34 protein-coding genes (1 of these 34 running past the window's edge) are annotated in these 45,395 nt (G+C 61.0%); 14 read left to right on the top strand and 20 right to left on the bottom strand.

What is annotated here, in order from left to right; genetic code table 11:
• Positions 1 to 55: 55 nt before the first annotated feature.
• Entirely contained in the window at positions 56 to 700 is a 645-nt protein-coding gene (locus tag ANI01nite_RS02760) for an IclR family transcriptional regulator (RefSeq protein WP_038991328.1), read from the bottom strand.
• 201 nt (positions 701 to 901) lie between these two features.
• On the opposite strand from ANI01nite_RS02760, the gene ANI01nite_RS02755 reads away from it, so the two are divergent.
• Together ANI01nite_RS02755 and ANI01nite_RS02750 are read left to right on the top strand one after the other, a co-directional pair.
• Positions 902 to 1,996: an isocitrate/isopropylmalate dehydrogenase family protein gene (locus ANI01nite_RS02755; RefSeq protein WP_141355799.1), complete on the top strand. Its 1,095-nt coding sequence runs from the start codon at positions 902 to 904 to the stop codon at positions 1,994 to 1,996.
• 11 nt (positions 1,997 to 2,007) lie between these two features.
• Positions 2,008 to 3,000, top strand: coding sequence for an NAD(P)-dependent oxidoreductase (locus tag ANI01nite_RS02750; RefSeq protein ID WP_141355797.1), 993 nt, complete (start codon positions 2,008 to 2,010; stop codon positions 2,998 to 3,000).
• 97 nt (positions 3,001 to 3,097) lie between these two features.
• Here ANI01nite_RS02750 and ANI01nite_RS02745 read toward each other — a convergent pair whose 3' ends face one another.
• The 5 genes from ANI01nite_RS02745 to ANI01nite_RS02725 all read right to left on the bottom strand — a co-directional run bounded on the left by ANI01nite_RS02745 (position 3,098) and on the right by ANI01nite_RS02725 (position 8,729).
• Positions 3,098 to 3,760, bottom strand: a complete 663-nt coding sequence (locus ANI01nite_RS02745; protein WP_141355795.1) for a phosphoribosyltransferase — start codon at positions 3,758 to 3,760, stop codon at positions 3,098 to 3,100.
• Between the two features lie 169 nt (positions 3,761 to 3,929).
• The gene (locus tag ANI01nite_RS02740; RefSeq protein ID WP_255314360.1) at positions 3,930 to 4,406 is read right to left on the bottom strand and encodes a phosphohydrolase; all 477 of its coding nucleotides are present in this window, start codon (positions 4,404 to 4,406) and stop codon (positions 3,930 to 3,932) included.
• 180 nt (positions 4,407 to 4,586) lie between these two features.
• A complete protein-coding gene (locus ANI01nite_RS02735; RefSeq protein WP_141355793.1) occupies positions 4,587 to 6,095 on the bottom strand; it encodes a carboxyl transferase domain-containing protein in 1,509 nt (502 codons plus the stop codon).
• On the bottom strand, positions 6,092 to 7,321 hold the full coding sequence (locus tag ANI01nite_RS02730; protein ID WP_170214523.1) for a CaiB/BaiF CoA transferase family protein: 1,230 nt from the start codon (positions 7,319 to 7,321) through the stop codon (positions 6,092 to 6,094). Before ANI01nite_RS02730 ends, ANI01nite_RS02735 begins: the two co-directional genes overlap by 4 nt.
• A 46-nt stretch (positions 7,322 to 7,367) precedes the next feature.
• Positions 7,368 to 8,729 (bottom strand): SLC13 family permease, encoded by a 1,362-nt coding sequence (locus ANI01nite_RS02725; protein ID WP_141355789.1) that lies wholly within the window; start codon positions 8,727 to 8,729, stop codon positions 7,368 to 7,370.
• A 152-nt stretch (positions 8,730 to 8,881) separates the two neighbouring features.
• Here ANI01nite_RS02725 and ANI01nite_RS02720 point away from each other — a divergent pair, with 152 nt between their 5' ends.
• The 3 genes from ANI01nite_RS02720 (at position 8,882) to ANI01nite_RS02710 (ending at position 11,655) form a co-directional block, all read left to right on the top strand.
• Positions 8,882 to 9,592: a FadR/GntR family transcriptional regulator gene (locus ANI01nite_RS02720; RefSeq protein WP_255314359.1), complete on the top strand. Its 711-nt coding sequence runs from the start codon at positions 8,882 to 8,884 to the stop codon at positions 9,590 to 9,592.
• Between the two features lie 736 nt (positions 9,593 to 10,328).
• On the top strand, positions 10,329 to 10,658 hold the full coding sequence (locus tag ANI01nite_RS02715; protein ID WP_073707605.1) for a PadR family transcriptional regulator: 330 nt from the start codon (positions 10,329 to 10,331) through the stop codon (positions 10,656 to 10,658).
• A 1-nt stretch (position 10,659) separates the two neighbouring features.
• The gene (locus tag ANI01nite_RS02710) at positions 10,660 to 11,655 is read left to right on the top strand and encodes a permease prefix domain 1-containing protein (RefSeq protein WP_141355787.1); all 996 of its coding nucleotides are present in this window, start codon (positions 10,660 to 10,662) and stop codon (positions 11,653 to 11,655) included.
• Between the two features lie 133 nt (positions 11,656 to 11,788).
• Here the strand turns inward: ANI01nite_RS02710 and hpaD are convergent, their stop codons facing one another.
• The 8 genes from hpaD to ANI01nite_RS02670 all read right to left on the bottom strand — a co-directional run bounded on the left by hpaD (position 11,789) and on the right by ANI01nite_RS02670 (position 21,315).
• The gene (gene hpaD, locus ANI01nite_RS02705; RefSeq protein ID WP_038991538.1) at positions 11,789 to 12,886 is read right to left on the bottom strand and encodes a 3,4-dihydroxyphenylacetate 2,3-dioxygenase; all 1,098 of its coding nucleotides are present in this window, start codon (positions 12,884 to 12,886) and stop codon (positions 11,789 to 11,791) included.
• A gap of 62 nt (positions 12,887 to 12,948) precedes the next feature.
• A complete protein-coding gene (gene hpaE / locus ANI01nite_RS02700; protein WP_038991335.1) occupies positions 12,949 to 14,445 on the bottom strand; it encodes a 5-carboxymethyl-2-hydroxymuconate semialdehyde dehydrogenase in 1,497 nt (498 codons plus the stop codon).
• 80 nt (positions 14,446 to 14,525) lie between these two features.
• The gene (locus tag ANI01nite_RS02695; protein WP_141355785.1) at positions 14,526 to 15,185 is read right to left on the bottom strand and encodes a GntR family transcriptional regulator; all 660 of its coding nucleotides are present in this window, start codon (positions 15,183 to 15,185) and stop codon (positions 14,526 to 14,528) included.
• Complete coding sequence (locus tag ANI01nite_RS02690) at positions 15,185 to 16,687, bottom strand: fumarylacetoacetate hydrolase family protein (protein ID WP_141355783.1); 1,503 nt, start codon at positions 16,685 to 16,687, stop codon at positions 15,185 to 15,187. The genes ANI01nite_RS02695 and ANI01nite_RS02690 overlap by 1 nt, the downstream gene beginning before the upstream one ends.
• Before the next feature lie 387 nt (positions 16,688 to 17,074).
• Entirely contained in the window at positions 17,075 to 18,310 is a 1,236-nt protein-coding gene (locus tag ANI01nite_RS02685) for an ABC transporter permease (RefSeq protein WP_141355781.1), read from the bottom strand.
• Positions 18,307 to 19,014 (bottom strand): ABC transporter ATP-binding protein, encoded by a 708-nt coding sequence (locus ANI01nite_RS02680; RefSeq protein WP_141355779.1) that lies wholly within the window; start codon positions 19,012 to 19,014, stop codon positions 18,307 to 18,309. Before ANI01nite_RS02680 ends, ANI01nite_RS02685 begins: the two co-directional genes overlap by 4 nt.
• Positions 19,004 to 20,083: an efflux RND transporter periplasmic adaptor subunit gene (locus tag ANI01nite_RS02675; protein ID WP_141355777.1), complete on the bottom strand. Its 1,080-nt coding sequence runs from the start codon at positions 20,081 to 20,083 to the stop codon at positions 19,004 to 19,006. Before ANI01nite_RS02675 ends, ANI01nite_RS02680 begins: the two co-directional genes overlap by 11 nt.
• 776 nt (positions 20,084 to 20,859) lie before the next feature.
• Complete coding sequence (locus tag ANI01nite_RS02670) at positions 20,860 to 21,315, bottom strand: hypothetical protein (protein WP_141355775.1); 456 nt, start codon at positions 21,313 to 21,315, stop codon at positions 20,860 to 20,862.
• Here ANI01nite_RS02670 and ANI01nite_RS02665 point away from each other — a divergent pair.
• Entirely contained in the window at positions 21,305 to 28,825 is a 7,521-nt protein-coding gene (locus ANI01nite_RS02665; protein ID WP_141355773.1) for a prealbumin-like fold domain-containing protein, read from the top strand. The two genes, ANI01nite_RS02670 and ANI01nite_RS02665, sit on opposite strands and share 11 nt — an antisense overlap.
• Before the next feature lie 257 nt (positions 28,826 to 29,082).
• Here the strand turns inward: ANI01nite_RS02665 and ANI01nite_RS02660 are convergent, their stop codons facing one another.
• Positions 29,083 to 30,753, bottom strand: coding sequence for a hypothetical protein (locus ANI01nite_RS02660; RefSeq protein WP_141355771.1), 1,671 nt, complete (start codon positions 30,751 to 30,753; stop codon positions 29,083 to 29,085).
• A gap of 333 nt (positions 30,754 to 31,086) precedes the next feature.
• Positions 31,087 to 33,006 (bottom strand): dihydroxy-acid dehydratase, encoded by a 1,920-nt coding sequence (gene ilvD / locus ANI01nite_RS02655; RefSeq protein WP_141355769.1) that lies wholly within the window; start codon positions 33,004 to 33,006, stop codon positions 31,087 to 31,089.
• An 85-nt stretch (positions 33,007 to 33,091) separates the two neighbouring features.
• Between ilvD and ANI01nite_RS02650 the strand changes: the two genes are divergently transcribed.
• A complete protein-coding gene (locus tag ANI01nite_RS02650; RefSeq protein ID WP_083586929.1) occupies positions 33,092 to 33,871 on the top strand; it encodes a helix-turn-helix transcriptional regulator in 780 nt (259 codons plus the stop codon).
• A 101-nt stretch (positions 33,872 to 33,972) separates the two neighbouring features.
• On the opposite strand, the gene ANI01nite_RS02645 is transcribed toward ANI01nite_RS02650, so the two are convergent.
• Positions 33,973 to 34,722: an alpha/beta fold hydrolase gene (locus ANI01nite_RS02645; RefSeq protein ID WP_121867789.1), complete on the bottom strand. Its 750-nt coding sequence runs from the start codon at positions 34,720 to 34,722 to the stop codon at positions 33,973 to 33,975.
• 115 nt (positions 34,723 to 34,837) lie between these two features.
• On the opposite strand from ANI01nite_RS02645, the gene ANI01nite_RS02640 reads away from it, so the two are divergent.
• Genes ANI01nite_RS02640 through ANI01nite_RS02620 form a run of 5 tightly spaced genes read left to right on the top strand, consistent with a single transcriptional unit; the run spans position 34,838 to position 40,541 of the window.
• A complete protein-coding gene (locus ANI01nite_RS02640) occupies positions 34,838 to 35,563 on the top strand; it encodes an NUDIX hydrolase (protein ID WP_141355767.1) in 726 nt (241 codons plus the stop codon).
• Positions 35,564 to 35,615: 52 nt separating this feature from the next.
• Positions 35,616 to 36,899, top strand: a complete 1,284-nt coding sequence (nadA, locus tag ANI01nite_RS02635) for a quinolinate synthase NadA (protein ID WP_141355765.1) — start codon at positions 35,616 to 35,618, stop codon at positions 36,897 to 36,899.
• Positions 36,896 to 38,539, top strand: coding sequence for an L-aspartate oxidase (locus ANI01nite_RS02630; RefSeq protein WP_141355763.1), 1,644 nt, complete (start codon positions 36,896 to 36,898; stop codon positions 38,537 to 38,539). Before nadA ends, ANI01nite_RS02630 begins: the two co-directional genes overlap by 4 nt.
• A complete protein-coding gene (gene nadC / locus ANI01nite_RS02625) occupies positions 38,536 to 39,402 on the top strand; it encodes a carboxylating nicotinate-nucleotide diphosphorylase (protein WP_174787662.1) in 867 nt (288 codons plus the stop codon). The genes ANI01nite_RS02630 and nadC overlap by 4 nt, the downstream gene beginning before the upstream one ends.
• Positions 39,399 to 40,541, top strand: a complete 1,143-nt coding sequence (locus tag ANI01nite_RS02620) for a cysteine desulfurase family protein (protein ID WP_141355760.1) — start codon at positions 39,399 to 39,401, stop codon at positions 40,539 to 40,541. The genes nadC and ANI01nite_RS02620 overlap by 4 nt, the downstream gene beginning before the upstream one ends.
• A 172-nt stretch (positions 40,542 to 40,713) precedes the next feature.
• Here the strand turns inward: ANI01nite_RS02620 and ANI01nite_RS02615 are convergent, their stop codons facing one another.
• Positions 40,714 to 41,886 carry a hypothetical protein gene (locus ANI01nite_RS02615; protein ID WP_141355758.1) on the bottom strand — a complete coding sequence of 391 codons (1,173 nt, stop codon included), beginning with the start codon at positions 41,884 to 41,886 and terminating at the stop codon, positions 40,714 to 40,716.
• Between the two features lie 299 nt (positions 41,887 to 42,185).
• A complete protein-coding gene (locus tag ANI01nite_RS02610) occupies positions 42,186 to 43,613 on the bottom strand; it encodes a D-alanyl-D-alanine carboxypeptidase family protein (RefSeq protein ID WP_141355756.1) in 1,428 nt (475 codons plus the stop codon).
• 451 nt (positions 43,614 to 44,064) lie between these two features.
• On the opposite strand from ANI01nite_RS02610, the gene ANI01nite_RS16620 reads away from it, so the two are divergent.
• Together ANI01nite_RS16620 and ANI01nite_RS02600 are read left to right on the top strand one after the other, a co-directional pair.
• Positions 44,065 to 44,574, top strand: coding sequence for a GNAT family N-acetyltransferase (locus ANI01nite_RS16620; RefSeq protein WP_170214540.1), 510 nt, complete (start codon positions 44,065 to 44,067; stop codon positions 44,572 to 44,574).
• 69 nt (positions 44,575 to 44,643) lie between these two features.
• Positions 44,644 to 45,120, top strand: coding sequence for an SRPBCC domain-containing protein (locus ANI01nite_RS02600; protein ID WP_141355754.1), 477 nt, complete (start codon positions 44,644 to 44,646; stop codon positions 45,118 to 45,120).
• A gap of 12 nt (positions 45,121 to 45,132) precedes the next feature.
• Here ANI01nite_RS02600 and ANI01nite_RS02595 read toward each other — a convergent pair whose 3' ends face one another.
• Positions 45,133 to 45,395, bottom strand: partial view of a dihydrofolate reductase family protein gene (locus ANI01nite_RS02595; RefSeq protein WP_141355752.1) — the end only. It continues 331 nt past the right edge of the window; 263 of the gene's 594 nt are visible here — the last part of the coding sequence; its start codon lies off the right edge, out of view; the stop codon is at positions 45,133 to 45,135.

Genomic DNA, 45,395 nt, shown 5'->3' with positions numbered 1-45,395 from the left:
CGGGAGGCCCGGAGCCGTGGCTCCGGGCCTCCCGCCCCTCGGGCATTGCCTGGATCTACCGCTGGTCGTTGAAGGCAGCAGAGATCTTGGCTGCGGTGTCCACGACCAGCTGGCCATGATCGGTGCCGGGGGAGACCTCGCAGCGCGAGAGCGGCATGGCCAGGCAGATCGAGGCAACGATGTGATCCTTCTGCAGCACCGGTGCGCTCACCGATCCCAGCCCGGGGGTGCGCAGGCCCACGGATTCCACCCAGCCGCGGCTTTCCACCGAGGCCATCGCCTCCGGGTCGAAGGCCAGCAACCGGCCGCTGGAACCGTGGGGCAGCGCGAGGCTCGCCCCTGCGGGCAGGGTCGCCTTCAGCTCGTGCCGGGAATCCACCGAGCTGATGCAGACACGATGATCGCCGCGGCGAATCCACAGCTGCGCCGTCTCGCCGGTCGCATCGCGCAGTTCGGTGAGGTGGCCCAGCCCGACCAGCTCGAGCCGGCTGCGCACGAAGCGCCGTCCCAGGCTGTAGTTGCCCGACTGCTCGCGCTTGAGGAAGTCGTACTCGACCAGGCTCAGCGCCAGCCGATGGGCAGTGGAAGTGGACAGCCCGGTGCGGCGGGCCAGTTCGCTGGCCGTTGCATCGCCGAATTCCAGCGCGTCGAGGAGCAGGCAGATGCGTTCAAGCTGCCGGTTGGTGGTGGGTTCTGCCATGGTCCGGGCCTTTCAAGGAAACGGGATCTGGCGTGGCCAGGTCCCGGGAAGTATTCAGTGATTCCTACTGTATGGGAACTGTATTCCGCTGTTCAAGAATAAAAGCAGCCCGGGGATCTGGTGATCCGCGGCACATGCTGATATTGTGTTCCCACTAAATAGCAATCAAATCCCATGAAGTGGGAAAATAGGGAGGTTGTCATGGCCAATTACGAGATCACTGTCATCCCCGGCGACGGGATCGGGCCGGAAGTCGTCGACTCGGCGCTGCAGGTTCTCGGCGAAGCCCAGAAGCAGTTCGGCTTCACCCTGGACTACGCCACCTACGATTTCTCGGCCGAGTTGTATCGGCGTACCGGGCGCAAGATCACCGCGGCGGATATGGACGAGATTGGCAAGAGCGATGCGGTGCTCTTCGGGGCTATGGGGCTGCCCGACGTGCGCGACGAGGAAGGACTGGAGCTCGGTGCCCAGGTGCAGATGCGCGCGCACTACAAGCTGTTCGCCAGCTTGCGCCCCGTCAAGCTCTTCGAAGGCGTCCCGAACGCGGTGCGTGCCGAGAAAATCGACATGCTGGTGATCCGCGAGACCTCCGAGGGTATGTTCGCCGGCCTGCATGACAAGCATGAACCCAGCGATGAGGAAGCCACTGACCGCATGACGATCACCCGGGCCACCTGCGAGACGCTCTTCGCCGAGGCTTTCGACCAAGCCCGTGCCCGCCGCAAACGCGGCACCCCGGGCCGGGTGACCCTGCTGCACAAGTCCAATGCCCTTCGCAGCAATGTGCTGATGGAAAAGGTCTTCGACGAAGTCGCAGCGAAGAACACCGATGTCGAGAGCAGCAAGTACTACATCGATGCCGGCTCCATGTACATGGTGACCGATCCAGGACGCTTCGACGTGATCGTCAGCGAGAACATCTTCGGGGACATCACCTCCGAGATCGCCGCCGGGTTGGTGGGCGGACTGGGCGTGGCGCCCTCGGCCGACGTGAGCCGCACCCACGGGGTCTTCCAGCCATCCCACGGCAGCGCCCCGGACATCGCAGGCACCGGCAAGGCCAACCCAACGGCCATGATTCTCTCTGCCGCCATGATGCTCGAATGGCTGGGAGAAAAACGCGAGGACGCGGTGCTCGTCGACGCGGCGAGCAGCATCAACGCCGCTGTCGAAAAGGTGCTGGCCACCGGGCCGCGTTCGGCCGACTTGGGCGGCAGCGCCAGCACCGACGAAGTCACCGATGCCGTGCTCAGCGCGCTGCGTTCCGCCGCGACCCTCCCGGCCGGAGCTTGAAAGGAAAAACCATGACCTGGAAAGTATTGTTCATCAACCCGCTGAGGGACTATATCGACGGCTTGAAGACTTCTACCCCCGAAGGCTTCGACTTGGTCGTCATGCCGGCTGGGACCAGCACCGGCGAACTCGTCGCCCAGGCGGCGGACGCCGACTTCATCATCTCCGGGATCGACGTCCCCGAGGAGGTCTTCCGTGCCGCCACCCGGGCGAAGTTCATCCAGTACATGAGCTCGGGTTATGGTCAGCTGCCACTGCACGTGCTCAACGACTTGGGGATCCCGGTCGCGCAGATGAAAACCCATTCGATCTCGGTGGCCGAGCATGCGCTGACCTTGATCCTCTCCCTGCTGCGCCGGATTCCGGCTTCGATGCAGCAGTTGCGCGAGGGCAAATGGAGGCAGGATCTGGATGAATCGTCCTATGCCGAACTGTATGGCAAGACTGTGGGCATCATCGGCCTGGGCAACATCGGCCGCTGGGTCGGGAAAATCGTGCACCATGGCTTCGGGGCTAACGTCATCTACTATGACAACGCCCAGATTCCGCTGACCGTGTCCGAGCTGATCTCCGCCCGCGAAACATCTCTGCAGGAGTTGATGGCCACCGCAGATGTCGTCTGCGTGAGCCTTCCGCTGAACGCGGACACCGATGGCTTAATAGGCCGCGCGAAACTGGAACTGATGAAGCAATCGGCAGTTCTGGTCAACGTGGGCCGCGGCGAGGTGATCAACGAGCAAGCCCTGGCGCAGATGTTGCGCGAGGGGCGGATTGCCGGAGCGGGACTCGATGTGTACGCTCGCGAGCCGCTGGATCTGGACAGCGAGCTGCTCGGTCTGGACAACGTGATCTGCACCCCGCACATGGCAGGGGTGGGCTGGGAGAACGTGCAGCGCCGTCTTGCCGCCGTGTGGGAGAACATCGATACCGTCCTGCAAGGCGGAATCCCGCGTGGCGTTGTCACTACGGCCAAGCGTGCCTCGCTCACCGATGCCATGGGGTAGCCCGAGGAACGGCCGGGCCTGTCTCTCCATAATTGGAAGATGGGCCTGGCTTTACCTGTGCTGCAGAGGCAGTTGCCCGCAGCGAGGGTCTGGAGTTCTACTGCTTCGAGCGAAGCAGTTCCAGCACCTGGTCCTGGCTGACTTGGCCGAAATCCTCGTAGAACGCTCCGACGGCAGCGAAATTGCCCGGGGTGAGAAGTTCGCAGATGCCATTGACGTGGGGCGCCAATTCAGCAACTGTTTCGGGAGAAGCCACCGGTACTGCCAGCATGACGGACGCAGGGGAGAACTCCTGTACGAGATCCAGCGCGGCCTTCATCGTCGCGCCCGTGGCCATTCCGTCATCGCAGAGCAGCAAGTCGCGCCCGGAGAGGTCCGGGCAGTAGTCCTTGAACCTGTCGGTGAGGGCCAGCAGGTCGGCGCCGGTTCCGCGTTCCAGGGATTCGAGTTCGTCCTTTCCGAAATACTGCAGCGCCCGGCGATAAATGGCCTCGTTGATATGGCGGGAGCTGCTGGACCCATACCGGGCGATGGCGCCGAATGCCAGCTCTGGATTGCTGGGCACCCCGAGCTTGCGCACTGCCACGGCGCCCAGGTCGGCGCCGAGCGCCGTTGCGACTTCGTAGGCAATGGGCACCCCGCCGCGCAGCAGGCCCAGCACCGTGTAGTCCCCGGCGGGCAGCAGAGTGGACAGCTTCATGCCCAGCGCGGCGCCGGCATGGCTGCGGTTTTCGAACACTGTGCTTCTACCTGGAGCCATGGTTCCAGTCTTGCCCAATGTCGCTCGATTGCAAGGGCATCGGTGGAAACATCCAGCATTTAATGTCCCGTGCGGTGATCAGGTGCTTGAGTCGGCAGTCTGCAAAGTCGACGCAAAGGGCATTGCGGGCCGACACTGGAGCTGCAGTATTTGGGGTTCCTCGCGATCCTTAGGGCCCCGGCTGCTGCAGGAGGCCGAGAAGTGTCCTGGTGCGCCGGTATTTCTCGGCCAGCCGCTGCCGGGTAACCGGGTCCAGTTGGCTGGTGCGTTCAGGGTCGGTGTTGTCGGCCAGATCCGCTTGCTTGACCAGCAAGGCCAGTGCGTTTCCACGCACATCGGCACAGTATTCTTCCAGGCTCTGCCCTGGGCGCTTGCTCAGCAACTGGACCGCCTCGATGACTGTTTCAGGAATGCCTGAGTTGCGCAGATCCTCCGCGCTCACCTCGCAATCCTCGATCACGTCATGCAGCCACGCGGTCGAGATGGCCTCCGGCGAACCGCCAAGAGCGCGGGCATGGCCGGCCACTCGTGCCGGATGCCCGATATACGCAGCGCCAAGCTTATCGACCTGGCCTTCGTGGGCGCGGACAGCAGTCGCCTTGGCCAATTCAACTAGCGATTTTTGCTCGTCCAGGTTCCGCCTCACTGATCGGCTGTTGCTGATTTACAGCTTACGCGTGGGGGCAGACGAGTTGGCCGGGCGAGCGATATTTGAAGTCCAAAGTGCCTGCGTGCTTCGAACGGACTCATAGATAATTCTGGCAGCTCAGGAAACGGCCGGCCAGGCAGTATTTGCCGGGCCGGCCAGGAACAGTGACTCAATCAACTAGCGGGCCGCTTCCCCCAAATCGTGGAACTTCTTCTGCCGGCGTTCTAGCCGATCTGCCGCGGGGATTGTTATTGCCAGAGAGATTGCCGCCGCGATGGCTGCCCCGAGCTCGTGGCAGAACTCGCGCGGCCTAGCTGCGGCGTCTACGAATTCCTCCACCACGTGATCCACCAGGCCAAACTCGCACAATGAGTCGACGCCGATCCGCTGCTGGCGAGCCATCTCTGGCGCGTGGCTGGTGGTTCGGTGAAGAATTGCACTGGCGCCTTCGGGAGGCAATGGCGAAAGCCATGAGTTTTGTGCGGCGATGGTCCGGTCAGCTGGCAGCAGTGCGAGCGCGGCGCCGCCGGTGCCTTGGCCGAGCAGCACCGAGACCGAGGGGGAGCGCAAGCCTATTAATTCGCTGAGCGAGCGGGCAATCTCTCCGGCCAAGCCACCTTCTTCCGCCTGCACCGAGAGCTCAGCCCCGGTTGTATCGATAATGGTGACCAACGGCAGGCCCAGTTCCTGAGCCAGTTGCATTCCACGGCGGGCTTCCCTGAGCGAGGCCGGCCCCAAACTGGCAGTGTCCGGGTGTCGCGGACGCTGCTGGCCGAGTACCACGCAGCGTTGGTCGCCGAATCGCGCCAATGCCAGCATCAGTCCTGGATCCTTCTCTCCTTGGCCTGTCCCGTTCAAGGGCAATGCGTCGTCTGCAGTTGCCAGCAGCATCCGGGTGTCAGGACGACGAGGATTCCTGCTGGACTGCACGGCATGCCAGACATCTTCGGTGTTCCTGAACGCGGTTCTGCCCGTGGGCGCTGGGAAAGCATCGGGGTGCTGCGCGGGCTGCAGGATCTGGAGCGCACGGCTTGCCAGCGCAGGTAGTTCCTGTGGCGTGACCACGGCATCGATCAAGCCTTTGCGAAACAAATTTTCCGAGGACTGGATTCCTTCCGGGAAGTCCTCGCCGTAAAGCGCCTGATAGACTCGCGGTCCCAAGAAGCCCAGCAATGCTCCTGGCTCTGCGACAGTAATATGCCCCAGAGAGCCCCACGAGGCCATGACTCCGCCGGTGGTGGGATGGCGCAGGTAGACCAGGTACGGCAGCCCGGCTTCCTTGTGCCGGCGGACCGCATCGGTGATGGCAACCATGCCCAAGAAGGCCAGCGTGCCCTCCTGCATGCGGGTTCCTCCAGAGGCAGGGCCAGCCAGCAACGGCAATCTGGCGGCCGTAGCGCGTTGGATGGCGGCGACGATTCGCTTGACTGCGGCCTGCCCGATGGAACCGGCCAGGAAGTTGAACTCTGAGACAATTAAAGCAACCTCGCGACCCTGGATCAGGCCTGTGCCAGTGATCACTGATTCATCGGTGCCGCTTCTATTGCGGGCCGTATTGAGGTCAGCCGCATAGGATTCGTTGAGTACGGGCTGTTGCGGCTGACTGTCCCAAGACTGGAAGGAATCTTCATCCAAGACGATGGAAAGCAGTGTGGCGGCGTCGATTCGCTGGGTTTTGGTGCTCATGGTCGGCCCATCTTCCGGTTTTCCAGCCAGCGGTCCACGTCCGCGGCATCGGCATCGAGTAGTGGCGGCGCAGTATGCGCCGTGCGGGTGGTCTCCTTGCTGGTGGCCGCATCGAAGAAGCGCAGTGGAGGACCAGGAAGACTAATCCTGCCCAGCACTTCATGCTCAACTTCCACGATGAGCCCTTGGGATTCGACCTGTTCCCATTCATATACCTCCTCGATGGAGCGCACCTTTCCCGCTGGAATGCCAGCTGCATCCAGCTCGCGCAGCAGCTCCTTGGCGGCGAAAGCCGAGAATGAGCGTTCAATCAGCTCATTGAGCGCAGCCCGGTTTTCCACGCGCCGGGAATTGCTGGCGAAGCGGGGATCCCCAGTGGGCAATCCGAACTTGGCGGCAAACGCCTGCCAGAGCTTTTCGCTGCCGATGCTGATTTGCACCTTCCCGTCTGAGCAGGAATACAGGCCGTAGGGGGCAATCGAGGGATGGTGATTGCCGATGGCCTTGGGATTTTCCCCGGCCACAGTCTGCCTGGTCCCCTGGAAGGCGTGGACTCCAATGATCGAGGCCAACAGCGAGGTGCGGACTACTTGGCCGCGCCCCGTCGATTCGCGTTCCAGCAATGCCGCCAGCGCCCCGTAGGCTCCATACATCCCCGAGAGCAGGTCCGCGATGGGTACCCCCACCTTCTGCGGATCTTCTGGACCGGAACCGGTGATGGACATAAGCCCGGCCTCGCCCTGCAGGATCTGGTCGTAACCGCTGCGATGGGATTCGGGGCCGTCGTGCCCGAAACCGGTAATAGACAGGATCACCAACCTTGGATTCAATTCATGAAGTACATCGACGCTGAAGCCAAGACGGTCCAGGACCCCGGTGCGGAAATTCTCCATCAGCACATCCGAATGCCTGACCAATTCGACCAGTTTCGCCTTATGTTCTTCATCTTTCAGGTTCAAGGCAACCGACTGCTTATTGCGATTGCAGGAGAGGAAATAGGTCGCCTGGCGCTGGTCTTCCGGTCCGACGAAGGGAGGTCCCCAACCACGGGTATCGTCTCCGGTGCCCATGGCTTCGATCTTGATGACCTTTGCGCCCAAATCTCCCATCATCATTCCGGCATGCGGGCCGGCCAGGGCGCGGGTCAAGTCGAGGACAACGTAGCCGTTCAGCGGTCCGGTGCCGGTGGCCAGTGTTTCTTCGGATTGGACTGTAATCGAGCTCAAGAGTTTCTCTCCTAAGGTTGTGAAGATTAGCGGACTGTTCCGGCGCTTATAGCCAGCCGGGCAGGACCAGCAACGCCCAGGCCAGAACAGGGCCGGCCAGGACGATGATGCCGCCGTAGCCAAGGACCTGCTTGTAGAAGCGGTCCTTGTCGGTACCTTCCGGTGCATTGGCAAGAACCAGCGCGCCGTTGGTGGAGAACGGAGAGACATCCACGATTGTCGAGGCAATGGCCAAGGCGCAGATCAACCCCGTTGCGCTGATCGAACCGGTGCTCAGGAACGGGATCGCCAGCGGGATGAGTGCAGCCAAGATTGCGGTGGAAGAGGCGAACGCAGAAACGACTGCGCCGATGTAGCAGATGAGCAAGCCCGCAAGCAGCGGAGCCCCCAGGGTTGCTACGGCGTTGGACGCGTATTCGATGGTGCCGGCTTCCTCTAGAACTCCGACGAAGGTGAGCATGCCGCAGATGAGCAGGACGGTAGACCAGCTGATCTTGTTGACTGCACCTTTCTGGGCAGAGGGGTTGACCAAGGCCAGGAAGACCGCGATGGTGATGGATACGAATCCGACGTCGACCTTGAAGCCCAGAGCGATAACGGCCAACGCAATTAGACCGAGGATGGTCATTGCCTGGCCGAAGCGCTGGCCCGGGGGATGGGGAGCGGCGCCGTCGCCCGCCGGATCGCGCGGACCGTAGGTTCCCGAACCGCTGCCCTTGAAATCGACATCGGCTGCCTGCGAGCCCACGGAAACCGACAAGCGGGCTTCGGCAACGCGTTCAGCGATGGCACTGGCCCGTTGCCCGGCCAGGTTGCGTCCGCCCAGGACCAGGAATAGTACGACGGCAATGATCAGGTTGAAGGCGAAACTGGTGAGGAACAGTGCAGTGGGACTGAAATCGAACCCTGCTTCCTGGATCAAGCCGTTGACGATGACACCGTAGACGGCAATCGGGGAGAAGCCGCCGGCTTGTGCGCCGTGCACGATCAACATGCCCATCATGAGCGGATTGATGTTGTACTTCTGCGCGAATCGCAGGCCGATTGGTGCGATGATGGCGACCGCTGCCGGGCCAAGCGCGCCGATGGCGGTGATAGCTGCGGTGATCGCAAACATTACCCAGGGGATCATCGAGATCCGGTTGTCGACGAGCTTCACCGCCTTGTCAACCAGAATGTCGATGGTTCCATTGTTTTGGGCTATGGCAAAAAGGTAGGTGACACCCACCAGAGTCAAGAACAGCCCTCCGGGGAAGCTTGCGAGGATGTCCTTGGCATCCATGCCGAGGAATATCGTGCCGAGAAGAAAGGCCCCGACAAAGGCCAAAGCGCCCATATTGATGGGGAACATCGTGGCAATTATGAACATCACCGCCAGAACGATGATGGAGACGAGTGCGACAGACATGTGGATTCCTTTTCGGGAGGCTTTGCACTGAGTGGTTTTGCTGTGATTGGCGTCACTGGCTTACTGGCCTAGCCTCCTAGACTCTTAGTGTCTTGTCAAGGAAATTTTCGGTGTAAGTTTGAGGAAGACAGATTTTCAGGTGGGGAGTGGTTGTGGCTGAAGCTAAGAAAGCCCGGACGTTTGCAAAGGTGCAGCGTCCACGGCTCTATGAGCAGTTGATGCAGCAGATCCTGGCCTTCGTTGAAGAAGAGCAGCTGGGGCCAGGGGATCATCTGCCGGCAGAGCGTGAGCTGGCGGAACAACTCGGCGTCTCCCGCGCGACCCTGGCCCAGGCCTTGGTAGCGCTGGAAGTACTCGGGGTTATCGACGTGCAGCATGGCACCGGCGCGGTGCTCGTGCATCGCCCGAGTGTTGCCACGGTCCTGCGTGAGCTGCGTGAGCATAAGAACCGGCTGCCCGAAATTGTCGAGGCGCGAAGCACTTTGGAGGTCAAGCTCGCCGCACTCGCCGCTGAGCGCCGCACCGACGCGGACCTGCGCAAAATCGACCAGGCGCTGGAAGTAATGGATTCCGAAATCAGCGACGGAGGACGGGGCGCCCGCGGCGATGAGCTCTTCCACGAGGCGATCACCGCAGCGGCCAACTCCTCGGTGTTGGAAAAGCTGATGGCGTTCATTGCGGAAATGGTGCTTGAAACCCGTTTGGAATCCCTGGGGCAGCCGGGGCGTCCGGAGCGTTCCCTCGAGTCGCACCGCAAGATCGCTGATGCCATTCGTCGTCAAGATGCCCAAGGTGCAGCCAAGGCGATGGGTGAGCACATAGATATGGTCTCGGATGTTGCTTTGCTGAAAGAGGGCCGGTAGTTGCAAGGCATTCCGGGGCGGTAGCGATGGGGTTGTTTGGGTATTCCTACCCAAGCCGATCAAATTATTGTTCGGGCTGGTCGCGGTTCCAACTGGCAACCTGAACGGATTGCACCTCTTCAATCGCTATCCTCGTCGTTCACGCTGCCGACCGCTGGCTGTTGCCATTGTCCGCATGGGTAACTGGGCTGTGGCTTGTCCTGGCCGGTTGTGGTCAAGTCCGCAGGGTGAATGATCTGAACCGCAAAGTCCGGCCCGAAGTCGACTCTCCGTATGGATCGACTTGACGTGTTCTGGCCTGCATGATTTCCGTAGCGGGGTGAATGACTGCTGCGTGCCATGCTGAATCCGCGCCGATCTGCGATGTCGACTGGAACAAGTTGATTCGCGGGAAAATCCGCCAGCTTCCGAACGTTGCACAGGGCGCTGAGTGTGGATAAATGACTTGATTGAGCTGATCGCGGTTTGCGCCACGTGCTGGCAGAACGAGGTCCAGTTTGTGGCAAATGACTGCCATGAGTGCACCATCCGTACCGTGCTGCGTTCGGCATTTACGGAGACCGGCATCCCTGCCGGGCTAGCATCTATTGCTCCTGTCGCTATGCGCTCGACATGTTTTCTCTGGCATCGTCTGCACCATGACCGTCCGCCAAGCAACGTCAGTAAGTATCGAAACCCACAATTCCCACTAATGTGTCATTGACTGTAGTGTGTAGCACACAGTAATGTAGTCGACATGGAAGAGTTCGACACCCAGCTGCAAGAGCTGCGACGCGGCACCGTAGTACTGGCCTGCCTGCAGCTGCTGCGCGGCGCCGGGTATGGCTACAGCCTGCTGGAGCAGCTTGGCGATCATGGTTTCTCCACTGACGCCAACACCCTGTATCCGCTGCTGCGTCGTTTGGAGAAGCAGGGGTACCTCACCAGCGAGTGGAACACCGAGGAGGCGCGGCCACGCAAGTTCTACCGGACCTCGCTCGACGGCATCCGTCTCGCTGACGCGTTGACCACCGAATGGCGATCCCTGACCACGGCGATCGCCTCGCTCACCAAAGAGGAGCACTGACATGACTGCCACCTTGACCGAACGCTACATCTCGGCCACCATCCGGAGCCTGAAACCCGAACTGCAGGACGACGTCCGCGCCGAGCTCGAAGCCTTGATTGCCGACGCGATCGAGGCGCGCACGGACCAGGGTGAGGCCGCGGACGAGGCTGAACGCGAAGTCCTGTCCGAGCTGGGCGATCCCGGCCTGCTTGCCGCGGGCTACGCGGACCGGCCGCTGCACCTGATCGGTCCGAAGTACTACCTGACCTGGTGGCGGCTGCTGAAGCTGCTGTTGTGGATCGTACCGGTCTGCGTGGTCGGCGCGGTGCTGCTGGGCCAGCTGCTCTCCGGAGCTGAGGTCGGCGAGAGCCTCGTCCAGGCGCTGGCCATCGGGCTGCAGGTGGCCGTGCATCTGGTCTTCTGGACCACGCTGGTCTTCGTCGTGCTCGAGCGCACCGGCGCGGACACCGGCATGAAGTGGGATGTCGACCAGCTGCCTGAGGTCCAGGAGGATGGCGCCGGGCGCAGCGAGCTGATCGCCTCGCTGGTGTTCCTGGCCATCGCCGCCGTGGCGGTGGTGTGGGATGCGGTGCGCGGATTCTTCCCGACCGGCGGCGAGCCGATCGCGATCCTCAATCCGGGACTGTGGCCGTGGTGGATCGGCGCGCTGTTCGGCCTGATGGTGCTAGAAGCAGTCTTCGCTTTCGCGCTTTATGCCCAGCGCCGCTGGACTACCGCGCTGGCAGCGCTGAACACCGTGCTTGCCCTGCTCTTCGCGGCCTGGGTGCTGGTCCTGCTGCTGGGCGGCGAGCTGGTGAACCCCGAGTTCCTCTCGTTCATCGCCCAGGCCGGAGGCGAGGAATTCGCTGCCGGGAACGCGGATGCCGCAGGCAACGGGGGAGTCTTCCGGATCCTGGCGGTGCTGCTCGGGTTCGGGATCGCCATCGGGGTCGGTTGGGACATCGCCGATGGCTGGCGCAAGGCGGTGCGCGAACGGCGCGTTGCCCGGGTCTGAATTCCTTGGAAGAACGAAGCCTGAAAAAGCAGAATCCCGGGGCATCGGAGAAGGAATTCGCTGATGTCCCGGGATTCTTGTGCTGCAGCTCAGGGAAGCTGCCAAGCTCCAGGTCTAGGGGAGCTTGCCTGGCTTAGAGCTGGTTGCCCAGCTTGAAGCCCTTGGATGCCTGGCCGTGGTACGAGCCGTCCTCGTCACCGGCACGGGTGTAGGAGAAGCCGTCCGCGCCGATCGTGACTTCCAGTTCGGAGTCGTCGGTGCGCTCGACGATTTCCTGCACGTTGCCATCCAGGTCCAGGACTTTGGAGGCTTCGGTGTACCACGAAGGCACAACCGGGTTGCCCCACCAGTCGCGACGCTGGTTGTCGTGCACGTTCCAGGTGATGGTCGGGTTGTCCGGATCACCGGTGTAGTAGTCCTGGGTGTAGATCTCGATGCGGTGGTCATCCGGATCCAGGATGTACAGGTAGAACGCGTTGGACACGCCGTGGCGGCCTGGGCCGCGCTCGATGCGGTCCGAGATGCGCAGTGCGCCCATCTTGTCGCAGATCTGGATGATGTTGTGCTTCTCATGGGTGGAGAAGGCTACGTGGTGCAGGCGCGGGCCGTTGCCGCCGGTCAGGGCGGTGTCATGCACGGTGCCCTTGCGGTGCATCCAGGCTGCGTAGGTGGTGCCTTCGTCGTCCTGGATGTCCTCGGTGACGCGGAAGCCCAGGTCCTCCAGGTACTTGCGGCCGCGCGGCACGTCCGGGGTCACCTGGTTGAAGTGGTCCAGGCGGACCAGTTCGCCGGCCGAGTACAGGTCGTAGCGCATGTGCAGGCGCTCGACGTGGGTGGTCTCGAAGAAGAACTCGTAGGGGAAGCCCAGTGGATCCTCGACGCGCACTGCATCGCCGATGCCCTTGACGAAGCCTTCCTTGCGGCGCTCGGTGCGGCAGCCCAGTTCCTTGTAGTAGGCCTCGGCCTTGTCCACGTCTTCGGTGGAACGCACGCGGAAGGCCATCGCCTTCAGCGCTGCCACTGGGCCCTTGGTCAGCACCAGGTTGTGGTGGATGAATTCCTCGAAGGAACGCAGGTAGATCTGGTTCTCGTCCTCGTAGGACACGTGCAGGCCCAGCACGTCGACGTAGAAGTTGCGCGAGCGCTCAAGGTCGGTGACGACCAGTTCGGCGTAGGCGCAGCGCAGGATATCCGGCGCTGGCACCGAAGGGGTTGGGATCGGGTTTGCGATCTCTTTGCTCATGATGTGCTCCTTTGCAAGCAAAAAATTTAGTGGTGGGAAGCTGGTGCTTCCTAGACGCCGAACTTCGGGGAGTGCGCTTCGTTCAGGGTGATCTGGATGGACTGCTGGGTGGTGTAGAAGTCCACCGAGCGGTAGCCGCCCTCGCGGCCCAGGCCCGACGCCTTCACGCCGCCGAATGGGGTGCGCAGGTCGCGGACGTTGTTCGAGTTCAGCCACACCATGCCCGAGTCGATCTGGTGCGCGAAGTTGTGCGCGCGCTTCAGGTTCGAGGTCCACACGTAGGCGGCCAGGCCGTACTTGGTGTTGTTGGCCAGCTCCAGGGCTTCCTCGTCGGTGTCGAACGGGGTGATGGCAACGACCGGGCCGAAGATCTCGTCCTGGAAGATCTGCGCATCCGGTGCGACATCGGCGAACACGGTCGGGGCGACGTAGTTGCCCTCATTCTCGAAGCCTTCGGCGCGGCCGCCGCCGGCCAGCAGCCGGCCTTCGTTCTTGCCGATCTCGATGTAGCTCATGACCTTGTCGAAGTGGTTCGGGTGGACCAGCGAGCCGACCTCGGTCTTCGGGTCGCTCGGCAGGCCGACGCGGATGTTCTTGGCGCGCTCGGCAAACTTGGCAACGAAATCATCGTAGATGTCGCGCTGGACCAGGACGCGGGAACCGGCGGTGCAACGCTCGCCGTTCAGCGAGAACACGCCGAAGACGGTGGCGTCCAATGCGGCTTCCAGGTCGGCGTCGGCGAAGACGACGGCCGGGGACTTGCCGCCCAGCTCCAGCGAGAGGCCCTTGAAGAACGGTGCGGCCGCGGTGGAGATGGTGGCACCGGTGGAGGAGTCGCCGGTGAAGGAGACCAGCGGGACGTCCGGGTGCTTGACCAGGTAGTCGCCGGCCACGCCGCCGGAGCCGAAGATCAGGTTGAAGACGCCCTCTGGCAGGCCGGCTTCGCGGAAGATCTCTGGCCACAGGGTGGCGGACAGCGGGGTGTAGCTGGCAGGCTTCAGGACCACGGAGTTGCCGGTGGCGATGGCCGGGGCCAGCTTCCAGGATTCCTGCATGAACGGGACGTTCCATGGGGTGATCAGCGCGGCGACGCCGATCGGCTTGCGGTTCACGTAGTTCATCTGGCGGCCCGGGACGCGGAAGGTGTTGTCCACCTGGGCGACGATCAGGTCGGCGAAGAAGCGGAAGTTCTCGGCGGCGCGGCGTGCCTGGCCCTTGGCCTGGGTGATCGGCAGGCCTGAGTCGTAGGACTCCAGCAGCGAGAGCTCCTCATCGCGGGACTCGACGATGTCGGCGATCTTGTGCAGCACGCGGGAACGCTCGCGCGGCAGCATCTTGGACCATGGGCCTTCCTTGAATGCCTTGCTTGCGGCGGCGACGGCCAGGTCCACGTCCTCTGGCTGTGCCGAGGCGACGGTGGCGTAGTTGGTGTTGGTGACCGGTTCCTGCACGTCGAAGGTTGCTCCGCCGATGGAGTCAACGAATTCGCCGTTGATGTAGTGCTGCAGGTGGGTTGGGAGATTTTCCGGTACGAAGTGCTTGCTCATGGCAGTTCCTTTCGTGCGTTGTCCCGGTGTTTTCACCGGATGGCTTTGGGCAAAACTATGGGTAGTGCAGGGGCTGCCGGCTAGATGGCGCTCGGTGCCATGCCGGCAGCCTTGAGGTAGGCGTTCAGGGTGTGGGCGCGGTGCTCGCGCGCCGCGGCCTCGATCTGCGCCGGGGTGGCGTGATCGGCAATCAGATCCAGCAGCTTCTCGTGTTCCTCAACCGAGGCGCGGGCCCGGTTCGGGATGTGCGTGAAGGAGCTCGCACGCATCGCCGCCAGCCGCCGCCATCCGCGCTGGACCAGGTCCAGGATGTGCGGGTTGGGGCACTGGCCGTAGAGCAGCTGGTGGAATTCGGTGTTCATTCGCGTGAAGGACACCGGGTCGAAATCCTCCAGGCATTGGCGCATACTCTCGTTCAGCGCCCGCGCCTTGGCCAGCCACTTGGCGTCCATGGCATCGGCGGCCAGCGCGGTGGCGGCCGGCTCGATGATCATCAGCGTTTGCATGGTGTGCAGGTAGAGCGTGGAATCCACGTGGGCCACCGTCGCCCCGACGTTTCGGGTGAAGTGGACCAGCCCTTCGGCCTCCAGCCGGCGGATCGCTTCGCGCACCGGGACCACGGAGCAGCCCAGCTCATCGGCGATGGTGCCCAGCACCAGCCGGTAGCCGGGGGAGTATGCCCCGTTGACGATGCGCTCGGAAACCAGCTGGTAGGCTGCCTCGGACTTGGATGCGGTCATTACAGCGACCATGAGTCCAGATCCGGGCTGCCTGCGTCCTTCCAGGCGTTGTACTTGGCCTTCCACTCGGCGTTCATCGGGAACAGGCCCTCGATGCCGTGGCCTCGCTTGACCATGGCGAAGATGAATTCGTCATTGGACTCGGTCACCGCTGCCTCGGCGGCCACCTCGGCCACCATGGCTGGCGGGATGACCACGATGCCATCGGAGTCGGCCACGATCACGTCGCCCGGCTGCACGGACACGCCGCCGCAGGCCACGGTGATGTCCTTGTCCCAGGCCACGTGCTTGCGGCCGAGCACTGCCGGGTGGGCGCCGTTGTAGAAGACCGGGATCTGAAGGTTGGATACCGCGTCCAGGTCGCGCACGCCGCCATCGGAGATGATGCCGGCGGCACCGAGCTGCTGGGAGCGCAGGGCCAGGATGTCGCCCAGGGTGGCCGAACCCGTCTCGCCGCGGGCTTCCATGACCAGGATTTCGCCGTCCTTGAGCGAGTCGATGGACTGCTTCTGCATGTTGTAGCCGCCGCCGTGGGCCTTGAACAGGTCCTCGCGGTTCGGGATGTAGCGCAGGGTCCGGGCGGTGCCGATCACGCGCTGCATGCCCTTGGTGGCACCGGGAACCTCGATGTTCACGTTGTTCAACCCGCGCTTGCGCAGGGTGGCGGACAGGGTGGCGGTGGCGACCGAGGCCAGCTGCTCGCGGACCTTGTCGGTCAGCACCGACTTGCCGGTAATCAGGGGTTCCATGCCGGCGGTCTCGCGATCGCCGTAGGCGTCTTCCTTGTCCTTGTCGGTGACCTTTGGCTGGTTGCCGAATGCGGCGAAGGCTTCGGTGCCCTCGGCGGCGGTGGTCTTCAGCTTGCCGGTGGATGCTCCGGAAACCAGGTCGGTGACCTCGACCTCGACGACGTCGCCCGGGAAGAAGACGGTGGAGCCGGCCGGGGTGCCGGTGAGGATGATATCGCCTGGCTGCAGGGTCATCTGCTGGGACAGGTCGGCGACGATGGTGGCAAGCGAGAAAAGCAGTTCGGAGGTGTCGGCATCCTGGGCGAGCTGGCCGTTGACCCAGGTCTGCACGCGGAGCTTGGCAGGATCCAGGGTGGAAGCATCCAGCGCGTTGGGGCCGACCGGGGTGTAGCCGTCGCCGGACTTCGAGCGGATGTTCGAGCCCTTGTCCGCGTACTTCATGTCGTGCACGCCCAGGTCGTTCGATGCGGTGACCTGTCCGACGTAGCTCCAGGCGTCCTCAACCGAGACGCGGCGGGCGGCCTTGCCGATGATCAGTGCGATTTCGCCCTCGAAGGCGAGCAGCTCGGTGCCGGCAGGGCGTTCCACGGTGGAACCGCTGGCGGCCAGCGAGCTGGTGGCCTTCATGAAGTAGCTGGGGAACTTCGGGGTGCGTCCACGCTGCGCCGCACGCGAGGAGTAGCTCAGGTGTACGGCCAGGATCTTGCCTGCCTGCGCGAAGGTCTCTTCGGTTACTGGGACAATATTGCTCACCGTTGATCGGCCTGCTTTCGTCGAACATCATCTCGTACATCAAATCGTATACGATCAGTGTGCTCCCAATCTCAGACGGTGTCAAGCGGGACGCGGGAATCTTTCGAAACGCCCGCGAGGCAGGGCGGAAAATCCGCGGAATCACAGGAAATTTGGCGCAGTCGAAAGTTTTCCGGAATCGACGAAATCTGGGAATCAGATTGAATGTACGATAGCGCACAATTGCCGACAGGAATGCCTTTCGGAGGCCGGGGACCGGCGGATCCGGTATTCCGATAGGGACCCTTAAAGGTTGAAAGCCGCGTTAAAAACGGCGCTGGCCGGAGAGAATTCCCCGGCCAACGCTTCGTGCTATTCAGTTACTCAACTGGCAGTGCAGACCGTGGCCTAGACGCGAATGGCATCCACGATCTTCACACGTGCTGCCACCAGCGCTGGGAGCACGCCGGTGAGGGCACCCACCGCTACGGAGACTCCCATGCCTAGCAGTGCGGCATCGAGCGGGAAGGGCGGCATCTGGTCCAGCTCGGTAGCGAGCACCATGTTCAGCAGGCTCTCATTGGAAACCAGGGCTACCGAGATCAGCACGCCCAGGCCGCCGGCCACCGCGGTGGCTACCACGCTCTCCATCATGACCGAGAAGAAAACCCGGCCGGTGGTGGCGCCGAAGCTGCGGCGGATGCCAACTTCGCGGATGCGTTGCTTCATGGTCACCATGGAAACATTCAGCAGGCTCAGCGAACCAAGCAGCAAGATGATCACAGCAATGCCGGAAACCACCAATGCCAACTGCTTCAGGCTTTCATCAGCACCCCACATCAGGTAATCCTCGCGATGGGAATCGACGGTATAGCCCGGAAGCTCGGCCTGCATCTGCTGGCCAAAGTGCATGGCCAGCTCCTCGGATCCCTCGATAGGCACCCACATCTTGTAGGACACCTCATTCAGCGGGGCGCGCTCCGAAAACCAGTGCTCATAGGTGGCCGGCAGCATCCACAGCTGGCCGGACATCCCGAAGGATCGGGAGCTGGACGTGCCGATGACCGTGACGGAGACGGCGTTGCCGTTGCTCACCAAGTCGACGGTGAATGGCAGCTGCTGGCCTTCCAGCCCCAATTCCCTGATGATGTTCTGGTCAACCACCACGGCGGGTGACAGATTTTGCGCATCCTCGGATTCCAGCCAGCGCCCTTCGGTCATGACAAGCCGATGCATCGGGGCGTAATCCGGTTCGACCACCAGGGTTTCCGCGTCCAGGGCAACGCCCTGGGATACAACCTGTTGGTCGTAGCTGCGGCCGATCATCGTGGTGTAGTCGATTTTGAAGCGCGCGCTGGTCTTCTCGAAAGCCTGCGCCACCGAATCATCGCCCTGCGGACCCCCATCCGAGCGTGCATCGAAGGCATAGGTGGTGATCATTGCGGGACGGCCGTCGCGTTCAAGGGTTTCGGTCATCATCTGCCGGGCCATGCCGGCGCCGGCCAGGGCGGTGGTCAGCGATGCCACGGCAACGGTCACGCCGATCAAGGAGAGCAGCACCCGCAATTTGTGGATGCGCAGTTCCTGCCACGCCTCCAGCAATGCTGCGGCAAATCCGGTGGCCAGGCGTGCAAGGGCGTTCAAGGCACCACCACCTCACTGAGCGGATGCAGCCGCCCTGAATCGAGGCGGAACTGCTCGCGCGCCAGGGCTGCCACGTTGCTGTCGTGCGTGATGGTGATCAGGGCCGCGCCCGAATCAACCGTGGCGGAATCCAGCAGTTCCATGACGGCACGTCCAGTGCTGACGTCCAATGCGCCGGTGGGCTCATCGGCGAGCACCACGCGAGGGCGCCGCACCAGCGCGCGGGCAATCGCCACGCGCTGCTGCTCGCCACCCGAGAGAGTCTGCGGCATGGAATCCAGGCGTCCGCCCAGTCCCACGCGTTCCAGCGCCTCGGTGGCCAGCTTGCGCCGATTCCAGAAATCGCGGCCGCTGGCATACATCAGCGGAGCCATGACATTCTCCAGCGCAGTGCGTCCGGGCAGGAGGTTGAACTGCTGGAAGACGAACCCGAGGTCGCGGCCGCGGGCATGAGCAGCCTGCTTGGCGCTCAGCCGGGCGGCATCCTTGCCGCGCCACAGCAGGCTGCCGCTGGTCGGACGATCAAGCAGGCCCAGGATGTTCAGCAACGTGGACTTCCCGGTGCCCGAACGTCCGACGATGGCTATGTGGTCTCCCTCGGATACGGTGAGATCGATCCCGTTGAGGATGTGCAGCTCGCTGTCATCGGGCAGCCGGACGCTGCGGGTGACGTCCTCGAGCTTCAGCAATGGCTCACCACTCATCTGGGTAGGGCTCCATCTGCATCATTTCACCTGGCGCCGGGGTGGATCCCGGGACGAACCGAAGGATTTCGGTCTCGTCCTTCAGCCCGGAAACCACATCGATGATCTTTCCATCGGTCACGCCCAGCTCTACTTCGGTGCGGATTTCCTTGCCGTTCTCATCCAGCTTCCACACCGCGCCCTGGCCAACCAAGCCGCGAACTGCCGATACCGGTACAGTCACTGCATCCTCAACGGTGCCAGCATCGATTTCCATGTTCATGCTCAGCCCATCAAAGACCACGACGTCAGCTGGAACAGCACAAGAAATCTCGCTGCTTGAAGAGCTCTCCGGGGATTCGCCGGTGGCCATTGGATCCATGGACGATTCCATATCCTGGTCCTGCGTGCTGGCGTTGGATTTCTTCGACGCGCTGTCCCCGACAGACAGATCCTTGCACGTGAAGGGCTCCGGCCCGCCGTCAATAGTGATCGTTGCTTCGAGGGTTTCGTCCATCAGGCGGTAGCGATCCAGCGGATCGATCGAACCGGCCGCCAGGAATTCCTGCGGCTGGATGGAGCCGAGGCCCGTGCCCTTGGTGACATCATCGCCAATCTCGATCTGGAAAGCGCCTACCTTGCCGGTGGCCGATGCGTAGACATCGTGGTACTTCACGATGGGAGCAGTTTCCAGGGGCAGCTCTTCGCCTTCGGAACTCTCGGTGTCCGAGACGCTGGCTTCAGCGACTTCAGGCTGAGACTCTGTGCGGACTTGGAAGATGCGGTCGCCAAGGGAGACATTGTCACCCGGTTTGACGAAGGCCCAGTTGACGACGCCGTCCACGGGAGCGTTCAGCTCTTTGGATTCGGTGAGCCTGATGGTTCCGGGGATGGTCAGCTTGTTCTCGACCGTTGCTTTTTCGGCAAAAACGGTCTCGGCTGGGATTTCTCCGGTGGGGAACAGGTCGTCGTCGGCGGCGGAAGTACCGCCGGCAAACGCGAGCTTCACGAGGCTGACGGCGATCAAGGCGCCGATGACCAGCCAGGCAGCGGGAAGGAAAACGCGGCGGAACGCGCGGCGTTGGCTCATAGAGTTGCTCTTTTCACCATACAAAAATTACCCGAGCCAACTGCAACCTCCAAGCCTAATCAAGAGAAACGCGTAACCTTTATCAGATTGAGATGTATTTTTACTTTGCTAGTCAGACCCGCTAGTCAAGTTACTGATCGAAGGGTGTATTTGAGTTCGTTGCGCGCGAGGCGCCCTGTGCGGAGCGCCGTGGCGTCGATTGCCATGGGGCCTCCAAAGGCGATTGGCACGCTGAACTCCCAGCCTTCCTCCGGGCGCAGCAGGGATCACGGAACAGGTGACGCTGGGAGCCCTGCGCGCAGCGGAACCAGACATGGCCCCGCGGTATGGCGTGCACCGTTAAATGGGGTCGATCTGGATGTCCCGACCGCGCGATTCCGGTGTTCGGACAGTGCCAGGATCGAGAATAGCGGGGATGACAAGACGGTTTAATCCACAGAGGAAGAAGTGCATCATTTGCTTCATTCTGTGCCAAAATTATTTCCCTCTAACTGCTGGTAAAAATCTGGATCCCGGCGTAGGATGTCGGCATATCGTTGTCTTGAATTGGGGGATTTAAAGACGAATTGAAACACTCGCATTCATTTCGCATCTTTAGATGCATTGGGGAACTTATCCTGAGCAGTTGAGCCACATGGGGTGGCTGCATCTTAGGCCAGGCTTTTATTATCTGAGGTCAGAGCCTTACTACCGCTCGCTCTTTTTCGGGTGGATCGCACTTACACGCCGCGCGATCCACTCTGGACATTCTTGTATGGGGGAGAAATGTCTAGGCATCAAAGGCGTGGCACTTTTGTGCCAAATTCACGCCGCAAAACTATTTTAAAAGGATCTTTAAAGCCATTTTTGGCGATAATTTCGTCAATTTCCTTGTGTTTTGTCATGACCATTCCGGGCATGGCAGTTGCCGCCGAAACTTCTGTTGGGGAAGAAACCGCGGCCACACAGCCGGCAACTGAATCGGAGGACTCCGCAGCCGCCGTGGACACGAAGTCCACAGAGGAAACAGCGGTCGAAGCTGAGGAATCTTCAGAGGCAACCACGGCGGAGGAATCGCCAGCTGCTGAAGCAGAAAATCGTACCAAGGCATCGGCTCCTGACAAAGATGCAGTAGCCGAACTCGAGCCGGACCCGGCACCTGCACCAGAATCTGAGAAGCCAGACCAGCCAAAATCAGCGGAAACCACGAAACCAGCACCTAAATCCGAACGTGTGGAATCGGTGGCACCCAAGCAGGAAAAGAAGCTGAAGGACACGGCTTCGCCGAAACTTGCGCAGCCGAAGGCCGAAGTTTCGGAATCGGAAGAGTCTGCCGAGTCTTCGGCAGCGGCCCGCGAGCCGCTTGCTGCCGCGGCCCTAGAGCCAGGGGAACCGGTAACCTGCGAGTACAACGCAGGCGAGGGTTCGGTCGACACCTTCATGCAGAAGTCAGACGAGATGCCGGACTATGCCAACGGCAACGTGCACGACGGCCTCTATGAAGGCGGCGTCGTGCACCAGCGCGTCGAGATGACGTTGCCAGCAGGCGAGAATGAGCTGGTCATCAAGTACCAGGTCAAGCAGGCCGGCAAGTGGGCCTACGACTATCTGCTCAACCAATCCGCTACGGGGGCCGAGATCACGGGCTGGACCGTTGTCGAGGGGAGCGGGGATGACCGCGTCGACACCGTCTATATCACGCTGTGGGTCGACGGAGCCGAAGGCGAAGAATCAGACGTCACTCTGCTCTTCGATGCGCATATCGCCTCCGAACTGGATCACGGGCCGGGCACTGGCGCTTCGTCGATCAACGGGTCACCGTATCACGTCGTGATTTCATCGCTGAATTGCAAGTCCGTTGGCCAACGGGACAACCAGATTCAGGCAGGTGCGGTCCAAGCGGGCTTCGTGACCATCATCAAGGACGCAGTACCTGCCGACGGCACGGACTTCGCGTTCACGCTCGCTGAGGACCGCTTCGGCGACTCGACTTCATTCAACCTCGATGACAGCGCGGATTCAGATACAGGTGCGGACCTGCCAAGCAGCGTCACCTACACCGTGGCTCCATCCACGGTAACCGTTACAGAGAACAGCCTGCCAGCGGGATGGACTCTGTCTGATATCACCTGCACCGGTGCCGCCGCAATTCGCAGCGGGACTTCCATCACCTTCGAGTTGGTCGACAATGATGAAGTCACTTGTACTTTCACCAATACGAAGACCACCTATGAGGAGCTCACGCTCCAAAAGGATGTCCAGGCATCCTATGACCGCGACTACGACTGGGATCTGGTCAAGTCCTTGGCCGAAGGCCAGGAAGCCACGGTAGAGGCGACGGCCACCGGAGTGGAGGTCGACTACAACGTGGTCGCCACCGCCAGCGAGGCCCAGGACAGCAACTTCGAGTTGTCCGGCACCATCACCGTGAACAACCCGAATGATACGGCGATGACAGGGGTTTCCCTGGTCGACCAGCTCGACGGCGCCAACTGCGTCATTTCCGCTGGCGGATCGCCGATCACCAACCCGCTGACCATACAGCCAGGCGAGACGTCCTTCACTTACGAATGCGACCTGCCCGAGGGAACCAGCGCCGGCAGCGCCGGCACCAACACGGTCACGGCAACCTGGGACGCGGAGGACTACTACGGCACCGATGGCCAGGCCAGCGCCTCGGCCGGCTACGACTTCGCGGAGGTTTCGCCAACGGTGACGGATGACGAAGTAACTGTCACCGATAGCGAATTCGACCTGTCGGGCATCGAGGGCGGCAACACGGTCACGGTAGCTGACAGTCCGAAGACCTTCGCCTACACCATCGAATGGGATGGCGTGCTCGGCCAATGCACCGACTACAAGAACATCGCCAGCCTCGCCACGGATGACGGGGAAACACTGACCGATGATGCCACGGTGGAAATCTGCATCGGCCAGGACCTGAGCATCGAGAAGCTGGTCGTCTCCAGCTTCAACCGCAGCTACGACTGGAGCATCGTCAAGAATGCCCTGGGCGAGCAGCCGTTCACCGCGGATCCTGAAACCGGCGAATTCACCGCCGAGTACTCGGTCACCGTCACTCCCGAAAGCTACACGGACAGCGACTGGGCCATGAGCGGAACCATCACCGTAACCAACCCCAACGATTGGCAATCGGTTGACGTGACCGTCACCGACCAGGTCGATGTGGGCGGCGACGCCACCTGCCAGGTGGTCGGCATTGTCGACGACCCGGACACGATGGATGCCGATCCGGCCGCTCCGGGCTTCCAGGCGACTCTGGATGCCTCCGAAACGCTGACCTTCACCTACAGCTGCACCTTTGAATCGCAGCCGAACTATGAAGGCAGCAATACCGCCGAGGTCACCTGGTCAGCCAGCGAAGCGTCCACTCCGTCAGCCAACGCAACCAAGGTGGTTGACGTCGATGCGGACGACTGGACGCAGACACCGCTGAACGAGACGGTGACCGTCACCGATCCGCTGCATGAGTTCGATCCGGCCTGGACCATCAGCTACTCCGATGGCCCGCAGACCAGGACCTATTCATACACCTGGACCGTGGACGAAGCAGGCACGTGCCAGAGCTTCATGAACACCGCCACGATCACCGGCAGCAACCAGCTGGTCAAGAGCGATGACGCCGAGGTCGAGGCATGCCGCCAGGCAGGCCTGACCGTTACCAAGGACGCGACGGCCAGTTATGACCGCACCTACCTGTGGAGCATCGACAAGCAGCTGGCCGAAGGCCAGCGGCCAGATGTCGTGGTCGAGGAAGACGGAACAGCTACCGTCGATTACACGTTGCTGGTGGACAACACCGGCTATGAGGATTCCGGGCAGCAGCTTTCCGGATCCATTACCGTGAATAATCCCAACGACTTCGAAGATCTCGAAGTGACGATCAGCGACGAGAACACCCTCTCGGCCGCCTGCACCATCGTGGCCGAGGACTCGAATCCGGGCATGGCGGGCATGCAGCAAGTGGTGCCGCGCGGCGACTCGATCACCGTGGACTACACCTGCGATGCATCGGCCGTTGCCGAGGCCGACTACACCGGCCACACCAATTCGGCGATTGTCACCTGGGGCGATGGGCTGCAGGCTGAAAGCCAGCCGGTGCCCATCGAATTCACCCTCGATGAGACCACCGATGCAACCGTCGACGTCTGGGATGACCAGGCTGATCCATCCGGCGACCCGGTACTGCTGGGCACGGTGAACTACGCCGACGCTCCAAAGAGCTTCAGCTACCAGATCACCTATGAAGTGCCACGCGATGAATGCCTGGTCTTCACGAACACCGCCTGGGTGGATCTGACTGGCGAGGACATCGAGGACTCGCAGGACGTGTCCATCTGCGACCAGAAGAATCTGGTCATCACGAAGGACGTGGACGCCAGCTACGAACGCGACTATGACTGGTCGCTGGAGAAGCAGGTGGACCAGAGCGAGTTCACCGTCGCCGGCGACGGCACGGTCACCGCGCACTACACGGTAGTGGCCACCGCCGGCGCGGCGCAGGACAGCGCGAAGCAGGTGTCAGGAACCATCACCATCAGCAACCCGAATACGCAAGTCGGGGAACTGACGGCCACGGTCGCCGACGTGCTCTCCATCCCTTCAGCCACCTGCACCATCGGCGGCACCGACGCGGATGAGAATGCGGACGGTTTCCAGGTCGTGCTGGCGGACGGGGAAAGCATCACGCTCGACTACGACTGCCAGGTGCCAGCCGGCACCGACATCACCGCGCAGTACACGAATACCGCAACGGTGAGCTGGGGCCAGGAACGCCAGGCCGAAACGGAAGTCGGCTTCGGCTTCGAGCAATCGAAGCTGACCGACGGCGAAGTCACCATCACCGATGACCAGACCGTCGAGGGCCAGGAAGTCGTGCTCGGCACCGCCACCGCCGAGGAATCGCCGAAGGCCTTCGAATACGTCCTGGAACTGCAGGGCGTTGCCGGAACCTGCACCGAGTACACCAACACCGCGGTGCTCGACGAGGCCACCGGCGAGGGCGAAGAGAACACGGACTCGGCCAGCACCACGGTGTGCGCCGGCGCGGATCTTGATATCGCGAAGAACGTTGTCACCTCCTTCGACCGCTCCTACCTCTGGTCGCTGGACAAGGAACTGCTCTCCGGCCAGCCGCTGGCAGCCAACCCGAATACCGGCGAGGTCACGGCGAACTACCGGATCACCGTGACCCCCGAGGGCCACGAGGACGGCAACTGGGCGATGAGCGGAGAAATCACGCTCAGCAACCCGAACGACTGGCAGGACGCGCCGGTTACGGTGCAGGACTTCGCCGATGTCGGCGGGGACGTGGCCTGCACGATCACCGGGGTGCGCGGTGAAGCGGTGGCGGACATGTCCGCCGAGCAAGCCGGCTTCCAGACGGTGATCCCGGCAGGGGCCGAATGGGTGATGACCTACTCGTGCACCTTCGAATCCCAGCCTGACTACGACGGCAGCAATACCGCCACCGTGGATTGGGATGCCCAGGCGCTGAGCACGGTCAACAGCCAGGACTCGGATACCGTGGAGATCTCGGAAGTCGACTGGACCCAGACGCCGCTGAATGACACGGCAACCATCACCGACAGCGCCCACGAGTTCGATCCGGCATGGATCGTGGACGTCTCCGATGGGCCGCAAAGCCGGGACTACTCGGTGACGTGGACCGTGGACGAGGCAGGCACCTGCCAGGTCTTCGAGAACGTCGCCACGCTCACCGGCGATGACGGCTTCACCGCGACGGACAATGCGCTCGCCGAGGCCTGCCGCGAGGCGGCCCTGGAAATCAGCAAGACCGTTGACGCCCAGTATGACCGCACCTACCAGTGGCAAATCGAGAAGTCGCTGGCCGAAGGCCAGGACGAGAAGATCACCACGGACGGTGCGGCCAGCGAGCCGGTGGACTACGTGGTCAAGGTGGAGAACACCGGGCACGAGGATTCGGGATGGGTGCTGGAAGGGAAGATCACCATCACCAACCCGAACCAGTACACCGGCATCGATGCCACCATCCAGGACGTGGTCGATCTGGAAGGCATCACCTGCACCACCTCGGAATCGCTGGTGAGCATCCCGGCCAACGGCACGATCACCGTCGGCTACAGCTGCGATGTCTCGGCAGGAGTCGACCCCGGCTCCTACAGCGGCGGCACCAACACCGCCACGGCCAGCTGGGGCGATGACCGGGCATCGAGCACGCAGGTGCCGATCGAGTTCGCCCTTGACGCGGAAATAGACCGCGAGGTCGAGATCTGGGATGACCAGACGAATCCCGAGGAACCGGTGCTGCTTGGCACCGTGGACATCGACGATTCGCCGGTGCTCATCGAATACCAGCTGGAGCATGATGCTCCCGCCGGCGAATGCATGAGCTACACGAACACCGCCTGGGTTGATATCGATGCGGGTGAGGATCCGCGGGATGACGCGACCGTGCAGCTGTGCGGCCTGCTCGACCTGATGCTCACCAAGGACGCCGAAGCCAGCTTCGACCGGACCTACTTCTGGGATCTTGAGAAGAAGGCCGATCGAACCGAGGTCACCGTGGCCGAAGACGGCACCGCCGACTTCTCCTACACGGTATCGGCCATTCCGGATGGTTCGGAGGATTCCGGGCATGAAGTGCACGGCATGATCGTGCTGGTGAATCCGAACCGCTTCGCATCGGCCTCGACGGTGGCCACCATCACCGACGAGATCAGCATCGAAGGGGTGACGTGCACCATCGATGCCGAGGATGCCGATCCGCAAACCGAGGGCCTGCAAGTCGCGGTTCCGGTGGGCGGCGACGGGGTCGGCGCCACGGTGCAGCTGCCCTACAGCTGCTCGGGCACCCCGGATGAGCTCAGCGGCAGCAACACCGTCACGGCTACCTGGGGCGAGGATTCGATGGCCACGGCCACCGCGCCGGTGGACTACCTGCTGGATGCCGAAACCGACAAGCAGGTCACCGTCATCGATGACAAGACCAACCCCGAGTCGCCGGTAGTGCTGGGCGAAGCGATCTGGAATGCCGAAGGCACCCCGATCGACTTCGACTACACCCTGCGCCACCAGGCCGAAGCCGGCACCTGCACGGAGTTCACCAATACCGCGGTGATCAAGCAGACCGGGGCCGAGGACTCGACCACCGTGACTCTCTGCGGCCAGAAGGCCCTGGGCCTGCAGAAGACCGCACAGGGGCTGGTGGACCTGGATTACGAATGGGAGGTAGAGAAGCGGATCGACCAGAGCAAGCTCACGCAGAATGAGGATGGCACGTTCACCGCGCACTACTGGGTGGAAGCTCGCAACACTGCAGTCGCCGAGCAGAATTTGCGGCTGTCCGGTGAAGTGATGGTGCAGAACCCGAATGAGTTCGGTTCCATCACCGCCACCTTGGAAGACCGGATCGATACCGCTGGCACCAGCTGCCGGATCGATGCGGAGGATGCCGATGAAGCGGCAGCTGGATTGCAGGTCGTGCTCGATGCCGGGGAGAACTTGGGGGCCCGGTATGAATGCGAACTGGCCAGCTGGCTCACCACCGATGCCTTCGAGGGAGCGGTCAACACCGTGATTGCCACCTTCGATGACCGCGAGGTGCGTGCCGAAGCACCGATCGACTTCACGATCGATGCAGTCACGGACGAATCGGTGACGGTCACCGATGACATGATGGATCCTGAGGCCGAACCGAAGGTGCTCGGGGTAGTCCATGTCCCGCAAGCGCCAATGCAGTTCGAATACGAACAGGTATTGGAGCCCGAAGCGGGTACCTGCACGGTATACATCAATACCGCGGCAGTGCACGAGGAAACTGACGGCAACGGCAAGGACGAATCCTCGGTGGACCTGCAACTGTGCATCGAGCAGGGACTGATGATCGCCAAGAGCGCCGACGCCCAGTACGCCAGGGACTACGACTGGTCGATCCGCAAGGATGCGAAGGAAACGAAGTTCGAGGTTGAACCGGATGGGCAAGCCACGGCCGAATACACGGTCGAGGCAAACCTGGAGGGCTACGAAGACCAGGACTTCACCGTCACCGGTGAGATCACCGTGGCCAACCCGAATGACTTCAAGGACACGCAAGTGCTCCTCGAAGACAAGCTGTCCATCGAAGGGGCCACCTGCTCCATCGAAGGATTGGCGGATGGGAAGCTGATGCTCCTGGCCGGGGAGACCCGGACCGTGAAGTACAGCTGCTCCTTCGAATCCCCGGTTCCCGAGGCCGATTACACCGGCCACGAGAACACGGTGAACGCCAGCTGGACCGACGTGGAAGGAACCACGCAGACGGTCAGTGCCAAGGCTCCGTTGGAGTTCGAAGCGGCATCGGCCACCGATGAGATGGTGACGGTCTTCGATGACTACACGAATCCCGAGAATCCACGGGAACTGGGCAAGGTCAAGGCCGAAGAGCAGAGCAAGAAGTTCACGTACGAACTGGTCTTGGACGGCATTGCCGGCAAGTGCCGGACGATGACGAATACCGCGATAATCCCGGAGGCATCCGGCGAGGACTCGAACAATTCGGATTCGGCGGACGTGGAAGTTTGCTCCGAGGCTCCGCAGGCAGCGCCACCGGCACCGCCAGCTCCTCCGGCACCGCCAGCGCCGGCAGCACCACCTGCCCCGCCAGCACCGCTCGCAGCAACCGGCCTTGACCAGGGCACGTTGTGGCTGGCAGGGGCTGCAGGGATGGTGATTATCGCCGGAGCATTGATCCTGCTTCGGTACCGTCGCCGGAACCCATAGTCCGTGCGCCAGCTGGATGCCGGTCCTGCCTTTCGGGGCAGGGCCGGCATTCGGCGTGAGGGGCTGATGCTGAATGAACAGAGCAGGCCCGGACCTCGAATTTGCATAAGAGGTCCGGGCCTGCTTCGTTCAGTGCGCCAGGCGGACGTCGCGGTCAAAACTAATTCGGAGAGCGTCGCGAGTGAACCGTTCGTTGATGCTAATCCTGCTGGTTCGGCCGAAGCGGAACGTAACTTCCGACCGTCGGCGGAATAGACCTACGACTCGATCTGGTCCTGAACGGCTTTACCTTCCAAGCTGGGCACCAACAGCGGATCCGTCCGTTGCTCTTCGGCGGGAAGGTTCATGGTGCTAGCAAAGATGTTTGCCATTCGCTGAGTAGCTTCAAGCGCTGCACCTTCGGCCGCCCAAGAATCAAAAGTAAACGAGTAATTCTCGTCCCTGGTTATGACGTCCAGTTTGGGGCCCTTTTTCGTCCGTTCCGCGAATCGCACGTAACGGACATCTGCCAGGGGAACTACATTTTCAATGGCGCCTTCTTTGTTGAGATCGCTCTGGTCTGCGACAAAGAAGGAATCACTGGTAATTCCGAGGTAAACGTTGTTGGTGAGTAGCTTTTCTTGATTCGCATCCGCCAAGGCCAACAGCTGGGCATTTTCCGGGAGCGCCCAGGTAAGAATGTCTGCAAGCTTGTCTGGCATGCCTTCCTTGAAGACTGGAACCGCTGGTGCCAATTTATCTCGTCCAGAGTGTAGCTGGTTGCGTAAGTCAGACACTGTAGTTGCCAGCGCATCCGCCATCTTGAGCGCGTCGTCTAAGCTGCGGCGCTTACCAGTGAATGGAAGACTTCGAGCAGCAGGCAGGAGCGCGAGTAAGCGCACGTGACTTTCAACTTCTGCGAGCAACTTGATGACTTCACCCATTGCTTCTTCATGCGCAGAATTCGTTTCCTCGACATGATGGGAAAGCAATCGATCGTTGGCCTCTGATTCCTCCGAGTCCCGGCTGATGAGGACTCCGCGAAGTACCTGAGCGCGGTACCAAGCGAACTCAGCCATTAACATGCCGTGGGAGTCGGCGATGATCTGGTCAAAATTTTGCTTGATATAGCTTCGTCGTGATTTGGCATCATCGGCGAGGTGCTTGACATGATTCCGCACGAAGTCGACGAACAACTTTCGGCACTTGCGCAGATCTGCTTCGCGAGTAGCCAATGGGGCGAAGATATGATTGTTGACGGTTCCGGCGGCGTCTGCCTCCTGGAGCGCACGAATACTGGTTTCATGCAATCCGATCAAGGTGGCCCACTGATCCTCGTGGATTGCACGCAACACGTCTCGTGTTAGCTCGATGTTCTCGTCGACTTTGCGCGAGATGGAAGCCAGTTGGAGCTGAATGGCCAAAAGGACCATTGCTGGAGCAGCTACCGGTCCAAGAGCACCCGCCGGAGCTATTCCTGCGGGCAGGAATCGAGCTTGTGCAACGATGGTTCCACTGCTATTCACTATCGTGCCCATGCTCTGGCCTGCGGACTGCATCAGCGTATTACCTGATTGGTTCAATATATGCAATGATTCCGGAGCAAGGCGGACAAGTCCCTGAAGTTGGGGCAATGCGGATAAGCCAACAGCAGCCAGGTTTCCTACTCCGGTTGCAGTAGAGAAGTGGTCAAACATGCTTTGGCTTGCATTCTGCCCCAGCAAGTCGAAGCCGAGGAGATCAACGTCTTTTGGAGCATGATCAGCGAAAAGCATCGCATATCCGTCACCAACCTCCAGCAATGCGATATCGGATGCTTGTGAGGCCAACTCGGAGCTCGATGCATTGTTTCCAATGAATTCTGGATTATCGGGTGCGGGAACTTCTGGGATAGGCATGAAATGGGCTTTCTGCGGAAGTGGTTCATGATGGCAAGTTGCAAGGCTCAAGCAAGTAATTGAGGCCAAGTGAAGACAACAGCAGTCTATCTGTCGCTATGTCGCGCATCAGAAATGTTGCTTTGAGCAAGCAGATGATGAGCTTGAAAATCAGCGCGGTCAAATGAAGATGCCACGTTTCGATTAGTCTGTAGTCGCCGTTGGCAGGTGGGCGCGTCGTTGAAATGCATCTGGCTATTCGCCAACGGAGCAGTTATGCAATTCATCAGGTACTACGGTTTCGTTATGTTTCCGAGGCATCAACAGTGCGGCAGAAACAGAGCAGGCCCGGACCCCTTATTCGCATAAGAGGTCCGGGCCTGCTGCCGCGGTCAAGCCTTCAGGCTATATCTGCGATGCGCTCTGGGCTGCAGCTTCGCGCTCATGGGCTTCGCGCATGGCGCGCTCCACACTGTCGACATCGCGTACCGCACCCTTGTCTGCGGACAACGCCATGGCGGCGTAGGCGCGCAGCGCAGGGGAGACCACGCGGTCGCGGTTCTTCGGATGGTAGCCGGTGGTGGCGATCAGGCGCTCGCGGCGCTGGGCCAGAACCTCGTCGGAGACGTTCAAGGTCAGTTCGCGGGTCGGGATATCGATGGAGATGGTATCGCCATCTTCAACCAGCGCGATCAGGCCGCCGGAGGCCGCCTCGGGGGAGACATGGCCGATGGACAGGCCCGAAGTGCCGCCGGAGAAGCGGCCATCGGTGATCAGCGCGCAGGACTTGCCCAGGCCGCGGCCCTTGAGGAACGAGGTCGGGTAGAGCATTTCCTGCATGCCGGGACCGCCCCTCGGTCCTTCGTAGCGGATGACCACTACGTCGCCTTCCTTCACCTGCTTGTTCAGGATCTTCTCCACTGCCTCGTCCTGGGATTCGCAGACCACAGCCGGGCCGGAGAAGGTCCAGATCGATGGGTCGACGCCAGCGGTCTTGACCACTGCGCCGTCCACAGCGATGTTGCCGCGCAGCACGGCCAGGCCGCCGTCCTTGGAGTAGGCGTGCTCTACCGAGTGGATGCAGCCTTCTGCTTCATCGGTGTCCAGGGCCGCCCACTTCTCGGACTGCGAGAATGCGGTGGAGGAGCGCTTGCCGCCCGGGGCCGCGTGCCACAGGTCGAAGGATTCCTGCGTCGCCTTGCCGCCACGGATATCCCAGTTATCGAGCCATTCGCCCAGGGTTGCCGAGTGGACGGTGTGCACGGTTTCATCCAGCAGGCCGCCACGGCGCAATTCGCCGAGGATGGCAGGGATGCCGCCGGCGCGGTGGACATCTTCCATGTAGTAGATGGTGCCGTTGCCGGCAGCGTTCGGTGCCACCTTGGCCAGGCATGGCACGCGGCGGGAGACCTCATCGATCTCATCCAGGCCGAAGTCCACGCCGGCCTCGCGGGCGGCGGCCAGCAGGTGCAAGATGGTGTTGGTGGAACCGCCCATGGCGATATCAAGTGCCATGGCGTTGCCGAAGGCCTTCTTGGTGGCGATGCTGCGGGGCAGCACGGTTTCGTCATCTTCGCCGTAGTAGCGGTTGGCGATATCGACTACCAGCTTGCCGGCGTTCTGGTACAGGTCCTTGCGCGCGGTGTGGGTGGCCAAGGTGGAGCCGTTGCCTGGCAGCGAGAGGCCCATGGCCTCGGTCAGGCAGTTCATCGAGTTGGCGGTGAACATGCCGGAGCAGGAGCCGCAGGTAGGGCAGGCGGACTCTTCGATGCGCAGCAGGTCGGCATCGGAGACGTTCTCGTTCACTGCCTCGGAGATGGCATCCACCAGGTCCAGGGTGCGCACGGTGCCGTCAACCAGGGTGGCACGGCCCGATTCCATGGGGCCGCCGGAGACGAAGACGGTCGGGATGTTCAGGCGCAGTGCGGCCATGAGCATGCCGGGGGTGATCTTGTCGCAGTTGGAGATGCAGATCAGCGCATCGGCGCAGTGGGCGTTGACCATGTACTCCACGGAGTCCGCGATCAGGTCGCGGGATGGCAGGGAGTAGAGCATGCCGCCGTGGCCCATGGCGATGCCGTCATCCACCGCGATGGTGTTGAATTCGCGGGGAATGCCGCCGGCTGCCTCGATGGCCTCGGACACGATGCGGCCAACCGGCTGCAGGTGGGTGTGTCCGGGAACGAATTCGGTGAAGCTGTTGGAGACCGCGATGATCGGCTTGCGCCCGAGGTCGGCGCCGTTCACGCCGGCTGCGCGGAACAGTGCGCGAGCGCCGGCCATATTGCGGCCATGGGTGACAGTGTGTGAACGAAGTGTGGTCATACCTAAAATCTCACCATATATTTGCCGTCAAACCCAGACGGTGACGATACTAGTAGTACTACTACCATGCAGAGGGGTGGGCCCAGTGAATCCAAGCCAGAGACGCAGAGAAGAGCTCGCGGCCTTCCTCAAGGACCGCAGAGCCCGGGCTGACAGGGCATCGCACGGACTGCCGGAGATCGGGCGCAGCCGGGTGCGAGGTTTGCGCCGTGAGGAAGTCGCCACCTTGGCCGGTGTTTCTGTTACCTGGTACACCTGGCTGGAGCAGGCCCGGGATATTAATCCCTCCCGCCAGGTCTTGCAGTCATTGGCACGCTTGTACCGGCTGACCCCGGTGGAATCCTCGTACCTGTTTTCGCTGGCCGGGCACGGCGAGCTGGAGCCAATCGGCAACGGCGGAATGACCCCGGCCCTGCAACGCTTGCTGGATGCGTTGCAGTTCCCTGCCTTCCTGCTTTCGGCTGACTGGACCATCCTGGGATGGAACCGGGCCTACGCGGAGCTGTATCCGCGGGTGGAGTCGCTGGAGAGCGAGGACCGGAATCTGCTGTGGCTGGTGTTCACCGACGCGCAGCTGCGCGAAATGCTGCCGGACTGGGAAGTGCAAAGCCGAGGATTCGTTGGAAGTTTCCGTGCTGAAACGCGTGGATGGCTCAGCCCTTCGGGGGAGAGCGGAATCGTTGCCCGGGTCTCGGCGGCTTCCCCGGAATTCGCCGCCATCTGGAATGAACGGGACGTTGCAGGGTTCCGCACCGGCGAACGCGTGTTCCGGCACCCTAAATTGGGGCTGACCCGCTATGAGCAGCACAACCTGACTCCTACCGAAGCCACAGACTTGACCCTGTTGATGTACACGCCGCTGTAGTCTCGCACTACGGCGCTGGTCCGATCTGATTCGGGAGTATATAAAGCTAAACTGCCCTACGGAAAGATCCGTAGGGCAGCCAACTGGTTGTGGGATTACGCCTAGGAATTCAAGAACCCCAGCGCCTTTTCCTTGAACTCGCGGCTGGTAACCGCGTTGGCGTGATTGCGTCCTGCTAGCCACAGCACTTCATTGCGTGTCCCCGCATTCTTCAGCAACCGACGCAGGTGCGGCATGGTCGTGGCGAGATCATCTTGGTCTCCAGCCACCAGCAAGGTCGGGACTGACGGTACCTTTGCGGCAGGGTCATACGGCTCGGACTTGATGGCTTCGATCAGCTCAAAGAGCGCCGAGAGATCATTGGACGGCTCAGCCTTGGCAATCTGCATGATGGTGGCAGTGTAGTCATCATGGATCTTTTCGCCCGTCTCGACATGGGCGCGGGCCTGATCCAATTCGAAGGCAGCCAGCGGATCGCCGGCCCCTGGACCTCCGATGACCAGGTGATTCACCAGGTCTGGATTGAATGCGGCGAACTCCCAGGCAAGGCGTGAACCCAACGAGTAGCCGATGACATCGACTGGACCTTCATCCAGATCCATCACAATGGCCGCCAGCGCCTGGCGAATCTGGCTTGGTGCCCAGCTGCCGTCGTTGCGTCGAGGGTCTTCTCCATGGCCGGGCAAGTCAATCAGAAGGACATCGCGTCCCGCATCGGTGAAATATTTCAGCCAACGCGAGCGGTCCCAATTCAATTCGCCGGATGAGGCGAAGCCATGGATGAAAAGCACGGATGGGCTTTTCACCTCAGCGTTTGCGCGAACCACTCGAAGATTCAGATCCAAAGTCATGCCATTGATCATAGGCTATCCACCGGCGAAATGAGATCCGGGCTAGCGTGCCAAGAGTGTTAATGTCAGAATGACTCTAACGAAATCGAATGCTTTGAAAACGAGGCAAGAAAAAATGTCATCCGTACCTGGCTGGGCGAACGTCGAAGAACGCCGCAACCTGCCACCCGCTCTTGCGGTTTCCACAGTGATCCTGGGAATCCGCGAAGGCAAGGACGGTGGCCCTGACAAACTCTGCTTGCCCGTGGTCCGTCGAGTTCGCCAACCCCACGCCGGAATGTGGGCGCTGCCGGGCGGTCCAGTTGATCCGCGCGAATCCCTCGGCCAAGCGGCCGGACGCAACTTGGCCGAGACCACAGGTCTACGCCCCTCCTACCTGGAGCAGCTCTACACTTTCGGCGACATCGACCGCTCGCCAACCCACCGGCTGGTCACCATCGCCTACTTTGCGCTGCTGAACGCTGACCAAGTCTGCGCCACGGTCCAAGACGACAACGTGGCTTGGTTCGATATCGATGATCCGCAGATTGCCCAGATGGCTTTCGACCACCGGAAGATCCTGGACTACGCCATGTGGCGGCTGCGAAACAAGACCGAATACGGGCAGATAGCGCATCGGCTGCTGGGAGAGCGCTTCACCTTGGCGGCTCTGCGCGGAGTCTACGAGGCCATCCTCGGACGGCGCCTGGATCCCGCGAACTTCCGCCGCACGCTCAAGAGCACGGCTTCCATCGAGGAAACCGATGAGTATCTGGCTGGCGGACAGCACCGGCCTCCTCGGCTCTACCGCTACGTGGGCCATGGGCCGGACCCATTGGAAGTCGACCCGCTGCACGGCTAGCAAGCATCATCCACACTTATTTACCGTCATCCTGTAAGAAACGGACGAACCCATGAGCACCCAAATCACTGACAACGCCAATGCCTCGGTAGCCCAGAACATCGCTCGGCTCAATCTGCTGGCACCGGGCTCCACCTGCTCCACCGACCTGGCGTCCAACCCGTGGGACACGCCGGCAGGCTACGGTCCCGGCGCCTCCCAAGGCGATTCGGTGCCAGCAGGCTACCCGGTACAGGGTTCCATCCCGGAAGAATATCTCAAGGCCAGCGACGCCGAGCTTGATGCTCGCATCATTGCTGCCAAGGAAACCCTGGGGGACAAGGCAGTGATCCTCGGGCACTTCTACCAGCGCGACGAAGTGGTGAAGTACGCGGACTTCGTAGGCGACTCCTTCCAGCTGGCCAATGCGGCCCTGACCCGCGACAAGGCAGAAGCCATCGTGTTCTGCGGCGTGCACTTCATGGCCGAAACCGCGGATATCCTCAGCCGCGAGGACCAGGCGGTAATCCTGCCGAATCTTGCGGCAGGCTGCTCGATGGCGGATATGGCCGACGGCCCGAGCGTGCAGCAGTGCTGGGAAGAGCTCACCGCGCTCTACGCGGATGAAGCCGATGACGGGCGGATGCCGGTGATCCCCGTGACCTACATGAACTGCTCCGCCGAGCTCAAGGCATTTGTCGGTCGCAACGGCGGACTGGTTTGCACCTCTTCCAACGCGGCAACCGTTTTGGAGTGGGCTTTCGAGCGCGGACGCCGTGTCTTGTTCTTCCCGGACCAGCACCTCGGACGCAACACCGCCAAGGGAATGGGCATTCCATTGGAGCAAATGCCAATGTGGACTCCGCGCAAGGAACTGGGCGGCAACGAAGCTGCCACACTGCTCGATGCCAAGGTCATTTTGTGGCACGGCTTCTGCTCCGTGCACAAGCGCTTCAACCCGGCGCAGATCGCCACGGCGCGCGAGGACTTCCCGGGCGTGCGTGTCATCGTGCATCCTGAGTGCCCGATGGAAGTCGTCGACGCCGCGGATGAAGCCGGTTCCACCGACTACATCCAAAAGGCCATTGCGGCCGCAACCGAACCGACTGATTTTGCCATCGGTACCGAAATCAACATGGTCAACCGCCTGGCTGCCCAGTACCCGCAGCACAACATCTTCTGCCTTGATCCAGTGATCTGCCCATGTTCCACCATGTACCGAATCCACCCGGGCTACCTTGCATGGGTGCTTGAAGAGCTGGTTGCCGGACGCGTGGTCAACCAGATCTCGGTGCCGAAGGAACAGCAGGCAGATGCAAAGATCGCCCTGGAGCGCATGCTGGCTGCCAAGCCATGAGCCAGGAGCAGCGAACACCAGAGAAGCTGGTGATCATCGGCTCAGGAGTGGCGGGCCTATGCGCTGCCCTGCAAGCCGTGCAGCTGGGCATCCGGCCGGTACTGCTGACCAAAGGCAAACTCGGCGACTCGAATTCCGAGCACGCGCAGGGTGGCCTGTCGGCTGTCACCGAAGCATCCGTAGCCCACGGCGACTCGGTGTCCAAGCATGTTGCCGATACGCTGAAGGCGGGCGCGGGACACTGCGGTCTGGAACCAGTGGAACACCTGTGCTCCTCGGGCGAAGAGCTGGTGCAGGCCTTGGAAACCTATGCTGTGGACTTTGACCGAAATGCAGACGGTTCCTACCAACTCGGCCTTGAGGCCGCGCACAGCGCCCACCGAATTCTGCATATCAATGGGGATGCCACTGGCGCCTCATTGGTGCGTACCCTAGCGCGCGCCGTGCGCCAGCTGGAGGTAGAAAGCAAGCTCAGCATCATCGAGGACGCGCTTGCCACCGACCTGCTGCTGCAAAACGGAAGAGTCTCCGGGGTGCACTATCTGCGCCACAATGAGGAGCGAATGCTCGAAGCCGACTCGGTGCTGCTGGCGACCGGCGGGATTGGGCAGTTGTACTCGGCAACCACGAATCCCCAGGGGGCAACCGCCGACGGCCTTGGCTTGGCCGCCCGGGCCGGTGCTGTGATCGCTGATGCCGAATTCATCCAGTTCCATCCAACATTGGTTGACCCTGCCAAATATCCGAAGGCCGGCATGGTGTCCGAAGCCGTGCGTGGCGAAGGAGCCATCCTGGTCAACGAGGCTGGGCAGCGTTTCATGCCTGAACTCCACCCGGATGCAGAACTGGCGCCCCGTGATGTCGTGGCCCGAGGCATCCATGGCCAAATCCAAGACGGGCACCAGGTTTTCCTTGACGCGCGGGCGGTGGAAGAAACCCAGGGCAAGGGATTCCTCGTAGCCCGTTTCCCTTCCATCACTGCCAAGCTTGCCTCGTGCACCGAGGACGACTCAGGATTGGACATGGCTCATGATCTGATTCCGGTGGTGGCTGCCCAGCATTACTTCATGGGCGGGATCTACACTGACACCTCAGGACGAACCACTGTCCCCGGACTCTATGCGGCCGGCGAATGCGCCAACACGACAGTTCATGGTGCCAACCGCTTGGCCAGCAACTCCTTGCTCGAAGCCATGGTCTTCGCCCGGGATGCTATCGTGGCAGTGAGCAGCGACCCGGCGGATGCCCGCTGCATCACCGAGGAGCTGGCCATCCGGCAGATCTCCGAGTCCATCCCGGAAGCGCCGCTGGATCTTGAGCACCTGCAAGCCGCTGCCAGCAACGCCCTTGGCGTCTACCGCACCGGTGGGCAGCTGGAGGAAATGTCCCACATGCTGGCGACGAGTGCCCCGGTAGCCGCCACGGCGCGAGAGCAAGCAGAACTGTGCAATCTGTGGATCGCCGCACGGATCATTGCCGCAGGTTCCATGGCGCGTACCGGAAGCCTAGGTGCACACCATCGCCTGGATTCAACCGAAAGCACCAGCAACGGGCCAGGCCAGAGCGTGCGCTATGGCTGGACATTGCACCCAAGCGAGCTGAATAACAAGAACTTCTTGAGCAAGGAACTGAACGCGTGAACACTCTGATCCATCCGGTACCCACCGCAGCCATGGACCGCATCATTGAAATGGCGCTTGCCGAGGACAATCCGCGTGGCGACCTCACCGCCCTGACCATCGTGCCCGAGGGGGCGACGGCCACTGCCGTGGTGCAGGCCCGTCAGCCGGGGGTGCTCTCCGGAGGGGTGGTATTCGCCCGGACCATGCAGCTGGTCGATGCGCAGCTGGAGGTCGAGCAGCTGGTTGCCGAGGGAATGGCTTTTGCCGCCGGAGATGATTTGCTCAAGGTCAGCGGGCCAGCGGCGAGCTTGCTGACCGCTGAACGCGTGGGACTCAACCTTTTGCAGCGCATGAGTGCCATCGCCACCGCAACCGCCGAACTCGTAGGACTGGTTGCGCATACCAATGCCCGCATTGCCGATACCAGGAAGACAACGCCAGGACTTCGCGTCCTGGAACGCTATGCTGTCCGTTGCGGTGGGGGAGTCAACCACCGCGACAACCTGTCCGATGCTTTCATGGCCAAGGACAACCACCTGGCCTTGCTGGATAACGGCGAGCAGCTGACCGCAGCCCTGAAATCCGTGCGCGCCCGGCTGGGGCACACCACGTCGATGGAAGTTGAAGTTGATTCCATTGAGCAGATTCCGCCGGTGCTCGCCGCTGGAGTGGACATCATCATGCTGGATAACTTTGATCCGGCTGACATTCCCGCAGCGATTGAACTGATCAACGGGCAAGCAGTGGTCGAAGCCAGCGGGAACATCAACGCGGCCACCGTAGCGGCAGTCGCCGAGGCCGGTGTCGATGTCATTTCTTCGGGTGCCATCACGCACTCGGTGAAAGCAATTGACCTTGGTCTGGATATGGTTATTGCATGATCTACATGGATGCCGCATCCACTGCGCCACCTCGCCAGGACGTTCTCGACATGCTCAACCCATTGCTGACCAAGGATTTCGGCAATCCAGCTTCCTTGCATGAAGCCGGCCAGCAAGCCAAGCGCGCCAATGACTGGGCAAGAATGCAGGTAGCCGGCCAACTGGGTGTGGCGGCAGAAGAAGTGTATTTCACTTCCGGCGGCACCGAGGGAGCGAACGCTGCCGTCATCGGCGCGGCCTTGGCAAAGCCCCGCGGACGTGTGGTGGTCTCCAGCGCCATTGAGCATCCAGCCGTGCTGGAAGCCTGCAAGTATCTGGTTGAATTCCACGGATTCGAACATCGCATCATCCCTGTCTCGGCCACGGGACTCGTGGATCTGGAAGCGGCAGGCCAGCTGATTGATGCGGATGTTTCCGTGGTTTCGGTGATGGCTGTGAACAATGAAGTCGGCACCATTCAGCCGGTAGAGCCGTTGGCCCAACTGGCACATGCTGCTGGGGCGATCATGCATACGGATGCCGTGCAGGCCGCCGGCTGGATTGACCTCAAGCCACTGTGCGCCGCCGTGGACGCATTGAGCATCTCCGGGCACAAGATCGGCAGCCTCAAGGGCAGCGGAGCGATGTACCTGTCAGCCAAGCACCGCTTTGTACCGCTGCTTCACGGTGGCGGGCAGCAGGGCGGACTGCGTTCGGGAACGGAAAACCCGGCTGCCGCCGTTGGCATAGCCGTTGCATTGCAAGCGGCAACTGCGCAGCGCGAAGCCGGACTAGGCGACAACTTTGGCCCGTACCTGATTGAGAGGATTCTCAATGAGCTCAATGCCAAGCATCCGGGAAGTGTCCAGCTCACCGGAGATCCGGTGCATCGCGTTGGTGGCATCGCCTCTTTCGTCTTCCCAAAGACCGCTGGCGAAACGGTGCTGATTGAGTTGGCCCGCAGGGGAGTCCTCTGCTCTTCGGGTTCTGCGTGCGCGGCAGGCTCGACCGACCCTTCCGCAGTGCTCACCGCAATGGGCTATGAAGAAGAATTGGCCCACACGGCTGTCAGGCTGTCGTTCACACGTACGGCGAAAGAGAACGAGATCAGCCAGGTAGCGTCGGCTGTCGTTTCCTGCGTTTCCGGGCTTCTGAAATAGCCAAGGCTATAGCCTTGGATTGTCCAATGTTGTGTTTTCAGTTCGGTGACCGTGGCTCCGACGGACTTCTTGACGCATGGCAGCATCCTGCAATGTCCTAGTACGAATATTTCCCCAAAAGCTGTGATCGGCTGCTCCAGCCTTTGAGGAATCGTTCGAGATCGCTTGGCTATCAGTCGTCGGTTTCCTGTTGCTCATCGGTCGGAGCAGCGGGGAGTGCCTGTTGGCGTTCGGCTCGCTTCTTTCCGCCAAGTCGCCCGCTAGCTGCACCGGCCAGCGATGACCCAAGATTTTTCGCCTTTGATACGCCGGCAGAAGCTCCAGACAGGCCACCTTTTACCAAGTTGCTGTCGCGCACGGAATCCGAAACCTTGTGTGCCTTGTCACGGATAGAAGCTCCTGCTGAACTCAGCGTCGCCGACAGGCCATTCTCGGTTTCGGCCTTGTCCAGATCCTGAAGGGCAGCCAAATACTCCGCTGCGTCAACTAGCGGTGGCGGAAGCTCGCGCAAGTGCTGCTTCAGCCTATTGGACTGCACCTTGAGCGTAACGAAGGTCAGCCCTCCCGAGACCACACCGCCAACGACAGGAACAATCTTGCTGACGCTCTTCGCAAAGCTTTGCTTGGTGACATTGACGCCAATCAACTTCAGCGTTTGTTTCATCGGACCATACCAGGCGGTTTTTGTCAGAGCCTGTTTGGCTATATTTTTCTGAATAGCCGGTCCTGCTACCTGGGCAGCGAACCGGCCTACCGTGGTCGATGCCCCGCTGACTCCCATCATCACGCCGAGAAAGCCAGCAAGCTTGCCCAAGGTTTCATCATCGATATGCTCCACGTCGTCGAGGAAAGATTGCCAACCGTAGGTGTAAGCAATTTTTTGCATGACCCTGAACGCATGGATATAGAACTGCGTGATATCCGCCGGGATGGTTCCGAACATGAACAAACCGCCAGGTAATCCACTGGCAAATGACAAAGCAGTGGATTTGCGGGTTTCAAAATCAATGGATTCGGAAGCGATTTCATCCAAGAGCTTGGGCCCAATGCCTGCCGCGGCTGGGTTGGTAGAGACTGCTCTATCTATCTGATCGCGGCTGTATCCCTTTTTGTGCAGTTCTGCCGTGAGGAAATGATCACGATCGATTTTCACGCCTCTGAGCCGAATTACTTTCTTGAGGAAAGCAGTAGCGAATTGCTCGGCATCGACATTCTGATCCTTGAGCATATCGGAGAGGGTCTCGTCCGCTCCTTGATCCGGATTTGTGGCGTTCGGGTCCACAGCACCTAGTACTTCCTCCTGCTGGCTGGGGAGTTCAGACTTCTGGTTCGTGCTTTCCTGCAATGTATTTCCCCCAAAGTTTTGTGCTGGAAACCAGCTGCGCGAATTGTAGGCAAGTTGCTCTTAGCCTATCCAATAAGTGCTAGGAAACGGGATCCGTTTGGAACCATGAAGCGGCCAATCCTGTATCTGCCAGTTAGCGACTTGCGAACTTGCTATTGACCGTCGAAGTAAGTAATTGACCATGAAGTGGCAATTTCGCCGTACCTCGGGGAAGTGCAACAGCAAAAAGATAGGCGATTCATCTGAGAATGAATCGCCTATCTTTCACAATGCGGACACTGGTGCGCTAGTTCAAAGATTTAGCGCAGGTATTTGCCGGAGACCCAGCCGTTCTTCCCTGCGTACTTCACCGGGTACCAGCCTGACTTCTTGGCACCGCGGACCGTCACCGTCTTGCCCTTTGGAATGGTGAGGATGACTCGCTTGCTCGTCCCAACACCGGTGCGCATGTTCAAATTCGCGATGGTCTTCTTTGACGAAGATTTCGAGGTCTTGGGCTTCGTCGCTTTCGGAGCGGTACCGGACGAGGAGAAACTGCTCAGGTAGGTACCCGAGACCCAGCCGTTCTTGCCTGCGTACTTCACCGGGTACCAGCCGGACTTCTTGGCGCCGCGAATGGCTACCTTCTTGCCCTGCGGGATGGTCAGCACGATGCGATTACTAGTGCCTGCCCCGGTACGCATGTTCAAGTTGGCCGTGGTCTTGGCCGACTTGGCGTTGCTGGTGTTCTTCTGCGGTGTGCTCTTTTTCGTATCCTTCTTTGGCGCAGATGGCATCGAGACGTTCTTCAGATACTTGCCTGAAACCCAGCCGGTCTTCGAGCTGTAGCGAACCTGGTACCAACCGGACTTCTTGGAACCGGTCAGCTGGACGGTCTTGCCCCTCGGAATGGTCAGCAGCACGCGATTGCCGGTGCCCGCCCCGGTGCGCATATTCAGATTCGCGTTGGTCTGGGCAGTGCCCTTGGATTTCTTCGGAGCGCTGTCAGACTTCTTGCCGGAAACCCCATAGTAGGCTTCGAGGCTCTTGGCCCCGGAATTCTTGACGCTCTTGGCCAACGAGGTGCCCAAATAGCGGAAGTGCCACGGTTCGTAGGCATAGCCAGTAACGGATTCCTGGCCCTTCTGGTAGCGCATGATGAAGCCGTACTTGTGCGCATTCTTGCCTACCCATTTGCCCACAGGAGTGTTGGCGAAGCAGGCCTGCAATCCGCAGGCGCCATTGGCGTTTCCAACGTCAATGGCCAGACCGGTTTGGTGCTCGCTGGTGCCTGGTACAGCAGAAATGCGCGAAGCGTAGCTCTTGCCGTAGATGCGCGAGTAGTAGTTGAACAGCTCCGCCTGGCGGTTGTATGAACGGTATCCGCTGACGGCGCGAATCTTGACGCCATCCTTGGCCGCTGCCTTCACCATCTTGGTGTAGGCCTTGGCGGCCGAGGACCTCAGCCTGACGTTGGTGCCTTTGACGGCTACCGTCTTCGGAGCGTATTTCACGGGACTCAGCGGGTACTTCTTGTTGACGAAGACATCATCCTTGCTTGGATTGCGCTGGATTTTCTTGGCAGCAATCTGCAGTCCGCTGTCAACTGCGAGCACTTGTGCCTGGGGCACTGACACGGCGGAGGCAGGAGCTGTGGCTAGTGCCGGATTTGCCGGCAGCACTGTTGCGAACAGCGCAGCCGATAGCGCGGCAGCCATGGAAATCTTGAACGCCCGAGGCTGTTTCATGGAATTCTCCGGTAGAGGTGACAAGCGATGCGACCATCATTCCATCACTTATCTATGAGTCATTCAAGGTGTTACTGCAAACGTTGGAGATGAAACGGGCCTATTGCGACCGACCTTCTGCGGAAGCAAGCGGACTGTTTTATCCCTTGGATGAAAGCACGTGCCATCATCTGCGATGCCCTGCCTGCACCAGGAGAAGCATCTTCCCACGTGGGGAATCGGAGAATTTCCAAGAGTCGTGGCCCCGGACAAGCAGCAATCGGGAATTCCATTCAGCCTCGTAGTTCTACGATGCCGGTTGCGCGGGAAATCGCGGTCCCAGACTTGCCCGCAAGTTGCTGCAATCTTTTCTCCAGCAGGCGCGGAGGTGCCTTGGGCAGGCGTTCTGGCAAATGGAAGACTGCGACGAGTCAATTTTTCTAGTTGGGCGAGATTTGGTAGGTTTGCGTGCATGCGTATCCGTCCAGAAGTCTTCGATGACCGGGCTGCGGTGTATGCAATTACGCACGCTGCGTTCGCCGGAATCGATCCGATGGTTGAGCCTGAGGAAGTCGGACTGCTGCAGCAGCTCTTCGAGTGCGACCAATATGACAACCGCTTCTCAATCGTTGCCCTGGACGACACAACGGTTATCGGCCATGTCATCGCGACATGGGGCGCAGTCAATGGGGAACCCTTATTGGGGCTAGGTCCGCTGGCTGTCGCTCCGGAATACCAGCACCGGGGTGTCGGATCGATCCTGATGCAAGAAATTCATGACAGGGCTGAGCGAGAAAGCATCAGCGGCATTGTCCTGCTCGGTGCCCCAGGCTATTACAGCCGCTTCGGCTACGAAGCTGCCCAGCCCCGAGGTATCCACCCTTCGGTTCCGTCGTGGGGCGAGCACTTCATGGTGCGCGTCTTCGATGACAGCTGCCTGCCGAGCGGCGACTACCGTTATGCCAAGCCGTTCGGCGTTTAGCCGCTAATTTTCGCTGGGAATTTTCTCGCTCCTATTGTCTCCTGTTCCCCTCGGGCGTAAACCTGACGTATGGAAACACAGCAAGAGCTTCGCGAACTGTCCTTCTCCGTCTCAGGCATCATTTCCAAGTCGATCAGGCAAGTATTCGAAGCTGTGGCTGATCCGGAACAGCTTTCCCATTACTTCACTACCGGGGGAGCCGAGGGATACTTGGAAAACGGTGCCACCGTTAGCTGGGACTTCCATGATTTCCCCGGAGCTTTCCCGGTCAAGGTCTTGGAGGTTGAAGAACCAAAACGCATTGTCTTCCAATGGGGAGGCCAGCAATCCACGGCTGAAGATGGCATGAATACCGTGAGATTCGACTTCGAGTCCCTGGAGGACAGCACCCGAACCAAGGTGACCATCAGCGAAGCGAGCTGGATTGCCACCGATGAAGGGGCCAAGGCCGCCTTCGGCAATTGCGAAGGATGGACCGGAATGCTGGCCGCCATGAAAGCGTGGCTGGAATACGGGATCAACCTGCGCGAAGGCTTCTACAAATAGTTGGTGCCTGAGCTACCGGCGGCGACGGTAGTACACGTGCGTCACGAGTGAAGTTTCACGGCGGGAAACGCGGTCCATGTGTGTTTCTATGTCTTCAACGGTGATGGCCTCCCCGCGGCCCAGGCGGATCGGTGCGATATGCAGCCGCAGCTCGTCAATGAGGCCGGCTCGCAGGAATTGCACGATGGTGCTCGCACCGCCGGCAATGGCCACCGGATTCTCGCCAGCAGCTTCGCGTGCCTCGGCAAGGGCTTCCTCGATCCCCTCGGAGATGA

The sequence above is a fragment of the Glutamicibacter nicotianae genome (assembly GCF_006539525.1).
Lineage (GTDB): Bacteria > Actinomycetota > Actinomycetes > Actinomycetales > Micrococcaceae > Glutamicibacter > Glutamicibacter nicotianae.
This window is presented reverse-complemented; position numbering and strand designations above follow the sequence as displayed.

Coding starts and splice junctions, on each gene's coding strand:
- ANI01nite_RS02760 (WP_038991328.1), bottom strand. CDS start 700: ATGGCAGAACCCACCACCAACCGGCAGCTTGAACGCATCTGCCTGCTC.
- ANI01nite_RS02755 (WP_141355799.1), top strand. CDS start 902: ATGGCCAATTACGAGATCACTGTCATCCCCGGCGACGGGATCGGGCCG.
- ANI01nite_RS02750 (WP_141355797.1), top strand. CDS start 2,008: ATGACCTGGAAAGTATTGTTCATCAACCCGCTGAGGGACTATATCGAC.
- ANI01nite_RS02745 (WP_141355795.1), bottom strand. CDS start 3,760: ATGGCTCCAGGTAGAAGCACAGTGTTCGAAAACCGCAGCCATGCCGGC.
- ANI01nite_RS02735 (WP_141355793.1), bottom strand. CDS start 6,095: ATGAGCACCAAAACCCAGCGAATCGACGCCGCCACACTGCTTTCCATC.
- ANI01nite_RS02725 (WP_141355789.1), bottom strand. CDS start 8,729: ATGTCTGTCGCACTCGTCTCCATCATCGTTCTGGCGGTGATGTTCATA.
- ANI01nite_RS02715 (WP_073707605.1), top strand. CDS start 10,329: ATGGAAGAGTTCGACACCCAGCTGCAAGAGCTGCGACGCGGCACCGTA.
- ANI01nite_RS02710 (WP_141355787.1), top strand. CDS start 10,660: ATGACTGCCACCTTGACCGAACGCTACATCTCGGCCACCATCCGGAGC.
- hpaE (WP_038991335.1), bottom strand. CDS start 14,445: ATGAGCAAGCACTTCGTACCGGAAAATCTCCCAACCCACCTGCAGCAC.
- ANI01nite_RS02695 (WP_141355785.1), bottom strand. CDS start 15,185: ATGACCGCATCCAAGTCCGAGGCAGCCTACCAGCTGGTTTCCGAGCGC.
- ANI01nite_RS02680 (WP_141355779.1), bottom strand. CDS start 19,014: ATGAGTGGTGAGCCATTGCTGAAGCTCGAGGACGTCACCCGCAGCGTC.
- ANI01nite_RS02675 (WP_141355777.1), bottom strand. CDS start 20,083: ATGAGCCAACGCCGCGCGTTCCGCCGCGTTTTCCTTCCCGCTGCCTGG.
- ilvD (WP_141355769.1), bottom strand. CDS start 33,006: ATGACCACACTTCGTTCACACACTGTCACCCATGGCCGCAATATGGCC.
- ANI01nite_RS02645 (WP_121867789.1), bottom strand. CDS start 34,722: ATGACTTTGGATCTGAATCTTCGAGTGGTTCGCGCAAACGCTGAGGTG.
- ANI01nite_RS02640 (WP_141355767.1), top strand. CDS start 34,838: ATGTCATCCGTACCTGGCTGGGCGAACGTCGAAGAACGCCGCAACCTG.
- nadA (WP_141355765.1), top strand. CDS start 35,616: ATGAGCACCCAAATCACTGACAACGCCAATGCCTCGGTAGCCCAGAAC.
- ANI01nite_RS02630 (WP_141355763.1), top strand. CDS start 36,896: ATGAGCCAGGAGCAGCGAACACCAGAGAAGCTGGTGATCATCGGCTCA.
- ANI01nite_RS02620 (WP_141355760.1), top strand. CDS start 39,399: ATGATCTACATGGATGCCGCATCCACTGCGCCACCTCGCCAGGACGTT.
- ANI01nite_RS02610 (WP_141355756.1), bottom strand. CDS start 43,613: ATGAAACAGCCTCGGGCGTTCAAGATTTCCATGGCTGCCGCGCTATCG.
- ANI01nite_RS16620 (WP_170214540.1), top strand. CDS start 44,065: ATGCGTATCCGTCCAGAAGTCTTCGATGACCGGGCTGCGGTGTATGCA.
- ANI01nite_RS02600 (WP_141355754.1), top strand. CDS start 44,644: ATGGAAACACAGCAAGAGCTTCGCGAACTGTCCTTCTCCGTCTCAGGC.